This is a genomic window from Nitrosomonas sp. GH22 (genome assembly GCF_009833115.1).
Taxonomy (GTDB): Bacteria; Pseudomonadota; Gammaproteobacteria; order Burkholderiales; family Nitrosomonadaceae; genus Nitrosomonas; species Nitrosomonas eutropha.
Genome location: NZ_QRCA01000009.1, coordinates 230,687 through 287,810 on the forward strand (window position 1 = coordinate 230,687; position 57,124 = coordinate 287,810).

Below are 57,124 nucleotides of genomic sequence, written 5' to 3' on the forward strand. Positions count from 1 at the left end.
ATTTATCCGGATATTGCCCGGGTACGCGATATTTCACAGGGCATTGCCATCAAAGTTTGTCAGGTGGCTTGGCAGGATGGCCTGGCGGGTGGGAATCTACCCGAGGATCTGGAAGCAAATGTGCAAGCTTTGATCTATGAACCCGGCTATTAAAACAGGAGTGGTGTCCCCTGCCTTACGGCATAAAGCAGGGGATTGATTTACTCAAACAGGTTGAGGATACCGTCGAGACCGACGTGATTAAGAGAAAAGGTTGCTTTTTCCTTTAATACAGGTTTTGCATGAAAGGCAATGCCAACTCCTGATTCTTCCAGCATTTTCAGATCATTGGCGCCATCGCCGACAGCAATGACCTGATCTTTCCTGAGGCCGAGCTCATCCCGTATCCGTTTCAAGATTTCTCCCTTGCCGGATGAACCGATAATGTTGCCCAACACTCGTCCGGTCAGTTTCCCATCCTGTACTTCAAAAGTATTGGCGAATGCATAATCCAGCCCGAGCCGATCTTTGACCCGATCGGTGAAGAAAGTGTAGCCGCCCGAGATTACCATGGTCTTAATACCAGCGGATTGCATGCGTTGCAGCATTTTTTCAGCCCCCAGGCTCAATCGCACGCGCTCATCGTAAACCTTCTGTAGTGCTTCCTGTGGCAGCCCTTCAAGCAGGGCGGTGCGGCGGATAAGGCTTTCGGCAAAACTGATTTCTCCGCGCATAGTGCTCTGAGTAATGGCGGAAACCTGCGGTTTGACATTGTGCATGTCGGCAATTTCATCAATGGATTCGATGGCGAGCAGGGTTGAATCCATATCCATAGAGATTAAACCAAAATCGCTTAATTTTTTGCCTGCCGGAACAAAAGCATGATCCAGGTTGGTCTCTTCACAATAGTCAGGAATATCCGGATGCAGTTGAGCATTTATCATCCGGAAAGCTTCCCCGGTGATGCGATCAATCTGACTGGCTTGTGCGAGTTTGGCAATTGCCCGTAAATCATTGTTCTGTATATCTGTACCTTGAATAATAAGATTCATGAGAATTATTTTAATTTGATTAAGTGACGAATGCAGGCACTATACATGGAATGTCGTACTATATGAATATCGGCCGGGTAGGTGCGATCAGGTTTTTAAGGGTGAAGTCAGCGCCGGATTCCATTCAACAATCCGGTTACGACCTGCATACTTGGCGGCATACAGTGCTCTATCGGCTGCTTCCAGCATTTCACTCTGGAGATCAAAAGACTTTTCCTTATCCATATTGATAGCCAGGCCAATTGAAGCCGTGATGCGGATAGTACTGGCTTCATTCGGTTTATAGGCAATTGTAGCGATACTTTCCATGACCCTTGCCAGGATGTGACGTGCAGCCGAAAGAGTCGTGCCCGGGAGTATCAGAGCAAATTCGTCACCACCATACCGGCAGAAAATATCGGTTTGACGAATCTGATCAGTAATGGCTTTGGCTACAGTTACCAGCACACCGTCTCCTGCAATATGCCCATAGGTATCGTTAAAAGTTTTGTAGTTGTCAATATCAATCATTGCCAGAGCAAGAGACGTTCCCTGCTGAATTGAAAGCTGAAATTCACTCCGGAATGCCCCATCGAAGTAGGCGCGGTTGTGCGCGCCGGTCAGGCCGTCATGCTGAATTTTGTCTTCAAGCTCGCGCACTTTGATCATAGCTCGCACTGTCAGTAACTCTCGGGCCTCAGTGATGATATTGTCAAGGTGGGCAGGGTTCAGGATAGTGATTTCAAATAGCTCTTCCACATGGTGCAGATCATTCTGCATGGCTTCCAGAACTTCTATCAATGCATGTCCGTCGAGCCCCAAATAGGCCTCCGCTATGCGGGTTGTTTCATCAATTTTTTCTTTTTTGTCAGGCGACAGGAAATAATCCGTAATGTAGCCAGATACTGCAACACATTCGTTGATGCCAGCATTAGGGATATCTGGTGCAGTATGGCTGCTCCGGCAGGCGGCAGGTGCGTAGCTGGGAAATTTCCAGTATTCAAGTAATGCTGCGCCCAGTTCGTCATGTCCTATATCGAATGTTTGGCGTTCAGCTTCCAGAAGGGCATTGTGGTCCTCAGTAAGCGAAAATACCGGTGGGTAATCCTCAGGCATGAGAGCGTGAAAGGCGAGAATGCCGATGTCCTGCAGCAGCCCGGCCAGGAACAGATCATCCAGTATTTTGTCCATTCCTAGACGTTTGCCCAAAGTGCGACTGGCCAGCGCAGAAGTGATCGAGCGGCGCCAGAAGCTATTGTTGCCAGTCATGCCCAGCTTCTCTCTGGATTGTTTTATCAGAGAATCTGCCAGCAAGAAGGATAATGCTATTGTAATAACACCGTAAGTTCCGAGAATATTGGTAGCCTGGCTGATGTTATTGATCGGATATCTGGATTTATACAGAGGGGAATTGGCTGTCTTGATAATTTTGGCGGCAAGCGCAGGATCATGCGAGATATAATGATTGATCTGCGTAAGGCTGGTATCTGCTTTACCGGCAAGATCAATAATCTTGAGCGCAACAGAAGGCAGGCTAGGCAAATTGGTACAGAACCGCAATTGCTTGAGCAGATTTTCTTTCATGTTTCCATTACCAAGGACGTGAATAGAGCGTTTGCTTACTCATTCCGGATTTACAGGGAAAAATAATTTTACCCGATATAATTCCATGGAAATACTGGAAAAGAGCCGCTAAGTAAACCTATTTGTGCTGAATGTCAAAAGCATAATTCCGAATATTATGGCAGGGAATTCGGTTTTTTGATTTTAAATCAGAGACATGACCATAGTCCGGTTCATATTTATTGTCAAAAATAAACAAATAAAACAGGAGTAAAGCATGGACTTCGCAATCCAAGCGGGCGATCTGGGGAAATATTATGGTGACTGTATCGTGGCGGGTGTGTTCGAGTCCCGTAAGTTGACTGAGGCGGCCAAAGCTTTGGACGAAATGTGCAGAGGTTATCTAACCAAGGTGCTTGACCAGGGAGACATGGACGGTAGAGCAAATACAACTTTACTGCTGCACAACGTCCCGGCTATTGGAAGCAAGCGGGTGTTGCTGGTTGGGCTGGGCAAGGAGGAAGAATACGTAGAAAAGGTATTCCTGGAGGCCATTCGTGCAGCTTTTAAAGCACTGCATCAGACAGGGGTCAAAGATGTCGGTTTGTGTGTGGCGGATTTGATTGTAAAAGGAAGAGATACTGCCTGGAGCGTACTGCAGTCAACCCTCCTGGTAGAAGAAAGTGTGTACCGCTTTGATCGGCTCAAAAGTAAACGTGAGGAACGTCAGCCATCCCTGCAGAAAATTATCTTTCTTATCGGGGATGAAGCTGCAAGGGCAGGCGCAGAACAAGCATTTAAGCAGGGAGCAGCTATTGCGTGTGGTATGAATGTAACGAAAGATTTGGGTAATCTTGCGCCCAATATCTGTACTCCGACCTATTTGGCCGAACAGGCTGGCGAAATGGCCAAAACATACAATCTCAAACTTTCCGTGCTGGAAGAAAAAGATATGGAAGCGCTCGGAATGGGTGCATTGCTGGCTGTGGCACGTGGCAGCCATCAGCCGGCCAAGCTGATCGTACTGGAGTATCATGGCCGGGAAGGCATCGAGAAACCAGTTGTACTGGTTGGGAAAGGTGTCACCTTTGATACCGGCGGTATTTCACTGAAACCGGCAGTTGATCTTGATGAAATGAAATACGATATGGGCGGCGCAGCAAGTGTTTTCGGTACGCTGACTGCTGTAGCGGAAATGAAGTTGCCTATCAATGTAACAGCCATCATTCCCACAACCGAAAATATGCCAGGTGGCAATGCAACCAAACCCGGGGATGTTGTTACCAGTTTGTCCGGGCAGACAATCGAGATATTGAATACCGACGCAGAGGGACGATTGATTCTGTGTGACGCGCTGACATACGCCGAACGTTACAATCCGGATGTGGTGATTGATATTGCCACGCTAACGGGGGCCTGTGTGGTCGCCCTGGGGCATGTGGTCAGTGGCCTGATGGGTACCGATGAGCCGCTTGTTCAGGAACTGCTTCAGGCTGGGGAAAAGGCATCTGATCGTGCCTGGCAGCTACCACTGGGAGAGGAATATCAGGAACTGCTCAAAAGTAATTTTGCCGATATGGCCAATATCGGCGGTCGCTGGGGAGGAGCGATTACCGCGGCCTGCTTTCTTTCACGTTTTACCAGGAAATACCGCTGGGCGCACCTTGATATTGCTGGAACAGCGTGGAAATCCGGCAAGGAGAAGGGTGCGACCGGACGTCCGGTTCCGCTACTAACACAATTTCTGATCGATCGTGCACAACAGCATTAATCAGCTGGTATTCTAATTTCTGCGGGCAGGTGTGACACAGATTGATTTTTACACGGGCGCAACCGACAGATTGCTGATCGCCTGTCGTTTGTGTTCGAAAGCAGTACAGCAGGGATTGAAAACAGTTGTTTATATTCCGGATGCAGAATTGGCAAACCGGTTTGATAAGTTGCTCTGGACGTTTTCTCCAACCAGTTTTGTCCCACACTGCCAGGCAGATGACAAACTGGCGGGGGTGACGCCAGTGATCCTGAATAATCAGCTAGAAATGCCGGAAGTGGCTTACTTCGATGTGTTGCTTAATCTGGATGCGGCAATTCCATCCGGATTTGAACATTTTAAGCGGGTCGTTGAAATTGTTGATGAAATAGAGGACAGCAAGCTGCATGCACGCAAACGGTACCGGCGCTACCAGGAGTTGGGACACGACATTCGCCATCATCGGCTTGAGGAAAATTAACTGATTCCGAGCTATGCAGAAGCTCTCTGTATTCTCGGACTTTGAGTTTACTATCTGATCAGGAGCAATCTGGTGGCGGATGATCAACCCGATATAACGCAGGAACCGGAAGATGAAATCCTGCTGAATAAAATAGATTCAATGTTGCGCAGACATCGACAGGAACAATCTTCTCTCATGCAGCCTGTAGAGCAGATTATTGTGAGCTCATTTGACTCCCTGGAACAGCTTCCTTCCGTATCCGGTGAATTGCCCGGGGATATTGCCGAGTCAGCACCCGATATTGACGGGATTCCTGTTTTGACTGATCAGGTGACACTGACGATAGATGAATGGCCATCCCCAACAGAAATTTCCGAGCTGTTGTATTTCGCTTTTGATGCAGCATTAAGGGAAGCATGTATCAGTCTGAATCCTGCTGAACGGTTGACCTTGATTCAAGCTCTGGGGAAACGGCTGCCCAAAAATATTTAATCTTGCCTTCGTTCGTTATAATGGCCGGTTTCATTCTACCGGTTTACTTTGTGTCTGATTGTCATGGAACTCGCAAAAAGCTTTGATCCAAAGGATATAGAAAATCACTGGTACTCGGTCTGGGAAACCGCTGGCTACTTTAGTCCAGCCAAACGGGAGGAGGTTAATGCCTATTGCATCATGCTGCCGCCCCCCAATGTTACCGGTACGCTTCACATGGGGCATGCTTTCCAGCATACCCTGATGGATGCACTGATCCGTTATCATCGTATGCTGGGTGACAACACATTGTGGCAACCGGGCACGGATCATGCCGGGATTGCCACGCAGATTGTGGTTGAACGCCAGCTGGATCAGGAAGGAAAGGATCGCCGCCAAATGGGTCGTGAAGCTTTTCTGGAGCGAGTTTGGCAATGGAAAGAAGAATCCGGCTCCACCATTACCCGGCAAATGCGCCGTATGGGAACTTCCTGTGACTGGTCGCGCGAACGCTTTACTATGGATGAAGTGCTTTCCCGTGCGGTAACTGAAGTATTCGTTCGTCTGTATCGGGAAGGGTTGATTTACCGTGGCAAACGCCTGGTTAACTGGGATCCGGTATTGCAAACAGCAGTCTCCGATCTGGAAGTGGTGTCAGTTGAGGAACAGGGATCGCTTTGGCACATTCTTTATCCTTTCGAACATCGGGCAGAAAATGGTGAGAAAGGTCTGATTGTTGCTACTACACGGCCTGAAACTATGCTGGGTGATGTGGCGGTGGCAGTACACCCGGAGGATGTACGCTACCGGCATCTGATCGGACATCATGTGCGCCTGCCGTTGTCCGAGCGCACAATTCCGATTATTGCAGATTCCTATGTTGATCCCGCTTTTGGTACAGGGTGCGTAAAAATCACCCCGGCACATGATTTCAACGACTATCAGGTAGGGTTGCGCCACAAACTGATACCACTTAGCATTTTTACGCTGGATGGCAAGATCAATGACAATGCCCCGGTTGAATTTCAGGGACTGGATCGTTTTGATGCCAGAAAGAAAGTTATTACCGATCTGCAGGCACAGGAATTACTGGTTGAAACTCGCCCGCATAAACTGATGATTCCGCGTGGGGATCGGACCAATACGGTGATTGAACCCATGCTGACCGATCAATGGTATCTAGCGATGGAAGGCCTGGCCAAACAGGGGCTGGCAGCGGTTGAAAGCGGCCAGGTCAGATTTGTGCCGGAGAACTGGGCGCATGTCTATAACCAGTGGCTGGAAAACATCCAGGACTGGTGTATTTCACGGCAATTATGGTGGGGACATCGTATCCCAGCCTGGTACGATGAAGATGGCAACGTAATTGTTGCATATGATTTGGAAGAAGCCAGAAAACTGTCTGGTAAGGAAAACCTGCATCAGGATGAAGATGTACTGGATACCTGGTTTTCTTCCGCGTTATGGCCTTTTTCGACACTGGGCTGGCCGGAACAGACGCCTGAGCTTAAAACCTTCTTGCCTGGATCCGTGCTGGTAACCGGATTTGACATTATTTTCTTCTGGGTGGCACGTATGGTGATGATGTCTCTGCATTTCACCGGCGAAGTACCCTTCCGGGAAGTGTATATCACCGGCCTGATTCGCGATGCGGAAGGCCAGAAGATGAGTAAATCCAAAGGTAACGTACTTGATCCGCTTGATCTGATTGATGGCGTTGCACTGACGGAGTTGATCAGAAAGCGTACGACCGGCCTGATGAATCCCAAGCAGGCGGAATCCATCGAGAAGGCCACACGCAAGCAGTTCCCGCAAGGAATTCCCGCATTCGGAGCCGATGCGTTGCGCTTTACCTTTGCCAGCCTGGCCTCGCATGGGCGCGATATCAAGTTTGATCTACAGCGCTGTGAAGGGTATCGCAATTTCTGCAACAAATTGTGGAATGCTACCCGTTTTGTGCTGATGAATTGTGAGGGTAAGGACACAGGATTGGATGAAGGGCTGCCACTGAATTTCTCACCAGCGGATAAATGGATTATTGGTCGTTTGCAGCAAGCTGAACAGAGCGTAATACAGGCTTTCAATGAGTACCGATTTGACCTTGCTGCACGTGAGATGTATGAATTTATCTGGGATGAATACTGCGACTGGTATGTAGAGCTGGCAAAAGTACAGTTGAACAGTGAAGATGAAGCACGGCAACGTGCCACTCGCCGTACATTGGTGCGGGTATTGGAAACGGTGTTAAGGCAAGCGCATCCGATCATCCCGTTCATTACAGAGGAACTCTGGCAGGCAGTTGCGCCGCTTGCAGGTAAAACGGGGGCCAGTATCATGTGTCAGCCTTATCCTCAACCTGATCAGTTACGTATTGACGAGCAAGCTGCTGCAGATATTCAACTACTCAAGGAAGTCGTGAATGCTTGTCGTACGTTGCGCGGAGAAATGAAACTGTCACCGGCAGACCGTATACCGTTATTGATAGAAGGTGATCGTGCCCGATTGATAAATTTCTTGCCCCACTTGCAGGCGTTGGCCAGATTATCCGAAGTGGATATCCTGCCAGGTGGGTTACCGGATACCGATGCACCAGTTGCTGTGGTGGGTGATTTCAGGTTGATGCTGAAAATAGAGATAGATGTTAAGGCAGAACGTGAACGCCTCAACAAGGAAATACTCCGGGTGGAAGCTGAAATCAGCAAAGCCAGAGTGAAACTGGACAATCCTGATTTTATCCAACGTGCGCCAGAAAAAGTGGTTCAGCAGGAAAAAGGGCGCTTGGTCACGTTCAGCACAACCTTGAAAAAACTTGATGAACAGTTGCGAAAACTGGATTGACCACTAGTCGCTGAACGATGATAGAAGTACAGTTATGTACGATTCTTTTCTTACGTTAATTTATAAACCTTTTTGAGATTTAATCTATATAGACAATGACCAGACTGGAAAATGATACTTTTATTCGCGCACTGCTGCGGCAGCCTGTGGACTATACCCCTGTCTGGATGATGCGCCAGGCTGGCCGCTATCTGCCAGAGTACAACCAGACGCGGGCGCGTGCGGGTGATTTCCTTGCCCTATGCAAAAATCCCGCACTTGCAACAGAAGTGACTTTGCAGCCATTGGACAGATTTCCGCTGGATGCAGCCATTTTATTTTCCGATATTCTGACTATCCCGGATGCAATGGGGTTGGGATTATATTTTTCGACAGGAGAGGGGCCACGCTTCGAGCGCCCGTTACGTGAAGAACGAGAAATTCGCTCATTGATCGTGCCGGACCCGGGTACACATTTGCGCTATGTCATGGATGCCGTTACAGAAATTCGCAAGGCGCTGAACAATCGAGTGCCATTAATCGGATTCTCAGGCAGCCCGTTCACGCTGGCATGTTATATGGTGGAGGGTGCAAGCAGTAATGATTATCGTCAGATCAAAACCATGTTGTATACACGCCCGGATCTGCTGCACCATATTCTGGAGGTAACAGCGCAAGCGGTGATCGTCTATCTGAACGCCCAGATTGAAGCAGGTGCGCAGGCAGTGATGATTTTCGACAGCTGGGGTGGTGCGCTATCCCATGCCGCCTATCAGGAGTTTTCCCTGCGTTACATGACCCAGATCATGGAAGGATTAAAACGTGAACATGACAGCGAACGTATCCCGAATATCCTGTTTACCAAGGGAGGTGGGCTGTGGCTGGAATCCATCATGGCCAGTGGTTGTGATGCCATCGGATTGGATTGGACGATTGACATTGGCGAAGCGCGTCGGCGTACGCAAGACAAAGTAGCTTTGCAGGGCAACCTGGATCCAGCTGTATTGTTTTCCTCACCGGAAGCAATTGCTGCTGAAGTTGGAAAAATACTGGCAAGTTATGGTCATGGGCATGGCCATGTATTTAACCTCGGGCATGGCATTTCCCAGTTCACTCCGCCAGAAAATGCAAAAACACTGGTTGAAACAGTGCATATGCAAAGCGTTCACTATCATCAAGTCAGCTAATTTTTAGTATGAGCAGCGGGTTATCAGAAATTGATAACCCATTTTTGTTGTAATCGTCAATATTCTGCTGGGTTTATAGCCGGAAAGTTTTCAGATTATTTCACTGTAGGGTTGTGACCAGATATCTATAGAACCTGAGAATTGGTGGATTCTTTTATTTTGCACGAAGATATAAAATCTTTTGGGTTGCTCCGGGCGCTTGTCTTTCTTCTGTCACGAAAAGATCTATCCTTGCTTTGACAAGATCCGAGAGCTTTTTATAACCGTAAAGTCTGGAGTCAAAATCGGGTTGCAATTTTGTGAGATAGCTCCCAAAGGTTCCGATTTGCGCCCATCCGGTATCATCACTTGATTGTTCGAGTGCAGCGAGCACAAATTTCTTTGGGAATACCTGTTTTGGTTTTGCTTGATTGTTGGCTGACTGAACAGTGGCATTCTTTGAGTCATCACTTGCTTTGTGCGTGGTTATATCAGATTCTGTATCGCCGCCTGGACGTAAAATTTCTGTAAATATAAATTTGTGACAGGCGTTGCGGAATGCTTCAGGTGTTTTTTTCTCACCAAAGCCAAAAACAGTGAGCCCCTCTTCACGCAACCGCATTGCAAGACCTGTGAAATCGCTATCACTTGTAATCAGACAGAATCCATCAAATTTGCGTGTGTAGAGTAAATCCATTGCATCAATGATAAGGGTACTGTCCGTTGCATTCTTACCGGTAGTATAGGCAAATTGTTGAACGGGCTTGATTGCATGTCGTTGTAATACTTTTTTCCAGGAAGCGCTGGCAGGAGCAGTGAAATCACCGTATATACGCTTTACAGTGGCTTCACCGAACCGTGCAATTTCTGCCAGCAGCCCCTCGATGACAGCAGCCTGTGCATTATCAGCATCAATGAGGACAGCCAGACGAAGAGAAAGCTCTTCAGATTCAGTTTTTGTGACCACGCGTGGGGATGCCAAGATATCTCCTGTCTCCTGATGTATAAGTAAATCAGCCCCGAAATGACTTAATCATCCATTTTAGTGCGAATAATGCTCTTCCGGCATTTTAATAACAAGATCATTATTGATGATTTTCTTTACTCGGGACAGGAGAATCCAAAGCTGAATCAGAGGCCAGCCAGCACTTTTGCGACCGTTTCCCCCATCATGGACGGGGTCGGGCAGATAGTAACACCCAGTTCTTGCAGTTGTTCCACTTTTTCTGCTGCACTTTCGCCGGTTGATGAGATGATTGCTCCGGCATGCCCCATTCTTCTTCCGGAAGGAGCAGTTAATCCGGCAATATAGGCAACCAGAGGTTTGCGCATGTTTTCTTTGGCGAATAGTCCGGCTTCCACTTCCATCGGGCCGCCGATTTCACCAATCATCAATGCAATTTTGGTTTCCGGATCTTCTTCCAGTTTTTCCAGAATATCCCGGTGTGAGCTACCGATGATCGGATCTCCACCAATGCCAACCGAGGTGGAAATCCCGATATTCAGTCGCCGCATCTGGTCGGCGGCCTCATAGCCGAGTGTGCCGGAACGGCCTACCACGCCGACTATCCCCTGGCTGTAAATATGCCCTGGCATAATACCGAGCATGGAACGCCCTGGACTGATGGTGCCGGAACAGTTGGGCCCGGTCAGTACCATCCGATCCTGTTTTGGAAAAAGACGCAGGAAATTTTTGACTGTCATCATGTCCTGGGTCGGGATACCATCCGTGATGGAGACACAATATTTGATTCCTGCATCAGCTGCTTCCATGATGGAATCTGCAGCAAAGGCAGGCGGGACAAATACGATACTGGCTTCCGCACCAGCCTGTTCAACCGCTTCCCTGACGGTATTGAATACTGGCAGTCCCAGGTGTTTCTGTCCCCCTTTACCGGGCGTTACGCCTCCTACCACATTGGATCCATAATCGATCATTTCCTGAGCGTGGAAGGTGCCAATCCGGCCGGTAAAACCTTGTACGATGATCCGCGTCCGCTCATTAATGAGAATTGCCACTTTTTGTTCCCCTTTCTGGTTTCGGTTATTCAGGCTACGACCTGGTTGCGTGCGTGTACTGCTTTCTCGGCTGCTTCGGCCAGAGTTTCTGCGGTGATAATGGGCAGACCGCTATCGGCGATAATGCGGCGGCCTTCTTCCACATTGGTGCCGGACAAACGTACAACCAGAGGAACAGTTGTTCCGATATTCCGCACCGCCTGGACTACGCCCTCGGCAATCCAGTCACAGCGGTTAATACCAGCGAAGATGTTGACCAGCATGGCCTTTACATTGCTGTCTGCCAGCACCAGCCGGAATGCTTTTTCAGTCCGCTCGGCGGAGGCGCCACCACCCACATCCAGGAAATTGGCAGGCTCGCCACCGGCCAGTTTGATCATGTCCATGGTGGCCATGGCAAGTCCGGCACCATTGATCATGCAGCCAATATCTCCATCCAGTCCAACATAACTGAGGCCGGCCTCTGCTGCTGCAACTTCGCGCGGATCAATCTGTGTGTTATCGCGCAACTCAGAAACCCGGTGACGCCGGAACAGTGCGTTTTCATCGAAACTCATTTTTGCATCCAGTGCGATCAGCTCATTATTCCGTGTGACAACCAGCGGATTGATTTCGAGAATATTGGCGTCCAGATCACGCAAGGCACGATAGCAACCCCTGATGGTTTTGATGGCGTGATTGAGTAGCTCGCCATCCAATCCCAGGGAAAAAGCCATGGTTCTTGCCTGAAAATCCTGCAAACCGACAGCCGGTTCAATATGAATTTTCTTGATAGCACCTGGATTTGTGGCAGCCAGCGTTTCAATGTCCATTCCTCCCTGAGCGGAGCCAACCATGACGATACGTTCATGGCTGCGATCAATCATGAGCGCGAGATACACTTCCCGGGCAATGTCTGTGCCCGCTTCAATATATAACTTCGAGCAGAGCTTGCCTGTCGGACCGGTTTGATGCGTAACCAGTTTCTTGCCCAGCAGGGATTCAGCTGCTGTTTCGATTTCCTGGTGTGATCTGCATATCTTGATAGCACCTGCCTTGCCACGTGCCCCGGAATGAATTTGTGCTTTGACTACCCAGACGTTACTACCAATTTCCCGGCTGCGTTGCACAGCCTCTTCCACCGAATACGCCAATCCGCCTTCAGCCAGTTTGATACCGTATTCAGCCAGAATTTCCTTGGCCTGATATTCATGAATATCCAATATAGCTTCTCCCTTGAATTTTATGAAATGGTTGGGTTTAAGGGAAACTCTGAAAAAGAGTGCGAGTGATAGCCAGATAAAGCGAAATCAGCTAAAAAGCACAATTTACACAGGTAACTGAGCATTCTTAGTCTGATTTCAGTGCAGTTATTTTTCAGAGGTTCCTTGAATACTTATTTGCTTTTGGCAGCAATCGCTTCTGCCATTTTGACGATGTTGTTTGCCATTCTTTCCGAGGCAGCATCGATCAGCTTGCCATCCAGTGCTGCTGCACCTTTTCCTTGAGCAGCAGCTTCTTTCATTGCCGCCAGTATCCGCTTGGCCTTGTCAATCTCAGCTGCTGGCGGGGTAAAGACCTCATTAGCCAGCACAACCTGGGAAGGATGAATAGCCCATTTTCCTTCACAACCCAATGCAGCGGCTCGCCTGGCGGCCAGCTTGAACCCTTCCGGATCCTGAATGTCTCCAAAGGGGCCATCGATCGGCCGCAGACCAAATGCGCGGCAGGCAACGGTCATTCTGCTGATGGCAGCATGCCATTGATCACCTGGGTAGTCCGGGTTGAGTCCACCGATATTGGTGGTGCGGGCACGATTGCTGGCGGCGTAATCAGCTACGCCAAAATGCAGTGCTTCCAGACGTCCCGCAGTTCCCTTGCGAGCGATATCTTCAACATTGGCCATTCCCAGCGCGGTTTCAATCAGTGCTTCCACCCCAATCCGGTTTTTCAACCCCTGCTGCATTTCGAGCTGATTGAGCATGGCTTCCACCATGTAGACATCTTCATAAACTCCGACTTTGGGGATCAGCAGCGTATCAATCTTGTGCCCGGCCTGCTCAACCAGATCAACCACATCGCGCACCATATACTGAGTATCCAACCCATTGATGCGTACAGAAAGAGTGACACCATGGCTTTTCCAATCCAGATCATTGATGGCCTGGATGATATTTTTTCTTGCCTGGAGCTTGTCATCCGGTGCAACTGCATCTTCCAGATCCAGAAATATGAAATCCGCTCCGCTTTTCAGTGCTTTTTCAAACATTTCAGGGCGGGAACCGGGGACGGCCAGCTCGCAGCGTTGTACACGCGGTGTTTTGCTTTCATACAAGGTATGACTCATTCTTCCTCCAACAGATTAAATACGATGTTATGTGTGAATATCGAAATGCATGGTGCGCTGTGCGCAAACGTCACAGCTGTCCATAAAGGATTGCCAGGTGTATGGGATCCAAGCCGGAAATAAACTGCTCCCCCGGGGGATAAAATCAGATGCACAGAAGTGATGTTCTTGAGTAATTTGACAGCGTTGTTCGCCAGATCAGCGAAATTATAGCATTGACGTCGATCCGATTTCAGTCAATCCTGATCTTTCACGCAGTGCTGGCGGGCCTGTTCTTCTGCATGAGCAGCGAATAAATGGATTGATATGCCGAAGCAGATGCCTGCCAGCTAAAATCCTTTTGCATGCCGTTACGCTGCAGGTTTTTCCAGAGCCTGGTGTTGTGATAAGCATTAATGGCTCGTTTGATTCCTTCCATGAATGAATCAGCAGTCATCTCGTGAAAGTGAAAGCCGCTTGCACTTTTATCCGCCAGCGTTTCAGGAGTCAGATCCACTACAGTATCCATCAGTCCACCAGTGGCATGTACAACGGGAGGGGTGCCGTAGTGCTGGCTGTACATCTGATTCAAGCCACACGGCTCAAAACGAGAAGGCATCAGAAAGCAATCCGTGCCGGCATTGATTAGGTGTGACAAGGCTTCGTCATAACCAATACGGACTGCTATTTTTGTAGGGAAAGCTTGTGCCAGGGCAGCCAGTTGTTGTTCCAACAGTGCATCTCCACTTCCCAGCAGTGCTAACTGGGCAGGTAGATCAGCCAGCATGGGCGCTACCTGCAGCATGATATCGCTGCCTTTCTGGTGTGTGAGACGACTAACGGTTCCAAATAATGGAATCGCCTGGTTATTTTCCAGCCCCATTGTCTGCTGCAAGGCAAGTTTATTGGCGGCTTTTGCCGACAGATTCCTGCTGGTATATTTTTTCACAAGATATGGATCGGTTGCCGGGTTCCAGATGGCGGTATCGATTCCATTGACTATCCCGGTAATATCGTCGCTGCGCTTAGCCAACAGCCCCTGCAAACCGAATCCCAGTGGTTCCTGCTGGATTTCCCGGGCATAGCCAGGGCTAACTGTAGAAATATGGTCGGCGTAATAGATTCCTGCCTTGAGGAATGACAGGTTGCCATAAAATTCAGCGCCGTGCATGCTGAAACTTTCATCCGGTAGACCCAGTTTTGCTACCTCATCAGACGGAAAGTTACCCTGAAAAGCCAGGTTGTGCAGCGTTATCAGGCTGGCTGCTTTTTTTCCCGAATGGAAATGAAGATAGGCTGGCGTCAATCCGCTTTGCCAGTCGTTACAATGAACGATATCTGGTACCCAGGCAAGCGGACTGGCATCACTGGCGAGAAGCGCGCCAATTTTTGATAATAAGCCGAAGCGCTGTGCATTATCCGGCCAGTCCTGCCCGGTATCATCCAGATAAATTCCGCCTGTACGCTGATAAAGCGCTGGGCAATGGATAACGTATAAAGGCACACTGACAGATTCGTTAATCTGTAACCGGGAAGAAAGTAGTGTGGCGGGTGGGAAATGGGGTTGCAGATCAAATGTAGCCACTTTGCGTCTGGATTTCAGTCCGGCCAGTACCGCTGGATAACCGGGTAAGAGCAGGCGAGCATCCATTTTCAATGCACGCAATGCGACAGGCAATGCGGCACTGACATCACCCAACCCGCCAGTTTTGCATAATGGAAAAACTTCCGGGGTGACAAATAACACCCGTATATTTTTGCGAGGGGAAGAGGAAGGCATGGCTTGATATATGTTCTGATTTATTGTTGTGTTCTATAAAAATCGATCAGGTTGTTGGTTGATGCATCGTGCCCGGTTACCGGTTTATCTGCAGCCAATTCAGCCAGGATTTTTCCCGCCAGTTGCTTGCCGAGTTCTACTCCCCACTGATCGAATGGATTGATTTCCCAGATCACACTTTGCACGAATACTTTGTGCTCATAGAGTGCGATCAACATGCCAAGGGTTGCTGGATCGAGTTTTTTGAACAAAATCGAGGTGGTAGCTCGATTGCCTGGAAACACGCGATGAGGAAGCAAGCGTTCTATCGCTTCGACAGACAGATTTTGATTTATCAGTTCGGCTCTGACTTCCTGTTCATTTTTTCCGCGCATCAGTGCTTCGGTTTGAGCAAAGAAATTCGCCAGTAACATAGGGTGATGCTCGGGCAGCGAATGCTGGCATTGGCACGGTGCCAGAAAATCAGCTGTAAATTTCTGCGTGCCCTGATGCAGCAATTGATAAAAAGCATGCTGGCCGTTGGTACCGGGTTCGCCCCAGATCACCGCACCAGTGCTGTAGTCAACTGCTTCCCCGGTACGAGTGACACGTTTGCCACAGCTTTCCATTTCCAGTTGCTGTAAATAAGCTGGAAAACGGTGCATGGATTGATCGTAGGGCAGGATTGCCTGATTGGTTACATGAAAAAAATTGATTTGCCAGACTGCAATCAATCCCAGCATAACCGGCAAGTTTTTCTCAAAAGGCGTGGTCAGGAAGTGTTCATCCATTTTCTGCGCTCCGGCTAGCAGTAAACGGAAATTGTCCATTCCTACTGCCAATGCAATTGGCAGGCCGATGGCTGACCATAATGAATAACGCCCGCCGACCCAATCCCAGAATTCAAACATATTGTCCGGATCGATACCAAACTGGCTGACAGCTGCGCGGTTAGTGGAAACGGCGACGAAATGTGCTGCAATATCCTGTTCACTGCCTCCGCTGGCCAAAAACCATTCCCGCGCGGAATGGGCGTTGGTGAGTGTTTCCTGGGTGGTGAAGGTTTTGGAGGCGATGATGAACAGGGTTGTGGCAGGATTAAGGGGCTGCAATATGCTGGAAAGATGCGCGCCGTCAAGGTTGGAAACGCAATGAACCTGCAGTTGCGGCACATGATAAGGCTTAAGTGCTTCGGTTGCCATCACCGGACCGAGATCGGAGCCGCCGATACCGATATTGACCACATCGGTAATTGGCAGGCCGGAATAGCCCCGGTGCGTGCTGTTGTGAATTTTTCCGGTAAACCGTTCGATCTGCTGTAAAACGCGTTTAACCTCCTGTGTGACATCCACGCCATCTGTAAAAACAGGTGTATTGGCACGCAAGGCGATGTGCAATGCTGCCCGGTTTTCAGTAGAGTTGATCTTGTCGCCGTTGGCCATGCGAGCCATCCAGTCGGCCAGATTTTGCTGTCTGGCCAGTGCCAGCAATAAACGAATTGTCGTTTCATCAACCGGCTGTTTGCTGTAGTCAAGCAAAATATCCTTAAATTGCAGCGAGAATTTGTCGAACCGATGTGGGTCTTCGCTAAACAGGGTGCGTAGCGGGCGGTTTGCCATATCCGGCTGATGCGTGCTCAATGCTTGCCAAGCAGGGGATCGGGTCAGTGTGGACATATCTTTCTCCATAAGATAGGCAGCCGGATCAGTATTTTTCAAAAATTGCAGCGATTCCCTGTCCACCACCGATGCACAGGGTAACCAGTGCATGGCGGCCATTTATGCGCTGCAGCTCATAAATGGCTTTGATCGTCAGTATACAACCGGATGCACCAATCGGATGCCCCAGTGCCACGGCACCGCCGTTCGGGTTGGTTCTATCCGGATCGAAACCCAGTTCCCGGGCAACCGCACATGCCTGGACGGCAAAGGCTTCATTGGACTCGATTACATCTATATCAGTCAGCTTCAATCCGGCACGATTCAGCGCTTGCTTAACCGCTGGTACCGGGCCGATTCCCATATAACGTGGATCTACTCCGGCATGGCCGTAAGCAACCAGACGTGCCATCGGTTGATGATTGTTTTGTGTGGCTGCATGTTCTTCCATCAGCACCAGTGCGGCCGCACCATCATTGATGCCGGATGCATTACCGGCCGTGACTGTGCCGTTTTCCCGGAAAACCGGGTGCAGTTTTCCCAGTGTTTCCATACTGATGTTGTCGCGTGGATGCTGGTCTGTATCGAATATTACCGTACCTTTACGACTGGAAACCTCAACCGGCACGATCTGTTCCCGGAAATAGCCGCTATGAATAGCGTGAATAGTACGCTGATGGCTTTCCAGGGCAAACTGATCTTGCTGCTCGCGGGTAATACGCCATTTTTTAGCGATGTGTTCAGCGGTGATCCCCATGTGCACCTGATCAAACGGATCGGTCAGGGCGCCTACCATCATGTCGGTTGCGATACTGTCATGCATACGCTGTCCCCAGCGCAGTGCGGGCAACAGATACCCGCCACGGCTCATCGACTCAACGCCGGCAGCAATAGCCACATCGGTATCTCCCAACTGCACCGCCTGCGCAGCAGAGATAATCGCCTGCAATCCACTGCCGCAAACCCGGTTCAGAGTAAGTGCCGCTACATGCTGTGGCAGACCAGCTTCCAGCGCCGCCACGCGTGCCAGATACATATCCCGTGCTTCAGTGGGGATAACATGCCCGGCAAACAGGTGTCCGATGCTTGCGGGATCTATATCGGCACGGGCGATGGCCTCTTTAATCGTGATGGCGGCCAGCGTGGTGGGCGCCAGATCCTTCAGTGCGCTGCCGTAATCACCGATTGCGGTTCTTGTGCCACTCAGAATGACAACGTTGCGCATTGAAAATGGTTACAGTACGTAGCGAGCCAGATCTTCGCTCTGCGAGAGTTTGCCAAGACGTTCATCAACATACGCAGCATCAATGACATGTGTGCTTCCGCTGTAGCGAGTGGCATTGAATGAAATGTCTTCCAGCAATTTTTCCATCACGGTATGTAGCCTTCTGGCGCCAATGTTCTCGGTTATTTCATTGACCGAAAAGGCAATCTCGGCCAGTCGCTCGATGGCGTCTTCTGAAAAATTCAGTTCAATCCCCTCTGTTTTCAGTAGTGCCTGATACTGGCGAATCAGGCAGGCATCGGTGTTGGTGAGAATTTGCTTGAAATCATCCGCGCTGAGGCTGTCCAGTTCCACCCGAATGGGGAAACGTCCCTGGAGTTCGGGGATTAGGTCCGATGGTTTGGCCAGATGAAAAGCCCCGCTGGCGATAAACAGGATGTGGTCGGTACGGATCATGCCGTACTTTGTGGAAATGGTCGTGCCCTCTACCAGCGGCAGCAAATCGCGCTGAACGCCCTGGCGTGAAATATCGGAACTGGATACTTCTGAGCGGCTGGTAATCTTGTCAATTTCATCAAGAAACACGATGCCGTTTTGCTCGACATTCTGCACTGCATTCAGTTTCAATTCCTCATCATTGATCAGGCGGGCGGCTTCTTCTTCAGTCAGTAGTTTTCTGGCTTCACGGATACGCAACTTGCGTGACTTTTTCTTGCTGGCACCCATGTTCTGAAACATACCCTGAATCTGGGAAGTTAGTTCTTCCATGCCTGGCGGGGCAAAAATTTCCATGCTGGCTTGTGACATGGTAATTTCGATATCGATTTCCTTGTCGTCAAGCTCACCTTCGCGCAGTTTCTTGCGGAATTTCTGGCGGGTTGCGTTATTTTCTTCGCTAGGGTTGGCATCAAAGCCTGAATCACGTGCCGATGGTAGCAGGGCGTCAAGTATCCGTTCCTCCGCGCGATCTTCAGCCAGAGGCTTATTCTTCCTGATCTCGTGCTCGCGAGCCTGTTTGATGGCAGATTCCACCAGGTCGCGAATAATGGAATCGACATCCCGACCGACATAACCCACCTCGGTAAACTTGGTCGCCTCGATCTTGATGAAAGGCGCATCAGCCAGCCTGGCAAGTCGCCTGGCAATTTCAGTCTTGCCGACACCAGTCGGGCCGATCATGAGGATATTTTTAGGGGTGATTTCGTGGCGCAGTGGCTCACCCACTTGTTGCCTGCGCCAGCGATTTCTCAATGCAATGGCGACGGATCGTTTAGCGGCTTCCTGCCCGATGATATGTTTGTCCAGTTCGTGGACAATTTCCTGTGGCGTCATATGTGACATGATAGGTTTTCCTGGCTTGGATTAATTCCTGGTGTTAATCGAGCTGCTCAATGACATGCACCTGATTGGTATAGATGCAGATATCACCGGCGATGGTCAGCGCCTTGGCAACGGTCTCGGCAGGGCCCAGATTAGTATTTTCCAGCAGTGCACGTGCAGCCGCCTGCGCATAGGCGCCACCACTCCCGATAGCCGCTAGCCCTTGTTCCGGTTCAATGACGTCGCCTGCTCCTGTGATGATGAGAGTGGCTTCATGATCGGCCACTACCAGCATCGCTTCCAGGCGACGCAGGATACGGTCAGTACGCCAGTCCTTGGCAAGTTCGACTGCAGAGCGCAAGAGATGTCCCTGATGTTTTTCCAGTTTGGCTTCAAAGCGTTCAAATAGCGTGAATGCATCGGCCGTGCCGCCTGCAAATCCCGCAAGAACCTTGTCGTGATAAAGCCTGCGTACCTTGCGTGCACTGGCTTTAGCAACGACTGCGCCAAGCGTGACCTGGCCATCTCCACCCAATGCTACTTGCCGGCCGCGCCGGACTGATACTATCGTGGTCATATTTTTTGTATTTGGCTAAAAAAACGATTATAACGCCGTTTTATAACGAGATTCAGTTACGGGTGCAGATGTCGCCAGAAGAGGGGCTGTCTTCAAGCAGGGAATCAATCAGGTAGTACCGATTTTATTTGTATGTGGCGGGGAGCTGTGAGGCAGGTTACAGCAGTATCCGCTGGTGGATATCGTGCTGTCTGATTAACGTATTGTATTAAGTATGTCTTCGTTGTATTTTTTCTGTGCTAGCTCGCGCAAGGCAATAACGATCGGCTTGTCGCGTCCGGCATCAATCATTGGCGTGGAACCAACTGATATCTGCCTTGCCCGCACGGTCGCTGCCAGTGTCATATTAAAACGGTTCGGGATCACTTTCAGACAATCTTCTACGGTAATGCGTGCCATGATGGATAACTCCAGTAAAAATTTACAAAAATGTAAAAAACGTAAGGCTGATCAGGAAAATTCAGCAAGCAGAGCGCGCTGCCTGACAAGCTGACGGATTGTTTTCAGCCGTTCAGCCCGAATAATGCAGGAGATTTCCTGTGCTGCTGTCTCCAGTTCGTGATTAACAACGACATAGTCAAATCTATTGAGATGGCTGGTCTCGCTGCACGCGGCCGACAACCGCCGTTCAATGGTCTTGCTTTCATCCAGGCCGCGTTGCTCCAGACGGTTTTTTAATGTTTCCATGGATGGAGGCAGAATAAATATGGAAGCAGCCTGCGGGTAGAGTTCGCGCACCTGTTGCGCCCCCTGACAATCTATTTCCAGCAGGACATCCTGTTCCGCCACCATGGTTTCTTCTATCCACTTGCGTGAGGTGCCATAAAAATTGCCATATACCTCGGCGCTTTCCAGGAATTCACCATGTGCCTGCATTTCCCTGAAAGTTGCGTGATCAACAAAAAAGTAATCACGACCGTTCTCTTCATCCCGCCTGGGGGGGCGTGTGGTATAGGAAACTGAGAGGGTTACATTGATATCCGTTTGCAGCAAAGTACGGATTACACTGGTTTTACCGGCACCAGAGGGTGCGCTGATTACAAACAGACAACTCATAATATTTCGTTTTATTGAAATTCTGGCGTATTTTAACAGGTAAATACCCGGAAACTCCCGGGATTATTTATTGTTGATAATGGAAGTCGTCAATAAATTTGAAGCGGATCGTTGTTTCAGTTAGAATCTTTTTTCTTCAGGCGCGTAGCTCAGCTGGTTAGAGCACCACCTTGACATGGTGGGGGTCGTTGGTTCGAGTCCAATCGCGCCTACCAGAAGACAATCGGATTCTGGTATCTGTTATCGTCACGCGCTTCGGCCATATTCCATTTTTTCTATGTCTCGTCTTGCGTTCTATTGGCCGGGAATTTCTTTGATTTTCGTTCACTTGCCAGTATGCGGATCGCCTGCGCGTTACTGGGAGAAAAGACCTTGTCAGCCGCTTCTTGCCACGGCAGCCAGATATATCCCAAGTGCTCACGCGGAGAAATGACAACCGGTATCGTTTCCGGCAGCTCTAGTCCAAACATGTGCTCGGTATTGTGTGTTATTCCCGGCGGGTAGCGCCAACGCCATTCTTCAAAAAGTTTATAGTGATTTTGTATTTCCCAGTTGCGGAGGATGTAATTGGCAGTATTCAGGCCGGTTTCCTCTCTAACTTCACGCGCAGCAGTCTGCTGCAGTGTTTCTCCCGGATTCTGGCTGCCTGTAACAGACTGCCAGTAACCGGGGTGGTCAGCGCGTTCCAACAGCAACACCCGCAGATCGACCGTGTGGATAACGACCAGAACAGATATGGGTATTTTGTAGACTTGCAACAGACAAATCCAGCTAATCGGTTGTGATATCGGTCTTTCGCAGACGGATATGCAGCTCCCGCAATTGTTTCTCCTCGACGGTACTGGGTGCCTGCGTCAGCAGACATTGAGCGCGTTGTGTTTTGGGGAAAGCAATCACATCGCGGATAGAATCTGTACCGGTCATCATGGCAACGATACGATCAAGACCAAAGGCTATGCCGCCATGCGGTGGGGCGCCGTATTGCAGGGCATCCAGCAGAAAGCCGAATTTCAGTTTTGCTTCGTCATCCGCTATGTTCAATGCCTGGAATACCTTGCTTTGTACATCCTGCCGGTGAATACGGATTGACCCACCGCCAATTTCCATGCCGTTCAATACCATGTCATATGCCCTGGAAAGTGCCTTGCCCGGATCGGTTGCCAGGAAATCCTCATGCCCCTGGCTGGGAGCGGTGAAGGGGTGATGTAAGGCCTGCCAGCGTTTTTCTTCTTCGTCCCACTCGAACATTGGGAAATCCACGACCCACAAAGGTTGCCACAAATTTGTGGCCAGACCGCGTTCATGCCCGATTTTGACCCGTAATGCGCCCAAGGCATCGTTAACAGTTTTGACCTTGTCCGCACCAAAAAATACCAGATCACTATTCTGTGCCTGAGTGCGTTCGAGCATCGATTGCACGACAGGCTCGGGCAGGAATTTCAGGATAGGGGATTGCAATCCCTCCATACCTTTGGTCAGGTCATTAATCTTGATATAGGCCAGACCTTTTGCTCCGTAAATGCCGACAAACCGGGTGTACTCATCGATCTCCTTGCGGGACAGCTCCCCACCGCCAGGAACACGTAGTGCGGCGACTCGCCCACCCGGTTTTTGTGCAGCATCGCGGAATACCTGGAAAGGTACGTCCTGCATCAGATCAGTCAGCTCTGTCAGTTCCAGTGACACCCGCAGATCTGGCTTGTCTGATCCGTAGCGGAACATGGCGTCAGCATAACTGATCCGGGGGAAGGGGTCGGGCAAGCTGACATTGATCACATCAGCAAACAGGCGGCGGATCATGTCCTCCATCAGATCCATGATGTCATTTTCTTGCAGAAAAGAGGTTTCAATATCAATCTGGGTAAATTCTGGCTGGCGGTCTGCACGCAGATCTTCGTCCCGGAAGCAGCGGGTAATCTGATAGTAGCGATCGAACCCGGACACCATCAGTAGCTGCTTGAACAGTTGCGGAGATTGTGGCAGTGCAAAAAAACAACCAACGTTGACGCGCGAAGGTACCAGATAATCACGCGCGCCTTCCGGCGTGGATTTGGTCAGCATTGGCGTTTCCACGTCGATAAAGCCGTGCTGATCCAGGAATACGCGTGTCGCCATGGTGACCTTGTGCCGCAACCGGATGTTGTGTTGCATCGCCGGGCGGCGCAAATCCAGATAACGGTATTCCAATCGTATCGCTTCGCTCAGATTGTCATCATCCATCTGGAACGGGGGAGTGAGCGAAGGATTTAAAATTTCGATAGTGCTGACCAATACTTCGATTTCCCCGCTGGGAATCCCCCGGTTGACTGTCCCCTCGGGACGATGGCGTACCAGGCCGGTAATTTCCAGCACAAATTCATTACGGATTTTTTCTGCAATCGGGAAAGCTGCAACATTATCAGGATCACAAACAATCTGAACGATTCCCTCGCGGTCGCGCAGGTCAATAAAAATAACCCCACCATGATCACGCCGGCGATGTACCCAGCCGCATAAAGTAATTGTTCTACCCAGATGACGTGTGTTGATGGCGCCGCAATAGTCAGTACGCATAAGTGACGTTAATGTTGATTGAATGAAAAAACGGTTCAGATAACCTTGCTGTGTAAAAATCCTGCTAGTCTGTAGCAGGCGCAGACGGCACGGTGGTTGTGGTCGGTGTTGTCGCCGCGGTATTTGCAGCAGTCTTATCGGTGCTGGTAGTTTCCGTGCCGGATTCCTCTTTTGGTTTTGAATCCGGTCTGCCAGTATTCTTGTTTCTGAAATCTGTTACATACCATCCAGTTCCCTTCAGCTGGAAACCTGCAGCAGAAACTTTCTTGACATAATCAGTGCTGCCGCAGGAAGGGCACTTTGCGATCGGAGCATCACTCATTTTCTGTAGATACTCCTTTTCCAATCCACATGCATGGCAGGCATACTCATAGATCGGCATGCTTTTTCTCCTTTAAATAAAGTCTTTGAAAACGGCATTATACTTGACTGCCAGAGCAATTTCCCGGGTGGCTTTGTCTGATCGCGGGCTGTATCAGTCTGGCTCGAGCCTGTTAACTTTCCTTTCTGCCGTATTTATCCTCAAACCGGACGATATCATCTTCTCCCAGATAGGAACCGGACTGGACTTCAATCATTTCCAGCGGCACTCGTCCTGGGTTTTCCAGCCGGTGCGGTGTCCCCAGCGGAATAAAAGTGGATTCATTTTCACTGACCAGAAAGGTTTTGTCTGCCCGGGTAACCTGTGCGGTTCCACGCACCACAATCCAGTGTTCGGCGCGGTGATGGTGCATTTGTAATGATAATGCGGCGCCAGGGTTGACAACAATGCGCTTGACCTGGAAGCGTTCACCTGTATCGATCGAATCGTACCAGCCCCATGGGCGGTATATTTTGCGATGTGAGCGGGTTTCCGGCCGGTTTTTCTGCCGTAGGGTGTCAACGATATGTTTGACTTCCTGTGTTTTGTCCTGATGTGCAACCAGAATTGCGTCAGAAGTTTCCACAATGACTACGTTATTTACGCCGATACAAGCAACCAGTCGATGCTCGGAGAATGCAAGAGTGTCATGACACTCTTGCAATAACACATCGCCGCGTACGACGTTGCCTGATTCATCCTTTGGCAGGGTGTGCCACAACGCATCCCACGCGCCGATATCCGACCATCCGGCTGAAAGCGGAATGATTGCGCCTGGCGGCAAGGTATCCGGATGAGTGGAAAGTGATTCCATCACGGCATAATCAATTGAATCGCCGGGGCAGGCAGCAAAGGCAGTTTTATCAATCCGGTAAAAATCACCATCTACTGATTCCGGCTGCCATGCAGCGCGACAGGCATTCAGAATATTTTGACGGCAGGTATCAATGGCAGCAAGCCAGACAGATGTGCGCATCATGAACATGCCGCTGTTCCATAAATAGGAACCTTCTTGCAGATAATTCTGTGCCGTGACCAGATCTGGTTTTTCAACAAAGCGGGAGATCTGGAAAGTATCCGGCTCGTGTAGTGCAGTACCGTACTGAATATAGCCATAACCGGTTTCCGGCGTATCAGGCGTGATACCAAAAGTAACCAACATACCGCTTTCAGCAAGCAGCATACCCTTGTGAACAGCCGTCTGAAAGGCAGCTATATCTGTGATGACATGGTCAGATGGCATTACCAGCAAGATCGGATCATTCCCTTCCTGTATAGCAGCCAATGCCGCGATCGTCAGAGCAGGCGCGGTATTCCGCCCGAATGGTTCAAGAATGATCTTGCCAGTTTTGCCGATAAGCCGAAGCTGCTCTGCAATCACAAAACGGTACTCCTCGTTGCACACAATGATGGGCGGTTGAATAACGATATCATCCAGCCCATCCAGGCGGCGCACGGTTTCCTGCAGCAGGGAATGCTGATCAACCAGCGGCAGTAATTGCTTGGGATATTGCTGGCGCGAAAGTGGCCATAGCCGTGTGCCTGAGCCACCGGAAAGAATGACTGGGGTAAGGGAATGTTTCATGCTTGCATCAGATTGGTTATGAAGAATAGGGCAGATTTTTGCTGACCATTCGAAATTTTGAATTCAGGGGCGATCCAATTCTCTGGTCAGTATTTCCACGATACGCCGTGCAGCATTGCCATCCCATAAATTCGGCCGGCGTCCCTGCTTGCCGCGTCCTTGTAAAATGTTGTCCACCGCAGACTGTATTCGTACTGGATCGGTTCCTGCCAGTGTGTTGGTACCTTCATCCACCGTGACTGGCCGTTCGGTATTTTCCCGGATGGTGACACAGGGAATTCCCAGGGCGGTAGTTTCTTCCTGCAAACCGCCACTATCAGTCAGAACAACGGTGGCATCCTTCCAGAGATGAAGAAAGGGCATGTAAGCCTGTGGGCCGATCAGTGTAATGTTGGGTCCCAGATCGATATTAAATTTTTTCAGATTGTTTTGTGTGCGCGGATGGGCCGGAAAGATGAGCGGAAGCTGTTTGGCGATCTGTTGCAATGCCTGGCTGATACGTTGCAGCGTTTCAGGGTAGTCTACATTGCTTGGTCGGTGCATGGTGACAACGCCATACGGGCGATCTTTCAGTGACGTTTTAAGTGGATTGGTCTCAAATCCGGAAGTGTCTACTCGGACAAGCTGTTCGACTTGGTAGAACAGATTATCCACCATAACATGGCCGACATAATGAATGGCTGAGGCCGGTTTTCCTTCTCGTAACAAATGCTGTTGTCCACTCGGCTCGGTCACAAAAAACCAGTCGGTAATACTATCTGTCACCAAGCGATTAATTTCTTCCGGCATGCACATATCGCCGCTGCGCAACCCTGCCTCGACATGCGCAACCGGAATGTGCAGTTTCTTGGCGACGATCGAACAGGCCAGGGTTGAATTGACATCGCCGACAACCAGTACCGCATCTGGTTGCTCTGCCAAGCAATATTCCTCGAAGGCGATCATTATTTTTGCTGTTTGCTGTGAATGGCTGCCACCGCCGGCTGCCATAAAGATATCTGGTTGCGGGATGCCCAGCTCCTCGAAAAAAACATCGTTCATTGCCCGGTCGTAGTGCTGACCGGTGTGAACAATCTTGTAGGCCAATTTATCCTGCTGCTGCAAAGCGCGGACAATTGGCGCAATTTTCATAAAATTAGGGCGTGCACCAGCAATGAGATGAATTTTTTTCTGCATAATTTTTTCCGCGAGACAGAGACAATGAGCAGGATTGTAAACCTTGAAAACTTCCCGGGTTTCTTTATCTGCCAAAAGATAATTTTGATGCTACCAGTTTTCCTGGGAATCCTCTGAAAAACTGTCTACGTTGCCATCACTGCGTTAAAAACAGGCTCAAAATACTTATTTGTTGCTTGTAAACTGTATTTGCTCGGCGTAAGCGCCTCACCCTACGGGCCGGCCTCACGGCTGTTCGCTGCGCTTTGCTTGCATCACCTGTGGTTGCCTTGCTGACTGCCTCACTAATACTTTTAAAGGATACCTGATAGACAGCAAGTGGCCTTGACTGGATTGCTCCTGATTCAGAATCGTATCATGACAAGTCAGCAGGCAATACTTGAGAAATCTCTGAAAAACCACTGTATTTCGTCATGATTGATGCGTTGCAACAGTGTCACGGGCCAAGGAAAACCTTGATGAGGATTACTGATGGTCTGGCTTGCTGAGGTACTCAAATATAAGATACACTCAAAATCAATCTTATAAATACTCTGCTCAGGAGAAGTATTCATGCCTGATCCTACGTTGTGTACTGAGGAAGATATCACACGCCTGATCTACGCTTTTTATACCCGGGTACGGGATGATGAAGCACTTGGTCCCATTTTCGACGCACATATTGATGACTGGAGCCTCCATCTGACCAGAATGGTGGATTTTTGGTCATCTATTTTGCGCGGTACTGATCGTTTTAGTGGTACGCCAATGCCCAAACATATAGCCCTGCCTGATCTGAATGCAGAGCTGTTTCAGCGCTGGCTCAAGCTGTTCCATAAAACCGCTGCTGAACAATCGAATCAGGCCATGGCTGAACAGATTTGTATGATGGCTGATCGCATCGCCCGCAGTCTGTGGATGGGTTATCAGATCAGTCATCATCCTGAGGTGATGCCTGTGGGGTTGTCTCATGGTTGAGTCATCACAAATCAGGAAGCAGCTGCCAGCGCCGCAATGGGCTGCTTTCCTCAGCCTGGGCTTTCGGCCACTGTATATTGCAGGCTGTTTCTGGGCAGCTATTTCGGTAGCACTATGGATATATGCACCCCAATGGCTGACGGGTGTGTTAGCTGGTATGCTCTGGCACGCACATGAAATGCTGTGGGGGTTCGTCGCCACTATTGCAGTAGGATTCCTGCTGACCGCTAGTGCTAATTGGACTGGCATCAATCCGTTGCACGGTCGTGCGCTAGGCGGGTTGACACTGTTGTGGATTGTGGCGCGAGCTGGTTTTTTGATGCCGGGATCGATAGCATTTGGTATCGCAACACTTTGTGAGCTGCTGTTTTTCGGCATAGCGGCACTGGCGTTGGGCCGAGTTATTTATCAAAAACGCAGCCAGCGTAATTACGGTATACCACTGCTTGTGCTGGGGCTAGGTGTGGCTGATGGCCTGTTTCTGTGGTTTATACAGGCAGGGGATTATGCTTTGTTGATGGAGAGTTTTCATGCCGGCCTGCTGTGCATGGCAGTGATCGCACTGTTGATTGCACGCCGGGTGATTCCATTTTTCGCTATGCGGGCAGTGCAGGGTTTGACGATCCCGATGCTTACCGGCAGTGGTCAATGGCAACTTGCAGCGAGCATTTTCGCCATTGTGTTCTTGCTGTTAGGGTGGACCTCGGCAGCGGCAATCGCGCTGGCAGCCGCCGGGACTCTTGCTCTGTGGCAACTGCTTGCCTGGAAGCCGTGGGCCGTTCGACAGGTGCCATTATTGTGGATTCTTTATACTGGATACGCCGGGCTGGGTATTGGTTTGCTGGTTGCAGCCGCTTATTCTGCAGGCTGGATCTCCCGTGCTGCCTGGCCAGTGCATGTAATCGGCGTGGCAGGCTTTGCGATACTGATTATCGGCATGGTTACCCGTACTGCATTGGGTCACCTGGGGCGGCCATTACGTACTGATCGCAGCATGGTCATTTTGTATATGTTAATTATCACGGCTGCTGTACTGCGACTGGCGGCGCTGTTGCCAACTGCTTACGTGCCAGGCCTGTTGCATGGTTCGTCTGCGATCTGGATATCGGCCTTTGTACTTTACCTCTGGCGTTTTCTTCCAATGTTGATCCGGCCGCGTGCAGATCAATCGCCTCCGGTGATCAAGCCGGGAAATATTCCGGCACAGCCTCACTGATCGTTGAACGTATGAATATTCAACCAAGAGGATTCATGCAATGAGTTATGGCTTGTTGATAACGCTGCATTTGCTGGCTGCGATCGCTTTTGCGGGAACAGTATTTTTTGAAGTCGTCATGATCGAAGGTATACGCAAGCACCTGCCGCACGAAATCATGCGTGAGGTTGAACGCGCTATTGGTAACCGTGCTGTCAGGATCATGCCCTGGGTACTTCTGGTACTGTATTCCGCCGGAATAGGGATGGCCTGGCAACATCAGGCGACCCTGGCACAGCCTCTGGCCAGCAGTTTTGGACTGTTATTGAGTATCAAGATCATCTTGGCAATCAGCGTTTTCGGTCATTTCGTGACAGCCATGATATGGCGGAAGCGCGGTCTGCTGAACAGGCGGCGTTCACAGCGCTTACACCTGAGCATCTTCTGCCACGTACTGACAATTGTCATCCTGGCGAAAGCCATGTTTTATCTACACTGGTAACCAGGGCACTGCCTGCTTTATCAAGAGTTCCAGAGTGTTACTGAAGCTGGATGCAAGGCTTATAATATGGTATTCAGTTCTTCAATCCTTCAGTCTGACCAGGAGAAGTTATGCCTTCATTTGATATCGTTTCTGAAGTTGATAAACAAGAAATTCGTAACGCGGTTGATCAGCTTAACAAGGAAGTTTCTGCCCGTTTTGATTTCAAGGGCTCGGATGCACGTGCCGAGCAGACCGACTATGAGCTTTATCTTTTTGCGGATGATGAATTCAAACTCGGTCAAGTGATGGATATTCTGATAGCCAAATTTACCAAGCGAGAGATTGATGTGCGCTGTCTGGATAAGGGGCAGGTTGAGAAAATAAGCGGTAACAAGGTAAAGCAAAAAATTACGGTTAAAACCGGAGTGGAAAGCGATCTGGCCAGAAAAATTGTCAAGCTGATCAAGGATAGCAAACTTAAAGTCCAGGCGAGCATTCAAGGTGAGGTTGTACGGGTAACTGGTGCAAAACGTGATGTTTTACAGGAAGTAATTCAGCTAGTGAAAGGCGGTATTACAGAATTGCCATTACAATTCCGCAATTTTCGGGATTGAACGTTCGGTTCGGTGACAGGTATCAATTATTCCTTCTTAAGATTACTACAATAAACGGGGCAAGAGTGCATGTTGCTGCAACTCCCGCTTTGGCCATCTATTTAGAAATTAGAAATAGTTCCACTGTACCTGGAATCTCACGACATCAGACTTGAATTGCTTGTCATGTTTTAGATCAGTGCGGTTCATCATATGATAGACCGTTGTAAGTTCAACTGCCGGTGAAATCTGCCATTCTACCCCGAATTCCCAGTCTCTTACACGATCCTGAGGGGTATTATCCTGGAGTCTCAGTGCACCGTTATAGCGTTGCCATTTGACGAATGGAAGTAAGGTTCCCCAACGAAATCCATCGTATTTATACATTGCCTGAACATAGCCGCCGTTGAGGGAATGGTTGGCAATCGTTTTCTTATCGTCACTTAGGCTGGGACCATTTCCCCAGTTCCATTCAGCTTGTAAGCCAAAGGGCTGCGGATAAAGTATAGCGTGCACCCCGACACGTTCATCTCTGATACCTTTTTCAGGTACACCCGTAATCTTGGTTTTATCATATTTCGGAACATAGCGACCGTGGTAAGCGGATGCGCCTACTTCAATAAGTTGGCCGTTTCCAAACTGGAACGGATAGGTGAGACGGCCTACGATGTGCACTCCGTTATTCAGGTCAACATTGTTGGGCCCCTGGCCACCAAAAGTACCAAAGGAAAACATACCGTAGTCACCCGTGCCTTTCAGTTTCTTCGCTGCTTTGAACCGCTCTTGTACATGAGTGGGCGTCCACATAAAGAATGCACCGATGTCTCGCTCATTACAACAGTCCATTGCATCGGTGCGGTCAAGTGCGAGACGCTCTGAGCTGGATTGTAGGCTTTCGAAGCCGAGCGGAATTTTTGATTGTCCGACCCTAACCCGATATTCCTTGCCTTTATCGAAGAATAGGTCACCATAAGCATCCCTTAAGATGGCGCTACTGGCAAGATCTGCCTGTAAGTAAAAATAGAGATAATCGGTAATATCCCCGGAAAGAGCCAGGCGCGCTCTTTTGATCAAGAAGGATGATTTATCCGGTCCGGCAGATTTGTCCTGCCAGTAGGATGCGCCATCATTGTCTCCCCACAGACTTTTTCCGTAGCGGAATTGTGTATAACCCTTGATGCTGATTCTTTCGTACCATTTTTTTTCTTCCTTGGGTTTTTCTGCAGAGGGTACAGGGGTTCTCGATGCATGTTTAATTTGTTCGTTTGTTTGTTTAGACTGCGTTTCTACACGCTGTTCGCTATCTTGTGCGGATCTGGTTTCAGCATGTCTGGTGGGTGATTCATCCGGTCTGGACTTTTCTTCGGCTGGGGATTTGGATACTGTTTCTTCCACCTGCTGGAATACGCCCAGCTTGATCCTGTTTTCACCCGGCTCTGCATAAAGCTGTTTGGTGACGGTATCCATGTAGAGGATAAGTTTTTCTGCACAGACCGGAAGCGGAACAGACAAGGTGGGTAATACAAGAAATATGAGCAATGCAAATGACCTGATACTTGTAATTTTCGCCATCATTTGTTTGATTTTTATCCTCTTATTAAAGTATAGAAATATACGTCGATCACCATGACTGAGAATAGTAATTAAAATTATTCTTGTAGACTGTTTCAAGAATCGTGAGGATGTATTGATACAGTCGTCGGAATTATCCTGATAGCGAGTGACAGGCTAGTGACAGCCTGGTGACTATTTTGTTACAGAAATTACGGGAAAATATCTGAATCCGGACAGGATTCCTGCAGCCGGGCGGGAGATCGCCTGGTGCAGGAAGATTAATGCTGAAGGATGAGTGGTAGAGGGGATTGCAAATAAAGAGAATGGAATAGAGCTACGTTATAGCTTTTTCGTATCAGGTTGATGTGTGATTCGGAGTATGGATATTGATATGAACAGAGTTTTCTGGCTGCTGGTTTATTTTTCCCATTCCAACTCGAATATCCTGTGCAATAGTTTGGTAAAGTGGGTAGATAGCTGGACGTATGTTTTGAAGAGTTTTATCAATACTAAACATTGATGGGAAGCGCAAACCGTTGTGTTCGGTCGGCGCCCCAATAAATTGGATTTCAAAACCCAGTTTATTAAAATGATTGGCTAGACGTTCTTCTGTAAGAATGAAAAGTAACTTAACGCCGTATAAGCGTGCTAATTCAACTGCACCATAATAAAGCCCCAGTGGAATATAGGGAAAGCGTGACGTCTGATTAGAATCAAAATCGTTTTCAGTGAGGCAGACGGGATTGCTGGCTTCACCTTTTCTACGGCGAAATGAAGAAATAACTGCAAGGCGGGAAACTTCAGCAATTTGTTTTCTGGGCAATTTTACTGGATTAATAATGGAGCGATTCAGGGTATTTGCGCAGGCTTTCTCAAACGGTAAAAGCCAATCAGAGCTATCAGTTGGTGGAATAATGATACGGACACACCCGATAAATTTTTCCTGTCGAGTATTACGGATCAGTAAATGTAATGCATGAGTATCATATTCATCTGATTCCAGCTGATCTTGGCGTAATGCCTCATATTTCAGCTCTTCGCAATAAACTGAATGACGAATGTAATAAGCTTCGTGCTTTAATACCTCAGTGAAAGCGGGAACAATTTCAAAATATTGCTTGAAGGCGGTTCCCAAGTTGGTAGTTTTTTGGGTGAACATAATGTGCCTCTTGTATGTAATTGCTTGAAAAGTGCTGTACAAATAAATCCAGATCTAATTACTAAAATCCGGAATCATGGCAATTAACGGCTTTATTTTAGAAATATTGAATTTTCAGCACAATGAGCCTACAAGATCTCTTCTGAGCAGCGTACAAGTAGTGATTTAATGAATAAATATTGGATCAGTCCCGGGCTGAGGACTCACGTTTGGTAGCATTGCTGTATTGAAATATGGCTTGAGCGATTGCTGGCTGAGGATCAGCATCGATTAAAAAATGTGAAGATACTTCGTAAGGATTCGAGAGGTTAATGTAATGTTGGTGTGCATAAATCGTATTATAGAAATACTTGGATTTGTGCGTTTTTATTCGAGTGGATTTGGTGAGTGTGTCAACTGGGCGCAGCAACCAGATTCGTATCTGGATATATACACGTTTGAACGGGAGAGTATCAGCTTTTTTCAGTGTACACTGTTAGGTTGTGGATCAGGGTTGGCCTGTTTCCCAGCTTATCGAGAAGAAAATGGATCGTTCTTTAATCCGCTTAATTTAAAGAGAAATCTAATGTCATGTAGATCATTGCGATACCGTTTGGGCAGATTTTCTGAGAGTTTTCGGATTTTTTCCAAAGTTGTTTGTGGCAAAGTTTTGTCTTCAGTTTTTATGATCGTTAGAATGGGGATCAAAGCAGTAGAAAGAATTTGTACCTTTTTTTCAGGAAATATTTCTGCAGCAAGCTGTTTGAATTCCTCGGAAGAAAAAGCGGCACGCAGTGATCGTTCATAATCCAGTGTAAAAATAGCGGGTTGGTACTTTTTATTCAGATAAGCAAAATAAAGGACTGAATAGAGTGATTTGAGTCGTGATAAATCCATCAGGAATAAAGCTCCTTCTGTTCTCAATACCCGCCTGATTTGTCTAAAACAATTTTTTAGTAAACGTTCGCTGGGCAGGTGATGTAATGCCAGTGTGCTGATAACAGCATCGACCGAGTTGTCAGGAATTGTATTGAGTGTCGAAATATCATCTCTGACAAAAGAGATATTGTTCACTCCCAGCTGATCACAATAGGCCTTGGCATTTTTTAACATATTTTCTGACATATCTACGCCAATAAATTCAATCTGTGGATTAATTTGGGCAATTTGTGCCAGTTGTGTTGCGGGGCCACAGCCAAGATCGAGTACCTTATTACAGTCCTGTATAATTTGAGAAATACGGGTGGTATTGAACAGGTAAGTGGCAGACATAATACCGTCAATACGCCCGGCTTCTGCAAAAGCCGCTACCTGGTTTTTATCCTGCATGACCAAATCTGGTTCAGGCTCGCGATTAAATTCATGTTTTCCAAGTATTTCTCGCAGTAACGTTGGAATAACCGAAATTCTCATGTTTCTTGCTCCTGTATCAGATTTTGACTAGCAGTTTACTAGGATTGGAATACAGGTAAAAGACAAATACTGGGAGAAATATACGTTTTAGTAACACGTAGCTTGGGTTATATGATCCAGCAGAAAATTATATTAGGGAGAAAGGAGGTGTTGAATGTAAAACTAAAAAGCCCCGCACCGGCTAGCCGTATGTGGGGCTTTGTTAGTTGATTAGTAGACTAGTATTGATTAGGCTTTTTTACGAAGACGTGAAGTGCCAAAGCCGAGTAAGCCGATTCCAAGCAAAGCAAGCGTTGCCGGTTCTGGTACTACGCTCCCTTGAAAATCAAATGTACCTACACCACTTTTAACAGCCACGATACATTCACCTGTTAAGCAACCTGTTGCTGTGTCATAGTTAAAAGCTACTGCATCACCTGTATTGTTAAATGCATTGAACATCAAGTCATAAAAAGGATTGGGCTGAGAAAAAAAGGATTGCCCTGCGGGAGATGTCAAAAAATCAGTGTAGGAATTTAAAGCTACCCCTCCTTGAATAATAGCTGACTCGCCTGTTATTAGTGAACCTGTCGCAAGTATGAAATCATCAGCTATCGTACCACCAACAGATGCTGGGTTTGTTAAAGTTGCCTGTGTAAACGCAGTATCTAAATTTGGATCGGCGTACATGGTGAATGTAAGGGTATCTAAGGTATACGTACTTCCGGTAGTACCGAAACTACCGGAACTCAAACTGGTTGTTAAATCAAATGTAAGATAAATCCTGTAATCTACAGTGATACGGGAAATACCTGCTCCCACGGTAGAGCCTGCAAGTGCAAAATTCGAAAAATCAATATAGCCAGATTCAGCAGCAGTGTTAGTAGAAGCATTTAGAATAATTTGTCCTGATGCCGTTCCTGCAAGCGAGTCGGCCTGAAAATCATTATGTGCAGAATTTCCTGTAATATAGCTTGGGCTCACTGTAAATACTTGGTATGCCAATGCCTGGCTGGAAATTCCTAAAATACCTAAACCGCCAAGAATAGCCGGGATTAATTTTTTGTTCATAAGTCACCTTTAAGTTTTAATACATAGATCAAGAGGCAAATATCGCGCATTTTTGTTCAAACGCTTACTTTTATATAAGCATAAGATATGCCAATTTTTTGATTCATGCTTAACGATATGTTTATAAACATAAATTTTCTTAAAAATAAATAGAGATTTGGTTCTTTTTTGTTATTCAGAAAAAATGTAAAAAAAATCGACAAAGGCTAGCCAAAAGTAGTGGATATTGAGTCGAGGGGTGTTAGCTGTGTTCAACTAGTGACGTAATCTCTGGTCGGCTGGTAATTATTGGTAAATGACTGGCATTTCCCATTCTAAAGAGAATAACTGGTATGTTTTCAGGAAATATTGTTTTCCAGCCGGCCAAAAGTTTTTGTTGCAGGGTTGCTGGAATACCTTCGTTTATTGCTTGTGGCAGTGCATAGATTGCAGAAGCAGGCATGGGTTGCAGCACACGCCCTTGTTTGGTCAGGGTAAGCCACAGTCTTTGAAATGAGCGCCCGGCTTGTAGTATCGATTGAGTGTCGATTTTTTTTACACTTAATGCACCTAAATGGGGAGCAAGCCGACAGGGTAAATAGCTGGAGCGAAAACCCAATACGTGGTGCATTCCGAAAGAGTTGGCCAGTTGTGCGATTGGCCAATGGCGCAACAGGCTGAAGAAGCCTCGCGATAATGGTTCAATACCTAATGCACCGGGTGGTAACCCTTCGGTGCAGGTAGTGTGCCAGCCAATATCAAAGCGAATGGCGGAGAACAGCTCTTCATGCAAAAGCGGGTTGCGAAAACGTTCGGTTTCAGCAATGCGCATCAGGTAAGCAGTTTGTTTGCGTAGTGCAGGAGTATCCAGCCAGTGTAATTTGCAATCTGAATATTTTTGTATTGTCTGATGTAATACCTCTCGTTCGATATCAGTCATACCAGGGCCGAGAAAGTGTAATCTGCGGTTGGTGTGACGCAGGGGAATCATTTCTCGAAGGGAGTCTTCTTCAGTCTGATCTGCATGTAGGGTGATTTGCAGGATCAAGTGAGGGTTGCTTGGTTCGGGAAATGACATCGCTTCAGCATGGAAATTGAAATGACTGGCGGCGAGTACAATATTTTCTGTTATAGCTCCCAAAGATAATAATGCCAATACCCATTTATATCCTCCTTCGGACGGAAATTCAGTTCTGGTGTGATAAATATGGATACTGTTTCCGGTTATCTTGAAGCGAGCTTGGTGCTGGTTATCTGCTGAAGGCGCCAGAATGGCGCTTTGCAGGATGTAATCAAGTTGTTGTTGGGTTACTTTGTTTGTCTTGCTATGCATGTTTAAGTTTGCGATGAGCCAGGGAAATGGCTAATCGACTCAGTGGATTCCTATTTCCCCAGGGACGCCATGTGAATGCTAGTTTGTTTAGATAGGCATCAAAGTGATATCCCTTGGGTGCTACTCTGATTGGCCCGCGACCAAGCAGAATTTTTAGAGCCTCGGTTGCGGCTGCTCCTGCACAAAGCTGGCAGGCCATGATGGTGGACGGTCCTTTGCGGTTAACCAGATCGATTGTAGTCGGATCAACTAGATAGCTCATTTGCAGGCGTGCGGGTGCGAGCCCTATAAAAAAACGTAACCCCTTTTCTTCTTCTAAGCTATTTTTTAAGCCAAAATAATCCTCAAAGGTCATGCCTCTTGGCATGAAGTTGAGTACTGCTGTGCCCATGCCCAAAGGAGCAGCGGTTACTGCGGGGATATTTTTGGCGGCACAGGATGCAAATATATGTTGGCGAGCGTTGAAGGCAAAAAAATCCAGGCCATCAATGTAAATATCAACATCAGCCAGAAATGCCTCGGAATTGCCTTCATTTATACCATCGGGAAATCTGGAAATTTCCAGGTCGGGATTAATTTTAAGAGCTTCCCTGATCATGACATCAAGTTTGCTCAATCCTATGGTTTCAATGTTGGCACCAATTTGTCTGTTGAAGTTGGCCAGATCAAAAGTGTCAAATTCGGCCAAATGGAATTTACCTATTCCCAACCGACAGAGTGTCAATAGATGAAGTCCGCCAACCCCCCCCAGCCCGGCGATAGCGACTCTTTTTTGTTGTAATCGATTTTGTTCTTCTCTTGTCAGCCAACCGATGTTGCGGGAAAAGGCCTCGTTATAAATAAATGGCTGCTGCATATTGATAAGTTTAAATCTATTTACCTAAAGTCGAATGTTTCTGCATGATTTTAATTTGTTTTCTATGATTTAAATATTAGTCGTTATTTGATTTCTTGAAAAATCTAAAACATCTGGAAAAATGTTACTAATGTGAGATTAGCTGAAGGGGTTGAACTGTCTGTAGATTACTTGTTGATTTTTGATTTATCCAAGGAAAGGGGATGCAATGCGGGTACAAGGAACGACTGGTTGTATTTGTATCGCATGTTCCGGCCTGTGAATTGATCTGGTTTTTTATGAATTTGTGTTCTAAGTGCAACAGGACTGCGGGTGCGTTGACGCGCGGACAGATTTTTTCTTCTCCAATTAGTTGAAATCCAAACATGCGGCGCTGGGGGGTGGCATGGCGTGGATTAACTTCGCAAAAAAAGTCTGTTACCTGATAAAGATTGCGTGCATAAATATAAGCAAACTGGAAGAGCACGGCGATCATTTCCTTTGAACCATGCTGAGGATCCAGTACCAGCTTCGATAGCTCACAAACTCTCCTCCCTTTCTCTCGGAAGTAGTCTATTTCAGACTGGTAGAGTTCATCAGCAAGTAGACCTTCTTCTGAATCAATTTTTAGTGTAAGTGTTCCGGCTACAATATCGCCGATTGTTGCTAAAAATGTAAATTCATTGGGCTTGTGTGAAAAAACAGATGCACTTTCTGTATTGTAGCCGCGCAAGGCATACATCTGTTTGATCAGTGTAGTGGCTTTAATGCGTTGTTTGAGAGAGCTGACCAGGTGAATGCTGTAACCGTTGTGTTGCAGGAGGCAATCCGGTTCAGTGTGATCGGGGTAGTTACTCGGGCTGGCTGGTATTCGGTATTGTTGAGGGGGGAGGGGCTGTGTTCTGCTGTAGTTGAATGAAGGTGAGTCGGGGTGATGAATATTAAATGCGAGATTTGCTAGCTGGATATTCTTTGCCGTAACTGCCGGCGTGGATTGGTTCGCGATCTGCATAGAACATACTCCTCATAAGTCATTTCCTGAATTAAACAAATGTAATTCAAAGAATGGTTGTTTGATAAACTGGAGCAGATAAATCATTTACTACCTGCAATATGCTTTCAATAAAAGCATAATCCATGCCATTTGTAATAATGGTTGTTAATCAGATAGTTATAAATTTTTCTGTTTTTTGATGAAGAGAATTGTCGCTGTAATCTGTTATGAAGATTGTGAGCAGTCATAATCAATTGTTTTTATTGAATATTATTTGTCTCTTTAGAGAGACGGTTGGGCTGGGGTGATGGTTGTTGCAAGGCGGCTGCGCCAGAGTATTCGAAGCAGGAGCAACAAAACTCGTTCTCGTGAATGCTGTGGGCATGAAGCAATTCGGCAGTGGGGGTGCGAAGGCCTGGATTGCCGTGATCTCGTAGGCTATGCGAATTATGTGGAGCTTACCTTCCTTAATAAAAAGAACGGAAGGAGCAAGTTGCTGGTTCTGCTATATTTATTTTTCTTGAATTTGATTGTATATAGACATACATAGATGGAACAGTTTTGAGTTTGCATAAGGATAAATTTGGCTGAAATGATCAGAATTTTGTTGTTCCTCATTAGCTTGCAGGCAGTATCCGCTTTTGCGGTGGAGATTACGCCGCGTATTACTGATCGTGAAATCGTTGAATCATTGGCGGAGCTTAGGGCAGGGCAAAAAGCGCTGGAAGAAAAATAGATTTACGTTTTATAGCGATGCAGGAGAAAATGGATCAGCGTTTTGAAGCCATAGACCGGCGGCTGGATTTTATCCAGCAGCTGATGCTGGTGAGAATTGCCGACATATTTGGTCTGATTGGTTTCATTGTATGGGATCGCTATGCAACACTGCGTCCTATGGACACACGCCTTAAGCAGCTTGAACGGGAGCTGTAAAATGACCTTTGGCTGCAGTCTGACGCGCATGCTTCATACCTTGCGCGAACTGGCGAAGGAAGATAAAAAAATTGAGGCAATTTTGCGCAGTTTATCGCTGTTATAGGTGGTTCCTAGAATGCCTCAGTTGATGATTGGCCGCCTGATACCATGAACCCGGCGTATGCTTTTACGATCGTTCTTGTACCTTTGCATTGAGTATGAGGGTGATTAAAGAGTGTAAAAATTTTCGACACACTTGTTTGTCAGGTCAAGCCCCCGTTGCTTTTCCGCAAGAGGGTGAACATTGATAGAATGGCTAGAGTTGTCTTTGCCCCTCTCTCGGCGTATGACAAAGCATGGTTTCTGTTTTCAGTATTTGATTAGCTGAAAAAAACTTGTGCTATATTGGTTGCTTGCTTCTGTCCGCTGTACAACTTCTTTTTACCCGGATCCGGGTATTTCAAATTCTTGATTACAGTTTCTCAATTTATTTCGGATATCAGTAAAAGTGTTTTTTGAATGGGTAGTCGATCCTGCTGCGTGGGCAGGTTTGGCAACACTGATTTTTTTGGAAATTGTGCTGGGGATTGATAATCTCGTTTTCATTGCAATCCTGGCGGATAAACTGCCGCCGGATCAGCGTGAGAAGGCACGTATTGTTGGTTTATCTCTGGCGCTTGTCATGCGCCTCATCCTGCTTGCATCCATTTCCTGGGTCATTACGCTGACTACGCCGTTATTGACAGTTTTTGATATTGGGCTGTCCTGGCGAAATATCATCCTTCTGTTCGGTGGCATATTCCTGCTTTTCAAGGGGACGATGGAGTTGCATGAGCGGCTGGAAGGACATTCCGGGCAGAAAGAAGGCAAGATTGTGCACGCTGTATTCTGGCAGGTCATCGTTCAGATTATTGTGCTGGATGCGGTTTTTTCGCTGGACAGCATGATTACAGCGGTGGGGATGGTGGAGCATCTTGCGGTGATGATGATTGCCGTCATCATTGCGGTGGCTGTCATGATGGCATCTTCCGGACCGTTGATGGCATTCGTCTCGAAACATCCCACTGTTGTGATTTTATGCCTGGGTTTTTTGATGATGATCGGCTTTTCGCTTGTAATTGAAGGCTTTAATTACCATGTTCCCAAAGGGTATCTCTATGCGGCAATCAGTTTCTCGATTCTGATTGAGGTGTTTAACCAGATTGCCAAGCATAACAAGGAAAAGTTCGTCACTACTGGAGACTTGCGAGAGCGTACCGCAGCAGCCGTATTACGACTGCTTGGCGGGAGAGGTGGCGAAGTTGGGTTGGGTGAGACTGCAGAAGTGATCGCGCAGCAGGTTGCCAAAAATGATCTGTTCGCCCGGGAGGAAAAGGAGATGATTGAAGGCGTGTTGACGCTGGCTGAGCGCCCTGCCATGTCAATTATGACGCCACGCACTGATATTGATTGGCTGGATTTGGAAGATAGCACTGAAATGATCAGATTGAAAATCATCGACAGTGGCCATTCGCGTTTTCTATTGTCACGCAGTAGTGTGGATGAGTTTGTTGGCGCTGCATTCGCCAAGGATCTGCTGCGCGATATGCTGGAAGAAGGAAAGATCAACCTGGAAAAGTCGTTACGCCATCCGATTGTGGTGCATGAGCGTGTGCCCGTGATCAAACTGATGGAGCAGCTCCGCAATCAATCATTACAGCTAGCAGTGATTGTTGAAGAATATGGATCAGTCGAGGGAATTGTGACGCCGGCAGATATTCTGGAAGCAATCGCTGGTGAATTTCTGGACGCAGATGAAGAAAAAATGGTGGCGGAACAACAGGCGGATGGTTCGTGGCTGATGGATGGATGGATCAGTATCCGCAAGGTATCCAATTTATTGGAATACGATCTGGTTGATGAGGCTGAACGCTATTCCACGCTCGGGGGGTATCTGCTCTGGCAGTTAGGCTATATTCCAAGTGAGGGGGAGCAGATTACGGTTGATGGTCTGATTTTCGAAATTGTTTCAGTTAACCGACATAATATCGGTAAAGTGCGTGTGTGCCGCGTGCAGCCTGAAAGTGAGTAAGGGGATTCAATGAGGATATCTGGAGGATTGTTTTTGCCGCTGGCGAAGTGAAAGGAGTGGAGGCCAAAATTGATTTTTCCATTGAACACATACCTGTCGAAATTTTTTACACTGTCTGCAAGGCTGTTTTCCTGTCGCTATTTTGTCAGAAGATGACTTGAAAATTTTCATTTGCTGGCAAATGGTTATCCCCGGGTTCAGGATGTTCTCCATTTTTGGCATGATTGTTGCTTAATATTTAAGAATAAAACAAAACCTTAAGGAACTTCTGGACGAATCCGACATGGTCACGCACGTGGTTTTGTGGGATGGGTCGCAAGGCGCGCATAGATCATTCCCTTCGCAACGAGCGGAACAAGCAGGCTACCCGAAAAACCGTGTGCTCATCGCGTTGTGCACCTTGGCTTCGTAGAATGGGTTCGCGGTATACAGTATACACCTTGCGATCATCGCAGTTTTACCAGCAGCGCGGCTCATGGAGGATTCGTGCGGAGGCTCCTTAACTATCCAAGCAGAAGAGAAATATGCACATCTTCCAAAAATGGCGGTGGGTTGTGTTGAGTTTTTTAGCTCTGCATGCTGCTGTCACTTACAGCAGTGAACCTGTTCCCCGGGGAATACCCGGTAATGTTGCAAATAATGCCGAAATATTGGTGCTGCAGGCTCGTCAATACGAACATGGCGAGGGTGTGCCGCAAGATAGAAAAAAAGCGGTGGAATTGTACTGTCAGGCAGCCAGGCTGGGTTCGCCGGAGGGACAATATGCACTGGGATGGATGTATGCCAATGGACGGGGTGTTGAGCGTAATGACAATATTGCTGCGAGCCTGTTTGAAATGGCCGCCGCCCGGGGGCATGCCTATGCACAGAAAATGCTGCGGTTCATGCCTGTGCCAGCCAATCCAAAGGCACAGTTACCGGATTGCTTGAACAGAAATATTTATGCTCGCGCCAAGGCAACGCCAAACAAATATTACGTTAACCAGTCCGTGTCTGCACTTGTGGAGAAACTGGCACCACAATACGAGATAGATCCTGATCTTGTGCTGGTGGTTATTTCAGTTGAATCCGGTTTTAATGTGCAGGCAGTTTCAGCCAGGAATGCTCAGGGATTAATGCAACTGATCCCGGAAACAGCGGAGAGGTTTCAGGTCAAGGATGCTTTTGATGCAGAAGACAATATCAAGGGGGGCATGGCTTATCTGAGATGGCTGCTCGCTTTCTTCAAGGGAGATGTGGCGCTGGTTGCTGCGGCATACAATGCCGGGGAAGGGGCGGTCGAGAAATATCGCGGCATTCCGCCTTATTTAGAAACTGTAAAATATGTCAACAAAATCTTGTCGCGCTACAACAAAACTACCCATCCATTCCAGCCTGGTGTGGTCAGCAGAACTTCTTTCATCTTCACCTCGGTTGGAGCTGAGCAATGAGACGCCGGCTATCTCACAAAATAAGTTTCCATCACTTGTAAACATCTGTAAAAGCAATTGGCTTTGTGAACACCGCAGGCGTGAAGCAATCCAGCAAGTGCTGTCGAAAAATTTTACACTGTGCATGAGCCATAATCGCAGAGTGAGCTGGCGCGTTCTAGTTGGGTAGTGCGATTTATAAATCGGGTGAGGGTGTAGTTTCTTCCAGGTTCTTCTCTTTGAATTCGCATAAATCTACAATCAGGCATTGCTGACATAAGGGCTTCCTGGCTTTGCAGGTATAGCGTCCGTGCAAAATTAGCCAGTGGTGAGCATCTTGCCGAAATTCTTCCGGAATAACCTTGAGCAATTTTTGCTCAACTTCCAGCACATTTTTACCCGGAGCGATGCCGGTGCGGTTAGCCAGGCGGAAGATGTGGGTATCGACTGCGATGGTGGGTTCGCCAAAGGCGGTATTCAGAATCACATTGGCGGTTTTCCGGCCGACTCCCGGCAGTTTCTCCAGTTCTGTGCGGGTGTGCGGGACTTCGCTGCGATGTTGTTCGATCAGTAACTGGCAGGTGGCGAGGATATTTCTGGTTTTGGTACGGTATAGACCGATGCGCTGAATGAATGGACTGAGGCCGACTTCTCCCAGTCGCAGAATTTTCTCTGGTGTATCGGCCATCGGGAACAGTTTGCGTGTAGCCAGGTTGACGCTTTTATCAGTAGCCTGTGCCGAGAGGATGACGGCAACCAATAACTGAAACGGTGTGCTGTATTCGAGTTCCGTGGTTGGATGGGGGTTGGCCTGCCTGAATCGGGTGAATATCTCCCGGCGTTTGGTAGCGTTCATTCTTTAAACGGAATGTTGGAACGCGCAAGTGCTGCGCGTGCACGTTCCATCGCTGCCTGGATGGCTGCTTTTTTCATATCGGTTGCTGGTTGTGTAGCGGAGATAGTATTTGCTCTAAGTCTGTTCTGTTTTGGTTTCCGGGATTTTTGTCGGTTGCGTGCCAGCCTGAGTTGTCTGAGATGATACCGCTCACGCGCGCTGTCAGCTATTTGTTGCCGAATTTCAGGTGTGGCGGGCTCAGACATGGGCACCATGCTGATACAGTCCACCGGACAGGGTGCGATGCAACGTTCACAGCCAGTGCATAACTCGGTCAGAACGGTATGCATGCATTTGGCCGCGCCGATGATGGCGTCCACCGGACAAGCGCGCAGGCAGAAGGTGCAGCCGATGCACTGCGCTTCATCAATGATAGCGACTGCCAGTGGTTTGGGGTGGCCATAAGCCGTATTGAGTGGCTTGGGAGCAATGTTGAGGATGGCGGCAATGGCGGCAGCACCGGCATCGCCACCAGGCGGACATTGATCAATATCTGCGTGCCCCTCAGCAATCGCCACGGCATAAGGACGGCATCCATCAAATTTGCACTGGCCGCATTGGGTTTGTGGCAACACGGCATCAATCCGTTCAATCAATTTACTTTTATCCGGCATGGGGTGGACGAGAGCAAAGTAGTGAGGTGATTTCCGAAACCAGATTCGGGCCACGGTAAATCAATCCGGAGTAAACCTGTACCAGGCTGGCACCGGCTTCTATTTTGGCTTGTGCATCCAGGGGCGACATGATGCCACCCGCCCCGATGATGGGAATGGCTTGCTGAAGATGCGTGGCAAGCTGGCGGATGACGGCGGTGCTGCGTTCCGTTAATGGTGCGCCGCTCAATCCGCCTTGTTCATCACCATGCGGCAGGTGTTCAAGGCCATCACGTGCGGTGGTGGTATTGGTTGCAATCACGGCATCCATACGGTGTTTCAGTAGTAGCGAGGCGATTACTTCAATTTGAGCAGATTCCAGATCGGGTGCGATTTTGACGGCCAGCGGGGTGTAGCGGCCATGCTGATCGCTGAGTCGGGTTTGTTCCGTCTTGAGTGTGCCCAGCAGTTGCTCCAGTTCGGTTTCATTTTGCAGCTGCCTGAGTTGTTTTGTATTAGGTGATGAAATATTGACGGTGACATAACTGGCATATGGGTACGCCTTGCGTAAACAGATCAGGTAGTCATCTACCGCGTTTTGCAGGGGCGTATCAGCATTTTTACCGATGTTGATGCCTAATATGCCTTGATAATCCGCCTGTCGGACATTTTCTATCAGTTTATCTATACCAACGTTGTTAAATCCCATCCGGTTGATGATTGCTTCAGCCTGCGGGACGCGAAACAGCCGTGGGCGGGGATTGCCGGGTTGCGGGCGCGGGGTAACAGTTCCCACTTCAATAAAGCCAGATCCCAGCCGGGCCAGTGCGCTGATGTACGCGCCGTTTTTGTCGAGACCGGCAGCCAGCCCGACCGGGTTAGGAAAATCTAGCCCCATAGCGCGAACCGGTGTGCAGTAGATAGTGCGATTAGGTAACAGCCCGGTTTTCTGCAGTAATCCGAGCGTATCCAGGGTAAGGGTGTGGGCAGTTTCGGCATCAAGCAGAAACAGCAGCGGACGTAGTAGAGTGTATGTCATTCAGATGGTTGTGCAGGTTTCCTGACATTGCCATTGGTTGTCAATTAACAGTTGTAGTGGTTGGAAATTGGCTTTATAGCGCATTTTTCGGTTATTTTCGATCCAGTAACCCAGATAAAGGTAAGGTAGCTGGCCATGATGGCATTGTGCGATTTGCCACAGGATATTAAAGGTGCCATAGCTCGTTCCGGTGACATCCGGATCAAAAAAGGTATACACCGAAGAAAGCCCGTCCGGTAGCTGGTCAATGATGCTAACCATGCGCAGTTGTTGATTCTCGTGGAATGTTACCAGAAAGGAGTCGACCATACTTTGCAGGAGAAAATTGCAATACTGTTCATGCCCATTTTGATTATCAAGATCCATGCCTCCGCCGGGGTGACGTAATTTCTGGTAGCGCTGGTAGAGATCAAAGTGTGCAGGATCAAAATGAAGGGGATGCCGGGTGGCTTGTAAATGCTGATGTCGTTTCCATATTCTGCGCTGGATACGGTTAGGGTGGAACAGTTCTGCCGGGATACGCGCCGGGATGCAAGCATGACATAGCTCGTAATCCGGGCGATAGATGAAATTGCCGCTGCGACGATATCCCTGTCGGATCAGTTGTGTGTAGGTATCAGCATCCGATGCATTGCCGGTCAATACGACCCGGGAGCGTGCGAGCCGCCCTGGTAAGTAACTGCACGGATAGTTTTTGGTGAGCTGGAAATCCATGATTGCTATTTCGGTTGTTGCGGACTATTGCGGATAGGTGAAATTAAAATGCCATTTTCTATTTTGTTCAGGCTGGTCGGTCAGCTTACCCAGTAATTTAGAGAATTGGAGTCTTGGAATCTCTCGCGCACCCATTGACATCAAGTGAGCTGTTTTCATCTGGCAGTCGATCAGGCCATAGCCCTGACGCTCCAGTTGCCTGACCAGATAAACCAGTGCAATTTTGGAGGCATCGGGTACCCGGGAAAACATTGATTCGCCAAAGAATGCTTTGCCAATGGCTACACCGTATAGCCCGCCGACCAATTCTCCATCCACCCAGGTTTCGACCGAATGCGCTATCCCGCGCTGATGGAGTGCAGTATAGGCTGCAATCATTTCGGGATGTATCCAGGTGCCGGTTTGTTTTTCGCGCGGTGCTGCACAGGCTTGCATGACTTGCGTGAAGGCGCTGTCTGTCCGGATCTGATAATGATTTTTCTTCAACGTCTTGTGCAGTGAACGAGAAATTTTCAATTCTTGCGGAAACAGTACCATTCTTGGGTTCGGACTCCACCAGAGTATGACTTCCTCCTGATTGAACCAGGGGAAAATCCCTTGCTGATAGGCAGAAATCAGGCGTTCTGGCGACAGATCTCCGCCAGCGGCCAGTAAACCATTAGGTTCGATCAGTGCCTGTTCCAGTGGTGGAAAGGGGGTATCGGAAAAGAGTGTGCGAATCATGGCTGAAACAATGTCTTCAGGTAAACAATGGCAAATGGCGTTTTCTTGATGCAGATCAAGAGCATCCTGTCTGCAATTATCTAATATCTACTATTAATTAGGGAACTTCGCACGCATCCTCCATGAGCCACATTGCCGCAACCCGCATGGGTACTGGTTTTATGGGTAGTCTCTGCTGTGTTACGCCCGTTGCGAAGGGAATGACCATTGGGCTGGTGTGAATTATTTGTCCGGATGGTTTTTTATTCAATAACAATAATCGGAAGAACCGTGTTTTCAGCTCAATCTGGGCACAAATAGCAGAAAACAGCGCTGCCTTGATATAGATCAAAGTATTTCTCCCGATAGTTATTTAGCATTTGTCGTGCAACATTTGCATATACATAAAACAAGAAAGGAGAACAGGGTGAGTCATAATCCATTCGGAAAGCGTGCCGTATTAAATACCGTGATCGGAATATTCGGCGCTTCAATGCTGCTGGGTGCGCCACAGACATTTGCCGAAGGTGCATCAACACAGGTTTTGGAAGAGCAGATCAGGTTGCTTGAACAGCAATTGCAATCTATCCGGGGCGAGCTGGATAAGGTTAAGTCCGATACCGTGATGCATGAGCAAAAAGTTGATCAAAAATTGCGGATAGTCTCTAAAGCGGAAGCAACCGAGCATGAAGCCCATAAACACATGCTGTTTTTCCGGGGTGGCTTTGCGCATAGTGACCATCTTCGCAATGGTGTTTCCATCCAGAGTGCTGTAGCTCCTATTGGGGTGCAGGATCAGGCAGGCAAAAGTGCCTGGTATGTGGGGGCTGGGTTTGATTTCAGCCTAACCAATGATGTTTGGGGCCTCGCGCCGGGAACCAGTGTATTTGCCGAGTTGATGTTTGAATATAAGCAGTTTAGTAACAAAGTAAAAGGAAATCCGCTTGCCAATGACCCAACACAGTTAGCAGGGCCTGTATTGGGTATCAGTATTCCAAATAATCCGCGTGATGTAACTGTCAGTCAATTTACGTTGACGGCAGCACCGAAAATCAAGTTTATGGAAGGCAGCAAATTCAGGCCCTGGATAATTCCAGCTGGCTTAGCGCTTCACGTTGTCAGTCCACCTTCTGAATCTATTACAGTGTTAGCACCGGGTGTGATGTTTGGCGTAGGCGCTGATTACAACATCTGGAAATCAATGTATATCGGTGCGGATGCCAGATACCATCTGGCTGGCAAGATTGATGGGGTGGATGTCAGTGGATTTACCGTTGGTGGTTATCTCGGAATTGGGTTTTAAAGCAGTGTAAGCGTTCTTTGATATAGAAAATTAGTTAGAAACTGTTTCAATCGTAGTTTGTTTTCTCAGTAGTGACGAGTATTTCTCTCTTCTCGCTTCGAGCAAAATCGGAGCCCAAGCAACAGATTTTGTGACGAAGCCTTTATACCCCGCCTAAGTTTTGGCGGGGTTTTTTTATGAGTGTCAGGAGGACAGGTTAATTTGGTTGCGCAAGGCATCAAGCAGTTTATCGTACAGGCCATTAAAGCTGCCGTTACTCATGATCAAGATATGATCGCCCGGTTGTGCCGCAGTAGTGATGGCGCTGATCATGGCAGACAGATCATGGTGAATGTCAGCTTTATTGCCGAGGGCAGTGAGGGCTGAAGCTACGTCCCAGCCCATCTGATGGGCATAGCAGAATACCTGATCGGCCTGATTCAGGCTGGCAGCGAGGCTGTCCTGCCAGACACCAAGTTTCATGGTATTGGAACGTGGCTCCAGCACAGCGAGGATGCGTGCAGAACCAATCTTGTCGCGCAGCCCTGCCAGAGTCATTTGAATAGCAGTGGGGTGATGTGCAAAATCATCATAGATGTGAATATCGTGAATAATCCCGCGCAGCTCCATGCGGCGTTTCACATTTTTAAAGTGGGATAAGGCTTCAATGCCAAGTGGTGCCGGTACGCCGGCGTGACGCGCTGCAGCCAACGCTGCCAGTGCATTCATGCGGTTATGTTCTCCCAGTAACTCCCAGTGCAATATTCCCTGCGGTTTACCCTGGAAACGGATTGACTGGTTTTGATCGTGCTCCGTGGTGATTTGCCAGCCTTCATCCACCCCGAATTTTTCTACAGGCGTCCAGCATCCTTGATGCAACACGCGCTGCAGGGTTTCATCACAGCCGTTGACAATAATCAATCCATTGCGCGGAACGATGCGGACAAGGTGATGGAACTGACGCTCGATCGCGGCCAGATCCGGGAAAATATCCGCGTGATCAAATTCAAGGTTATTGAGTACCGCAGTTTGGGGTTGGTAATGCACAAATTTGGAGCGCTTGTCGAAGAAGGCGGTGTCGTATTCATCCGCTTCGATGACAAAGAAAGGAGAGAGCGTTTGTTCTTCGTCGATATGCCCCAGACGGGCAGACAGGCCAAAATTCTCCGGGACGCCGCCGATCAGGAAACCAGGAGCAAGCCCGGCATATTCCAGAATCCAGGCAAGCATTGAACTGGTGGTGGTTTTGCCATGCGTGCCGGCAACGGCAAGCACCCAACGATTATGCAGCAGATGCTGTGCCAGCCATTGCGGGCCGGATGTGTAGGGTAGATGTGCATCGAGAATGGCCTCCATTAACGGGTTGCCGCGTGTGACGACGTTGCCAACTACGAATAAATCAGGCGCCAGCTTAATCTGATCGGTGCTGTAGCCTTCGATCAATTCGATATTTTGATTGCATAACTGTGTGCTCATTGGCGGGTAGACGTTGGCATCGCAGCCGGTGACGGTATGACCAGCAGCGCGTGCCAGTACCGCCAGTCCGCCCATGAAGGTACCGCAGATTCCAAGAATGTGAATATGCATAAATGTTCCGGCAGGGTAATTGTGAAGGAGGCAATCGGTTGAGCGGGTGATTATACGCGAGGCGTGACCGGGGGATGTATCCGTGCTACGCTGGTTTCCGTTAAATTTGGGAAGGGAGGCATGAATGGCGCTTCTGCCATTATATATACCAAAAAACAGACGATTACAGGTTGTGATTGCGGGCGGGGGGTACGCAGGGATTGCTGCGATGACTACGTTACGGCGCTACAACCCTGACGCAGAAATCACGCTGATTGATCCTGGAATCAATCATCTCAAAATCACCCATTTGCATGAAACTTTCCGCTATCCATTATCTGATTTGCTGGTTCCGTATACGGCTTTGGAGCAGCGCTTTGGTTGTCGCCATATTCGCAGTACATTGTCGCTGGATGAATCGATGTTGTGTCAGTGGCAGCAAGATCATTACTTGCAGGCAGGTGATATCCAGGTTCCATTTGATTATCTACTGGTAGCATCGGGTGCAAGGATGGCATGCCGGAGTGATATGGATAGTCACACTACAAGAAATGTATTTGGCCTGGAGGATTTTTTTACTGTTTCCGGCGCTGATCTGCTGAACAGCTTTCTGGAAACGAAAAATAGTGAAAGATCGTATATATCCGTAATTGGCGGGGGAGCAACCGGCATCCAATTTCTGTTTGAGCTGGCCGATTATCTGTATCGCCACCGGATTAATCACGGTCTACGGCTGGTGGATGACAAGGAGCGAGTATTACAACAGTTTCCAAAAGGATTTTCCTGGTATGTGGAAAAACGCATGCTGGAGCTGGATATCGAGTTTTATCCAGCGGCCCACTTTCTGGAGCAGCGTACGGATAAACTTCTGCTGGAAGATAAAACCAGCGGGCGACATTTTGTATTGCCTTCCATTCTTTCGCTGGCATTCACCGGCAACAGACCGGGTAATCTGATCAAAACCAACTTGTTCGGCCAGGTGATGGCAGCTGGCAAGCCACTGGAACATATATTTGCAGCGGGCGATTGTTCGGTTTATCAATCAGTGGGATCGAATACGATGACTGCTCAGTCAGCAGTGCGTAAAGGGAAACTGGCTGCCCGTAATATGTTGCGCCACTCCGGTATGCTCAAGGTGCTTGAGCCGTATCTGCATCGTGATCTCGGTTACGTGGTCAGCCTGGGGCCGAATGATGCAGTAGGTTGGCTGGCGGTCGAAAACAATGTAGTGACAGGTATTCCTGCACAGGTTATCAAGGAAATTGTCGAAGTTCAGTACGATTTGCTGTTGAGCGGGGTGGATACTTATCTGGTGTAGTTTGTTAACACCGACAGAAGAAATCAGATACCGCGCATCATGGCAATGCCGTGCGCGCCATGTTCCTGGGCAATTGCCAGATCGGTCGGCTGTAATCCTCCTAACGCATAAACCGGCAGCGGGTAATCCCGGAGGAGGACAGAAAACTTATCCCATCCCAGTGAGGGAGCTCCCGGATGGCTGAGCGTGGGGTATACGGGACTCAGCGTGACAAAATCAACGCCCAGCTGCTCAGCGCGCTTGAGTTCTTCTGCGTTGTGGCAGGAAGCACCGCACCAGTTAACAGTTGGCCGGGCAGTCAGTGATAGCAATTGAGTTGAAGTCAGATGAATGCCATCAGCCTGCACTGTTTGCGCCAGTGCGATATTCCCGTTGAGCAGTACTGTCACCTGATGATTATTCCGGGCAAGTTGCAATACAGTCTGAACATAGCATTCCAGTTGATCGGGCGGCATAGCTTTTTCACGGATTTGCAGAAGTTTTATGCCACTCTGAAAAGCTTGTCGGATGGATAACAATGATGCTTCCACACCCGTTTCAGCTGCACAGGTAATGGCATAGATCGAGGGTAACATCAGGCTGCGCAGAATGGGGATATTGGCCGGAAGCAAAGGAGAAACAGTGACATTGTCGGCGGTTTGCCAGGCGAGCTGCTGCTGTTCACGAGGAGCGGGTTCACCCTGCCAACTGGTTACCCGATAAAATCTGAGTTGTACCGTGGCATGCGGGTAACTGAATAGCCGTGTCAGCCATGGCGTGGCTTGGTCGGGGGTAATACCCAGTTCTTCATTCAGTTCGCGTGCCAGTGCCTGAACAGGAGATTCTCCTGTTTCTATTTTCCCCCCGGGAAACTCCCAGTAGCCAGAATAAGGCTTGCCAGTTGGCCGGCAAGTGAGCAGGAAACTGCTATCTGGACGAATAAGAATGGCAACGACGACTTCAACCAACGGTAAGTCGGGCATATTATTTTTGCCCTATTCTGCCTTTGCCAATTTTTGCTGACCTGCCCAATCACGGGCGAATTGGCGAGCAACCCGTCCATTGCGAGAACCTCGTGCCAGCGCCCAGCGAAGCGCTTCCTGCCGGGCCGGGCCGGATAATCTGCTGATACCATGTTGTGAGAGCCAGTGCTGAACAATTTCCAGATATTGCTCCTGATCGAATGGATAAAAAGACAGCCACAGACCAAAGCGTTCTGATAGTGAAATCTTTTCCTCGGTGGCTTCTCCCGGATGGATTTCGCCCTCCACATGCCGGGTTGCCAAATTCTCATGCATGAATTCCGGTATCAAATGACGACGATTGGAGGTGGCGTAAACCAGTACGTTGTCGGATGTGGTGGAAATGGAACCATCAAGAACGACTTTCAGTGCTTTGTAACCCGGTTCATCCGCTTCGAATGACAAATCATCACAATACAGGATGAAGCGCTCCGGACGCTGATCGATGAATTCGACAATGTCGGGCAGATCGGTGAGCCCTTGTTTATCTACCTCGATTATACGTAAGCCTCGATCTGCATAGCGATTCAACAATGCTTTGATCAATGAGGATTTGCCGGTACCGCGCGCGCCAGTCAATAATACATTATTAGCCGGGAATCCGGAGACAAACTGCTGGGTATTGCGATCAAGTGCCTGCTTCTGCTCTTCGATATTCAGCAGTTCATTCAGCGTAATCGTATGCGGGTGGCTTATCGCCTGTAGAAAACCGGTGTTGTCGTGTTTACGCCAGCGAAAGGCAATGTGTGCGTCAAGATCAGCGTGCTGTATCCGGGTAGGGAGGATGTCCTCAATGCGCGTTAACAGTTGGTCTAAGCGTTGGAAAAACAGTTCGGAATCATTCATATCAGCTGCGGTAATCGGCATTGATTTTTACGTAATCATAGGAAAGATCGCAGGTCCATATTGTGGTGGCTGCATTTCCCCGATTGAGTTTTACCTGAATAGTAATTTCTGGTGCCTGCATGATACGTTGCCCTTCTTTTTCACGGTAGCTGGCAGCACGGCCACCGTGTTCGGCGACCAGGGTATTTTCCAGATAAAGCTGAACAAGATTGACATCCAGATCCTCAATGCCGGCATAACCGATGGCAGCCAGAATTCGTCCCAGATTGGGATCGGATGCGAAGCAGGCCGTTTTGATCAGCGGGGAATGTGCGATGGCATAGGCGACCTTGCTGCATTCTTCCGCTGTCCTGCCACCTTCTACTTGCACGGTGATGAATTTGGTTGCACCTTCGCCATCGCGCACAATCATCTGGGCAAGCAGAATGGCCACTTCGGTAATGGCCGCCTGCAGCGTGATAAATCCGGGGTCGGTTGATGTAGTGATCAGGTTGTGCTTCGCCTGTCCGGTGGCCATCAGGATCAATGCGTCGTTAGTGGAGGTGTCGCCATCTACGGTAATGCAGTTGAAGGATTGATTGGCCGTGTGGTGTACCAAATCGTTCAGCAAGGGTTGCGTAATAGCTGCATCCGTAGCGATATAACTAAGCATGGTGGCCATGTTCGGATGGATCATGCCCGAACCTTTGGTGATGCCGGTGATGGTGACGGTCGTTCCGCCCAATTGAATCTGGCGGGAAACGCCCTTGGGCACAATGTCGGTCGTCATGATTGCCTGAGCAGCAGCAAACCAGTTGTCCGGAACCAGGTTTGCCACTGCCTGGGGCAGGCAGGCAGTAATTTTTTCTACCGGCAGTGGCTCCATGATGACGCCGGTGGAAAATGGCAAGATCTGCTGTACCTGGCAGCCAATGAGCCCGGCCAGCGCGGCGCAGGTGGCGTATGCGTGATCAATACCGGATTGGCCGGTGCCGGCATTGGCATTGCCAGTATTGATCACCAGTGCGCGAGTCGGTAAAAGGGCTGCAAGATGTGATTTGGCTACCGTAACAGGTGCGGCACAGAACCGGTTTTTAGTGAAAACACCGGCAACTTGTGTGTTTTCGGCAAGCTTGATGACCAGCAGGTCTTTTCGGCCGGATCGCTTGATGCCTGCTTCTGCCGTCCCCAATGATATGCCCTGGATCGGCAGCAGCTGTTCAGGTAGTAGCGGTGGAATGTTGACTGGCATGAATGAGAGTCTGTAAGAAAAAACGTTATCGTAACCTATCCCGCAGGAAATCGCCGGGTTGCCTGGAATTATTCCATTATCTAAAACTATGAATGGAGTTTCGCGAGTACTTTGTTAAAATAACGATTTTTAGCGGGTTCGGATACATTCTGGATACATCTATGGAATCAACTTTTCTGGTAGACAATATGTTTTTTATCGTGGCGGCAATGCTGAGTGGTGGCATGCTGCTATGGCCGGTGGTTGCACGTAACTCCGTCCGTGATATTGGTACAAAGCAGGCGATCCGGTTGATTAATTATGAAGATGCTCTGGTGCTGGATGTCAGAGATGAAGGTGAGTATGCCGGTGGTCATCCGCCCAATGCTGCCCATATTCCGGTGGAGCAGATAGAAGAACGTTGGCAGGAGCTGGAAAGATTCAAGGATAAACCTGTTGTTATCATCTTTACGCCAGGGCTGCGACCGGGGCGAGCTGGTTCCGTTTTGCGCAAAAATGGTTTTAAACAGGTTTTTAATCTATCTGGTGGCATTGAAACCTGGCAGCGTGAGAATCTTCCATTGGTGAAAAAGTGATGGATGATAACGGCGCGGAAAGAGACAAAATGCCCAAGGTAGTGATGTATGTATCCGGATTTTGCCCCTATTGCACCATGGCAGAAAAATTGTTGCGTGCAAGAGGCGTGGAGGAGATTGAGAAGATCAGAGTGGATCTGCAACCAGGGCAACGAACCGAGATGATGCGGCGTTCCGGACGACGAACGGTTCCGCAGATCTATATTGGACAGACCCATGTTGGAGGGTATGACGATTTGTCAATGCTGGATCGACAGGGTGAGCTGGCCAGTCTGCTGGCTGGCTGAATGTCTGCCGGTATCTGATTGTTATTGGAAGCTGACTTATTTATTTTGATAAATGTATTTAACCGGAATCAACCATGACTGAACCACAGCAGCAGCCCGTTTTTGTTATTGAAAAAGTGTATGTCAAGGATTTATCACTGGAAATTCCCCATGCTCCTCAGGTTTTTCTGGAACGGGAATCTCCCGAGATCAATCTTCAGCTGGCTACCAGTGATAATGTCATAGAAGGGGAGATCCACGAGGTAATTGTGACGGCGACTGTCACGGCGCGCCTGAAGGAAAAGGATAAGGTTATGTTTCTGGTAGAGGCTCATCAGGCTGGTATTTTCCGGATACGTAATGTTCCCGGGAATGAGATTGAGCCAGTATTGGGTGTTCTGTGTCCAAATATTCTGTTTCCCTATCTGCGTGAAACGATCTCGGATACAGTAACGCGAGCTGGATTCCCGCCTGTGATTCTCAATCCGGTTAATTTCGAGGCAATTTATCAGCAGAAGCAGCAGGAAGCGGCTGTATCACAGCCTGATCAGCCTGTGGATAATACAACCAGGCACTGATTCATGAGATTACAGCTATTTCGGGCCGGATTTGTTACCGCTGGCTTGTTGTTTCCATTGTTGTTTTTTTCCTGTAAGGCCATTGCACAGGAAGGCAGTCAAAATGAGTTTCTGTCGATCGCGACGTCGGCAACTATTCTATACGATGCCCCTTCTCTCAATGCCGGAAAATTATATGTGGCGAGTGTAAATCTGCCTCTGGAAGTGGTGGTAAAGGTGGTGGGATGGGTAAAGGTACGGGATTATCATGGATACCTTGCCTGGGTAGAAGATAAAAATCTCAGCCCGAAACGGTTTGTGATCGTCAATGCTTCTGTTGGCAGTGTTTATCAATCTCCGGATCAGAATTCGTCGCTGGTGTTTCAAGCCCGGCAGGATGTGGTGCTGGAATGGCTGGGTGCTGCCGCAAATGGGTGGGTAAAAGTAAAACATCAGGATGGCCAGGTCGGCTATATCAGAACTGATCAAGTCTGGGGTGTATGAATATCACGGTGCTTGGCGCGGGAGCCTGGGGAACTGCGCTGGCAATTTATCTGTCGGCACGTCATCACGTAACGTTATGGACCCGTAATACAGGGCACTTGGCAGAATTGGCGGCGTTGCGCGTCAATCAGCGTTATCTGCCGGGGCAGCATTTGCCGGATTCCATCCATCTCGCTTCTGCGCTGAGTGATGCGTTGGAGCAGGCGGAGCTGGTTCTTGTGGTTGTGCCTGTTGCAGGGTTGCGCGTAACTTTGCAGCGGATAGCTGCTTTGAATCAGTCATTGCCGCTTGTTCTGGGATGCAAGGGATTTGAGGCAGGCACTGCAAAGCTTCCCTGCCAAGTGGTTGAGGATGTTTATTCGGCGGAGATCACTTGTGGCGTATTGTCTGGCCCAAGTTTTGCCCAAGAGGTGGCAATGGGGCTTCCTGCTGCACTGACGCTGGCTTCTGATGATGATGCTTTTGCTAGACGGATTGCCAGTGAGATTCATACTTCAATTTTACGTGTTTATTCCAGCAGTGATGTGGTTGGAGTTGAAGTTGGCGGGGCGCTCAAGAATGTAATTGCAATTGCTGCCGGGATTTCTGACGGACTTGCGTTTGGTAATAATGCAAGAGCAGCACTGATTACTCGCGGGCTGGCGGAAATTACCCGGCTGGGTGTGGCGCTGGGCGGGCATAGGAAAACCTTTACCGGTTTGAGTGGAATTGGAGATCTGATTTTGACTTGTACCGGTGATTTGTCAAGGAACCGTCAGGTTGGGATGATGCTTGCTGCCGGGTGTCAACTGCCAGAGATTTTACTTGAAATCGGACATGTTACTGAAGGTGTGTATACCGTTCGAGAGGCGCACGAAATGGGACGGCAGCTACAAATTGATATGCCCGTAACTCAAGCGGTTTACAGTATTTTGTACGAACAAATCCCGGTTGAGAGTGCAATCAGGAATATGCTTGATCGTGAACCTGGCGCAGAAACAGATTGAGAGCAGATTTTACTGATGTGATACTTTCTCGATTCGGGTGAAACGGGAATTTATCAAAAATGAAGCTGATTTCTGGTTAAACACTTGACCGCCGCAAAACGGCTTGATATAAGGGTTTATACAGAGTTGTCTGTGTAAAAAGAGGTGTTTTCCTGCAACCTAACGAAGCAAAACAAAGGGGAATTTATGAATAAATCTGAACTCATCGAAGCGATTGCTCGTCATGCCGATATTACAAAAGCAGAGGCGGGTAATGCACTGGATGGTGCGTTATCTGCCATTAAGGATGCGCTTA

The 57,124-nt window shown here is 48.5% G+C and carries 58 protein-coding genes and 1 tRNA gene (2 of these 59 cut by a window edge); 23 read left to right on the plus strand and 36 right to left on the minus strand.

Annotated features, from left to right (window positions below):
- Positions 1 to 153, plus strand: the 3' end of a protein-coding gene (locus ABF86_RS03045) for an NAD-dependent malic enzyme (protein ID WP_256201557.1). It extends 1,461 nt beyond the left edge of the window; only the last 153 of its 1,614 coding nucleotides appear in the window; its start codon lies beyond the left edge, outside the window; it ends in the stop codon at positions 151 to 153.
- A 47-nt stretch (positions 154 to 200) separates the two neighbouring features.
- Here the strand turns inward: ABF86_RS03045 and serB are convergent, their stop codons facing one another.
- Together serB and ABF86_RS03055 are read right to left on the minus strand one after the other, a co-directional pair.
- Positions 201 to 1,031: a phosphoserine phosphatase SerB gene (gene serB / locus ABF86_RS03050; RefSeq protein ID WP_011633710.1), complete on the minus strand. Its 831-nt coding sequence runs from the start codon at positions 1,029 to 1,031 to the stop codon at positions 201 to 203.
- Positions 1,032 to 1,118: 87 nt separating this feature from the next.
- A complete protein-coding gene (locus ABF86_RS03055; RefSeq protein ID WP_011633711.1) occupies positions 1,119 to 2,594 on the minus strand; it encodes a GGDEF domain-containing protein in 1,476 nt (491 codons plus the stop codon).
- Between the two features lie 256 nt (positions 2,595 to 2,850).
- On the opposite strand from ABF86_RS03055, the gene ABF86_RS03060 reads away from it, so the two are divergent.
- The 5 genes from ABF86_RS03060 to hemE all read left to right on the plus strand — a co-directional run bounded on the left by ABF86_RS03060 (position 2,851) and on the right by hemE (position 9,261).
- Positions 2,851 to 4,344, plus strand: a complete 1,494-nt coding sequence (locus ABF86_RS03060; RefSeq protein WP_011633712.1) for a leucyl aminopeptidase — start codon at positions 2,851 to 2,853, stop codon at positions 4,342 to 4,344.
- Between the two features lie 31 nt (positions 4,345 to 4,375).
- Entirely contained in the window at positions 4,376 to 4,804 is a 429-nt protein-coding gene (locus ABF86_RS03065; RefSeq protein ID WP_011633713.1) for a DNA polymerase III subunit chi, read from the plus strand.
- Between the two features lie 72 nt (positions 4,805 to 4,876).
- Complete coding sequence (locus ABF86_RS03070) at positions 4,877 to 5,278, plus strand: hypothetical protein (RefSeq protein WP_011633714.1); 402 nt, start codon at positions 4,877 to 4,879, stop codon at positions 5,276 to 5,278.
- Positions 5,279 to 5,341: 63 nt separating this feature from the next.
- Complete coding sequence (locus tag ABF86_RS03075) at positions 5,342 to 8,095, plus strand: valine--tRNA ligase (RefSeq protein ID WP_074684876.1); 2,754 nt, start codon at positions 5,342 to 5,344, stop codon at positions 8,093 to 8,095.
- A gap of 95 nt (positions 8,096 to 8,190) precedes the next feature.
- On the plus strand, positions 8,191 to 9,261 hold the full coding sequence (gene hemE, locus ABF86_RS03080; protein WP_074684877.1) for a uroporphyrinogen decarboxylase: 1,071 nt from the start codon (positions 8,191 to 8,193) through the stop codon (positions 9,259 to 9,261).
- A gap of 154 nt (positions 9,262 to 9,415) precedes the next feature.
- Here the strand turns inward: hemE and ABF86_RS03085 are convergent, their stop codons facing one another.
- The 11 genes from ABF86_RS03085 to gmk form a co-directional block, all read right to left on the minus strand.
- Complete coding sequence (locus ABF86_RS03085; RefSeq protein WP_242500196.1) at positions 9,416 to 10,207, minus strand: NYN domain-containing protein; 792 nt, start codon at positions 10,205 to 10,207, stop codon at positions 9,416 to 9,418.
- A 164-nt stretch (positions 10,208 to 10,371) separates the two neighbouring features.
- On the minus strand, positions 10,372 to 11,259 hold the full coding sequence (gene sucD / locus ABF86_RS03090; RefSeq protein WP_074684878.1) for a succinate--CoA ligase subunit alpha: 888 nt from the start codon (positions 11,257 to 11,259) through the stop codon (positions 10,372 to 10,374).
- Between the two features lie 29 nt (positions 11,260 to 11,288).
- Positions 11,289 to 12,461 (minus strand): malate--CoA ligase subunit beta, encoded by a 1,173-nt coding sequence (locus tag ABF86_RS03095; RefSeq protein ID WP_074684879.1) that lies wholly within the window; start codon positions 12,459 to 12,461, stop codon positions 11,289 to 11,291.
- A gap of 173 nt (positions 12,462 to 12,634) precedes the next feature.
- Complete coding sequence (locus tag ABF86_RS03100; RefSeq protein ID WP_011633720.1) at positions 12,635 to 13,585, minus strand: CoA ester lyase; 951 nt, start codon at positions 13,583 to 13,585, stop codon at positions 12,635 to 12,637.
- Between the two features lie 250 nt (positions 13,586 to 13,835).
- A complete protein-coding gene (glgA, locus tag ABF86_RS03105) occupies positions 13,836 to 15,344 on the minus strand; it encodes a glycogen synthase GlgA (protein WP_074455464.1) in 1,509 nt (502 codons plus the stop codon).
- A gap of 20 nt (positions 15,345 to 15,364) precedes the next feature.
- Positions 15,365 to 16,999, minus strand: coding sequence for a glucose-6-phosphate isomerase (gene pgi / locus ABF86_RS03110; protein WP_011633722.1), 1,635 nt, complete (start codon positions 16,997 to 16,999; stop codon positions 15,365 to 15,367).
- 28 nt (positions 17,000 to 17,027) lie between these two features.
- Complete coding sequence (locus tag ABF86_RS03115) at positions 17,028 to 18,206, minus strand: acetyl-CoA C-acyltransferase family protein (RefSeq protein ID WP_011633723.1); 1,179 nt, start codon at positions 18,204 to 18,206, stop codon at positions 17,028 to 17,030.
- 9 nt (positions 18,207 to 18,215) lie between these two features.
- Positions 18,216 to 19,547: an ATP-dependent protease ATPase subunit HslU gene (hslU, locus tag ABF86_RS03120; RefSeq protein WP_011633724.1), complete on the minus strand. Its 1,332-nt coding sequence runs from the start codon at positions 19,545 to 19,547 to the stop codon at positions 18,216 to 18,218.
- Between the two features lie 34 nt (positions 19,548 to 19,581).
- Positions 19,582 to 20,103, minus strand: coding sequence for an ATP-dependent protease subunit HslV (gene hslV / locus ABF86_RS03125; protein WP_011633725.1), 522 nt, complete (start codon positions 20,101 to 20,103; stop codon positions 19,582 to 19,584).
- Positions 20,104 to 20,298: 195 nt separating this feature from the next.
- A complete protein-coding gene (gene rpoZ / locus ABF86_RS03130) occupies positions 20,299 to 20,502 on the minus strand; it encodes a DNA-directed RNA polymerase subunit omega (RefSeq protein WP_074455467.1) in 204 nt (67 codons plus the stop codon).
- 51 nt (positions 20,503 to 20,553) lie between these two features.
- A complete protein-coding gene (gmk, locus tag ABF86_RS03135; protein ID WP_011633727.1) occupies positions 20,554 to 21,159 on the minus strand; it encodes a guanylate kinase in 606 nt (201 codons plus the stop codon).
- A 138-nt stretch (positions 21,160 to 21,297) separates the two neighbouring features.
- On the opposite strand from gmk, the gene ABF86_RS03140 reads away from it, so the two are divergent.
- Positions 21,298 to 21,374, plus strand: a tRNA-Val gene (locus tag ABF86_RS03140).
- 60 nt (positions 21,375 to 21,434) lie between these two features.
- Here the strand turns inward: ABF86_RS03140 and nudB are convergent.
- From nudB to ABF86_RS03170, 6 genes are all read right to left on the minus strand, one after another.
- Positions 21,435 to 21,917 carry a dihydroneopterin triphosphate diphosphatase gene (nudB, locus tag ABF86_RS03145; protein ID WP_074684880.1) on the minus strand — a complete coding sequence of 161 codons (483 nt, stop codon included), beginning with the start codon at positions 21,915 to 21,917 and terminating at the stop codon, positions 21,435 to 21,437.
- 13 nt (positions 21,918 to 21,930) lie between these two features.
- Positions 21,931 to 23,712: an aspartate--tRNA ligase gene (aspS, locus tag ABF86_RS03150; RefSeq protein WP_074684881.1), complete on the minus strand. Its 1,782-nt coding sequence runs from the start codon at positions 23,710 to 23,712 to the stop codon at positions 21,931 to 21,933.
- 64 nt (positions 23,713 to 23,776) lie between these two features.
- Positions 23,777 to 24,094, minus strand: coding sequence for a zinc ribbon domain-containing protein (locus tag ABF86_RS03155; RefSeq protein WP_011633730.1), 318 nt, complete (start codon positions 24,092 to 24,094; stop codon positions 23,777 to 23,779).
- Between the two features lie 112 nt (positions 24,095 to 24,206).
- Positions 24,207 to 25,658, minus strand: coding sequence for a mannose-1-phosphate guanylyltransferase/mannose-6-phosphate isomerase (locus ABF86_RS03160; RefSeq protein ID WP_074455469.1), 1,452 nt, complete (start codon positions 25,656 to 25,658; stop codon positions 24,207 to 24,209).
- Between the two features lie 63 nt (positions 25,659 to 25,721).
- Complete coding sequence (wecB, locus tag ABF86_RS03165) at positions 25,722 to 26,834, minus strand: UDP-N-acetylglucosamine 2-epimerase (non-hydrolyzing) (protein WP_011633732.1); 1,113 nt, start codon at positions 26,832 to 26,834, stop codon at positions 25,722 to 25,724.
- A gap of 365 nt (positions 26,835 to 27,199) precedes the next feature.
- A complete protein-coding gene (locus tag ABF86_RS03170) occupies positions 27,200 to 27,388 on the minus strand; it encodes a hypothetical protein (RefSeq protein WP_074455470.1) in 189 nt (62 codons plus the stop codon).
- On the opposite strand from ABF86_RS03170, the gene ABF86_RS03175 reads away from it, so the two are divergent.
- The 4 genes from ABF86_RS03175 (at position 27,387) to ABF86_RS03190 (ending at position 30,084) form a co-directional block, all read left to right on the plus strand.
- Positions 27,387 to 27,791, plus strand: coding sequence for a group III truncated hemoglobin (locus tag ABF86_RS03175; protein WP_074684882.1), 405 nt, complete (start codon positions 27,387 to 27,389; stop codon positions 27,789 to 27,791). The genes ABF86_RS03170 and ABF86_RS03175 overlap by 2 nt on opposite strands.
- Complete coding sequence (locus ABF86_RS03180) at positions 27,784 to 29,007, plus strand: NnrS family protein (protein WP_011633734.1); 1,224 nt, start codon at positions 27,784 to 27,786, stop codon at positions 29,005 to 29,007. Before ABF86_RS03175 ends, ABF86_RS03180 begins: the two co-directional genes overlap by 8 nt.
- A gap of 40 nt (positions 29,008 to 29,047) precedes the next feature.
- Positions 29,048 to 29,488, plus strand: a complete 441-nt coding sequence (locus ABF86_RS03185) for a hypothetical protein (RefSeq protein WP_074455472.1) — start codon at positions 29,048 to 29,050, stop codon at positions 29,486 to 29,488.
- A 110-nt stretch (positions 29,489 to 29,598) separates the two neighbouring features.
- Positions 29,599 to 30,084, plus strand: coding sequence for a YajQ family cyclic di-GMP-binding protein (locus ABF86_RS03190; RefSeq protein ID WP_011633736.1), 486 nt, complete (start codon positions 29,599 to 29,601; stop codon positions 30,082 to 30,084).
- A 108-nt stretch (positions 30,085 to 30,192) separates the two neighbouring features.
- Here ABF86_RS03190 and ABF86_RS03195 read toward each other — a convergent pair whose 3' ends face one another.
- The 7 genes from ABF86_RS03195 to ABF86_RS03225 all read right to left on the minus strand — a co-directional run bounded on the left by ABF86_RS03195 (position 30,193) and on the right by ABF86_RS03225 (position 38,377).
- Entirely contained in the window at positions 30,193 to 31,575 is a 1,383-nt protein-coding gene (locus tag ABF86_RS03195; protein WP_240142195.1) for a porin, read from the minus strand.
- Between the two features lie 397 nt (positions 31,576 to 31,972).
- Positions 31,973 to 32,776, minus strand: coding sequence for a PEP-CTERM/exosortase system-associated acyltransferase (locus ABF86_RS03200; protein ID WP_074455474.1), 804 nt, complete (start codon positions 32,774 to 32,776; stop codon positions 31,973 to 31,975).
- 510 nt (positions 32,777 to 33,286) lie between these two features.
- Positions 33,287 to 34,168: a class I SAM-dependent methyltransferase gene (locus tag ABF86_RS03205; protein ID WP_074684883.1), complete on the minus strand. Its 882-nt coding sequence runs from the start codon at positions 34,166 to 34,168 to the stop codon at positions 33,287 to 33,289.
- Positions 34,169 to 34,396: 228 nt separating this feature from the next.
- Complete coding sequence (gene pepA, locus ABF86_RS03210; protein WP_074684884.1) at positions 34,397 to 35,218, minus strand: flocculation-associated PEP-CTERM protein PepA; 822 nt, start codon at positions 35,216 to 35,218, stop codon at positions 34,397 to 34,399.
- 241 nt (positions 35,219 to 35,459) lie between these two features.
- Complete coding sequence (locus ABF86_RS03215) at positions 35,460 to 36,530, minus strand: hypothetical protein (protein WP_074455477.1); 1,071 nt, start codon at positions 36,528 to 36,530, stop codon at positions 35,460 to 35,462.
- On the minus strand, positions 36,523 to 37,386 hold the full coding sequence (locus tag ABF86_RS03220; protein ID WP_074455478.1) for a ThiF family adenylyltransferase: 864 nt from the start codon (positions 37,384 to 37,386) through the stop codon (positions 36,523 to 36,525). The genes ABF86_RS03215 and ABF86_RS03220 overlap by 8 nt, the downstream gene beginning before the upstream one ends.
- 127 nt (positions 37,387 to 37,513) lie before the next feature.
- A complete protein-coding gene (locus tag ABF86_RS03225) occupies positions 37,514 to 38,377 on the minus strand; it encodes a long-chain N-acyl amino acid synthase (RefSeq protein ID WP_074455479.1) in 864 nt (287 codons plus the stop codon).
- Between the two features lie 574 nt (positions 38,378 to 38,951).
- On the opposite strand from ABF86_RS03225, the gene ABF86_RS03230 reads away from it, so the two are divergent.
- The 4 genes from ABF86_RS03230 to ABF86_RS03245 all read left to right on the plus strand — a co-directional run bounded on the left by ABF86_RS03230 (position 38,952) and on the right by ABF86_RS03245 (position 42,775).
- Complete coding sequence (locus ABF86_RS03230; RefSeq protein ID WP_011633752.1) at positions 38,952 to 39,095, plus strand: hypothetical protein; 144 nt, start codon at positions 38,952 to 38,954, stop codon at positions 39,093 to 39,095.
- A gap of 29 nt (positions 39,096 to 39,124) precedes the next feature.
- On the plus strand, positions 39,125 to 39,292 hold the full coding sequence (locus tag ABF86_RS03235) for a hypothetical protein (protein ID WP_160803456.1): 168 nt from the start codon (positions 39,125 to 39,127) through the stop codon (positions 39,290 to 39,292).
- A 490-nt stretch (positions 39,293 to 39,782) separates the two neighbouring features.
- Entirely contained in the window at positions 39,783 to 41,345 is a 1,563-nt protein-coding gene (locus ABF86_RS03240; protein WP_011633755.1) for a TerC family protein, read from the plus strand.
- Between the two features lie 524 nt (positions 41,346 to 41,869).
- Positions 41,870 to 42,775: a transglycosylase SLT domain-containing protein gene (locus ABF86_RS03245; protein ID WP_074684886.1), complete on the plus strand. Its 906-nt coding sequence runs from the start codon at positions 41,870 to 41,872 to the stop codon at positions 42,773 to 42,775.
- Between the two features lie 175 nt (positions 42,776 to 42,950).
- On the opposite strand, the gene nth is transcribed toward ABF86_RS03245, so the two are convergent.
- The 6 genes from nth to ABF86_RS03275 form a co-directional block, all read right to left on the minus strand.
- The gene (nth, locus tag ABF86_RS03250; RefSeq protein WP_074684887.1) at positions 42,951 to 43,610 is read right to left on the minus strand and encodes an endonuclease III; all 660 of its coding nucleotides are present in this window, start codon (positions 43,608 to 43,610) and stop codon (positions 42,951 to 42,953) included.
- Positions 43,607 to 44,263 (minus strand): RnfABCDGE type electron transport complex subunit B, encoded by a 657-nt coding sequence (locus ABF86_RS03255; protein WP_074684888.1) that lies wholly within the window; start codon positions 44,261 to 44,263, stop codon positions 43,607 to 43,609. Before ABF86_RS03255 ends, nth begins: the two co-directional genes overlap by 4 nt.
- Positions 44,253 to 45,281, minus strand: a complete 1,029-nt coding sequence (locus ABF86_RS03260) for a quinone-dependent dihydroorotate dehydrogenase (protein ID WP_074684889.1) — start codon at positions 45,279 to 45,281, stop codon at positions 44,253 to 44,255. Before ABF86_RS03260 ends, ABF86_RS03255 begins: the two co-directional genes overlap by 11 nt.
- The gene (locus ABF86_RS03265; protein ID WP_074684890.1) at positions 45,282 to 45,995 is read right to left on the minus strand and encodes an arginyltransferase; all 714 of its coding nucleotides are present in this window, start codon (positions 45,993 to 45,995) and stop codon (positions 45,282 to 45,284) included.
- 24 nt (positions 45,996 to 46,019) lie between these two features.
- Entirely contained in the window at positions 46,020 to 46,718 is a 699-nt protein-coding gene (gene aat / locus ABF86_RS03270) for a leucyl/phenylalanyl-tRNA--protein transferase (RefSeq protein WP_074684891.1), read from the minus strand.
- A gap of 97 nt (positions 46,719 to 46,815) precedes the next feature.
- Positions 46,816 to 47,049: a hypothetical protein gene (locus ABF86_RS03275; RefSeq protein ID WP_074684892.1), complete on the minus strand. Its 234-nt coding sequence runs from the start codon at positions 47,047 to 47,049 to the stop codon at positions 46,816 to 46,818.
- Positions 47,050 to 47,124: 75 nt separating this feature from the next.
- On the opposite strand from ABF86_RS03275, the gene ABF86_RS03280 reads away from it, so the two are divergent.
- Positions 47,125 to 48,000, plus strand: coding sequence for a hypothetical protein (locus ABF86_RS03280; protein ID WP_074684893.1), 876 nt, complete (start codon positions 47,125 to 47,127; stop codon positions 47,998 to 48,000).
- Between the two features lie 183 nt (positions 48,001 to 48,183).
- On the opposite strand, the gene mpl is transcribed toward ABF86_RS03280, so the two are convergent.
- Positions 48,184 to 49,566 (minus strand): UDP-N-acetylmuramate:L-alanyl-gamma-D-glutamyl-meso-diaminopimelate ligase, encoded by a 1,383-nt coding sequence (gene mpl, locus ABF86_RS03285; RefSeq protein WP_074684894.1) that lies wholly within the window; start codon positions 49,564 to 49,566, stop codon positions 48,184 to 48,186.
- A gap of 124 nt (positions 49,567 to 49,690) precedes the next feature.
- On the opposite strand from mpl, the gene ABF86_RS03290 reads away from it, so the two are divergent.
- Complete coding sequence (locus tag ABF86_RS03290) at positions 49,691 to 50,863, plus strand: FAD-dependent oxidoreductase (RefSeq protein ID WP_160803457.1); 1,173 nt, start codon at positions 49,691 to 49,693, stop codon at positions 50,861 to 50,863.
- A gap of 23 nt (positions 50,864 to 50,886) precedes the next feature.
- Here ABF86_RS03290 and ABF86_RS03295 read toward each other — a convergent pair whose 3' ends face one another.
- The 3 genes from ABF86_RS03295 to argJ are packed head-to-tail and all read right to left on the minus strand — an operon-like array spanning position 50,887 to position 53,941.
- The gene (locus ABF86_RS03295) at positions 50,887 to 51,825 is read right to left on the minus strand and encodes a Nudix family hydrolase (protein WP_011633766.1); all 939 of its coding nucleotides are present in this window, start codon (positions 51,823 to 51,825) and stop codon (positions 50,887 to 50,889) included.
- A gap of 12 nt (positions 51,826 to 51,837) precedes the next feature.
- Positions 51,838 to 52,710 (minus strand): ATP-binding protein, encoded by an 873-nt coding sequence (locus ABF86_RS03300; RefSeq protein ID WP_041353427.1) that lies wholly within the window; start codon positions 52,708 to 52,710, stop codon positions 51,838 to 51,840.
- 1 nt (position 52,711) lies between these two features.
- On the minus strand, positions 52,712 to 53,941 hold the full coding sequence (argJ, locus tag ABF86_RS03305) for a bifunctional glutamate N-acetyltransferase/amino-acid acetyltransferase ArgJ (protein ID WP_074684898.1): 1,230 nt from the start codon (positions 53,939 to 53,941) through the stop codon (positions 52,712 to 52,714).
- 161 nt (positions 53,942 to 54,102) lie between these two features.
- Here argJ and ABF86_RS03310 point away from each other — a divergent pair, with 161 nt between their 5' ends.
- From ABF86_RS03310 to ABF86_RS03335, 6 genes are all read left to right on the plus strand, one after another.
- A complete protein-coding gene (locus tag ABF86_RS03310; protein ID WP_041353687.1) occupies positions 54,103 to 54,516 on the plus strand; it encodes a rhodanese-like domain-containing protein in 414 nt (137 codons plus the stop codon).
- 29 nt (positions 54,517 to 54,545) lie between these two features.
- Complete coding sequence (grxC, locus tag ABF86_RS03315) at positions 54,546 to 54,803, plus strand: glutaredoxin 3 (RefSeq protein ID WP_041353688.1); 258 nt, start codon at positions 54,546 to 54,548, stop codon at positions 54,801 to 54,803.
- Positions 54,804 to 54,877: 74 nt separating this feature from the next.
- Positions 54,878 to 55,360 carry a protein-export chaperone SecB gene (secB, locus tag ABF86_RS03320; protein ID WP_011633771.1) on the plus strand — a complete coding sequence of 161 codons (483 nt, stop codon included), beginning with the start codon at positions 54,878 to 54,880 and terminating at the stop codon, positions 55,358 to 55,360.
- 3 nt (positions 55,361 to 55,363) lie between these two features.
- The gene (locus ABF86_RS03325) at positions 55,364 to 55,843 is read left to right on the plus strand and encodes an SH3 domain-containing protein (RefSeq protein WP_011633772.1); all 480 of its coding nucleotides are present in this window, start codon (positions 55,364 to 55,366) and stop codon (positions 55,841 to 55,843) included.
- A complete protein-coding gene (locus ABF86_RS03330) occupies positions 55,840 to 56,829 on the plus strand; it encodes an NAD(P)H-dependent glycerol-3-phosphate dehydrogenase (protein WP_011633773.1) in 990 nt (329 codons plus the stop codon). Before ABF86_RS03325 ends, ABF86_RS03330 begins: the two co-directional genes overlap by 4 nt.
- 186 nt (positions 56,830 to 57,015) lie before the next feature.
- Positions 57,016 to 57,124, plus strand: partial view of an HU family DNA-binding protein gene (locus tag ABF86_RS03335; protein WP_011633774.1) — the 5' end (the start) only. Its footprint extends 164 nt past the window's final position; the window shows 109 of its 273 coding nt (coding positions 1-109); it begins with the start codon at positions 57,016 to 57,018; the stop codon falls past the right edge of the window.

What these genes read in the sequence shown, in the direction of transcription:
- serB (WP_011633710.1), bottom strand. Translation starts at nt 1,031, where the DNA reads ATGAATCTTATTATTCAAGGTACAGATATACAGAACAATGATTTACGG.
- ABF86_RS03055 (WP_011633711.1), bottom strand. Translation starts at nt 2,594, where the DNA reads ATGAAAGAAAATCTGCTCAAGCAATTGCGGTTCTGTACCAATTTGCCT.
- ABF86_RS03060 (WP_011633712.1), top strand. Translation starts at nt 2,851, where the DNA reads ATGGACTTCGCAATCCAAGCGGGCGATCTGGGGAAATATTATGGTGAC.
- ABF86_RS03075 (WP_074684876.1), top strand. Translation starts at nt 5,342, where the DNA reads ATGGAACTCGCAAAAAGCTTTGATCCAAAGGATATAGAAAATCACTGG.
- hemE (WP_074684877.1), top strand. Translation starts at nt 8,191, where the DNA reads ATGACCAGACTGGAAAATGATACTTTTATTCGCGCACTGCTGCGGCAG.
- ABF86_RS03100 (WP_011633720.1), bottom strand. Translation starts at nt 13,585, where the DNA reads ATGAGTCATACCTTGTATGAAAGCAAAACACCGCGTGTACAACGCTGC.
- glgA (WP_074455464.1), bottom strand. Translation starts at nt 15,344, where the DNA reads ATGCCTTCCTCTTCCCCTCGCAAAAATATACGGGTGTTATTTGTCACC.
- pgi (WP_011633722.1), bottom strand. Translation starts at nt 16,999, where the DNA reads ATGTCCACACTGACCCGATCCCCTGCTTGGCAAGCATTGAGCACGCAT.
- ABF86_RS03115 (WP_011633723.1), bottom strand. Translation starts at nt 18,206, where the DNA reads ATGCGCAACGTTGTCATTCTGAGTGGCACAAGAACCGCAATCGGTGAT.
- hslU (WP_011633724.1), bottom strand. Translation starts at nt 19,547, where the DNA reads ATGTCACATATGACGCCACAGGAAATTGTCCACGAACTGGACAAACAT.
- hslV (WP_011633725.1), bottom strand. Translation starts at nt 20,103, where the DNA reads ATGACCACGATAGTATCAGTCCGGCGCGGCCGGCAAGTAGCATTGGGT.
- rpoZ (WP_074455467.1), bottom strand. Translation starts at nt 20,502, where the DNA reads ATGGCACGCATTACCGTAGAAGATTGTCTGAAAGTGATCCCGAACCGT.
- gmk (WP_011633727.1), bottom strand. Translation starts at nt 21,159, where the DNA reads ATGAGTTGTCTGTTTGTAATCAGCGCACCCTCTGGTGCCGGTAAAACC.
- aspS (WP_074684881.1), bottom strand. Translation starts at nt 23,712, where the DNA reads ATGCGTACTGACTATTGCGGCGCCATCAACACACGTCATCTGGGTAGA.
- ABF86_RS03155 (WP_011633730.1), bottom strand. Translation starts at nt 24,094, where the DNA reads ATGCCGATCTATGAGTATGCCTGCCATGCATGTGGATTGGAAAAGGAG.
- ABF86_RS03160 (WP_074455469.1), bottom strand. Translation starts at nt 25,658, where the DNA reads ATGAAACATTCCCTTACCCCAGTCATTCTTTCCGGTGGCTCAGGCACA.
- wecB (WP_011633732.1), bottom strand. Translation starts at nt 26,834, where the DNA reads ATGCAGAAAAAAATTCATCTCATTGCTGGTGCACGCCCTAATTTTATG.
- ABF86_RS03175 (WP_074684882.1), top strand. Translation starts at nt 27,387, where the DNA reads ATGCCTGATCCTACGTTGTGTACTGAGGAAGATATCACACGCCTGATC.
- ABF86_RS03170 (WP_074455470.1), bottom strand. Translation starts at nt 27,388, where the DNA reads ATGAATACTTCTCCTGAGCAGAGTATTTATAAGATTGATTTTGAGTGT.
- ABF86_RS03180 (WP_011633734.1), top strand. Translation starts at nt 27,784, where the DNA reads ATGGTTGAGTCATCACAAATCAGGAAGCAGCTGCCAGCGCCGCAATGG.
- ABF86_RS03185 (WP_074455472.1), top strand. Translation starts at nt 29,048, where the DNA reads ATGAGTTATGGCTTGTTGATAACGCTGCATTTGCTGGCTGCGATCGCT.
- ABF86_RS03190 (WP_011633736.1), top strand. Translation starts at nt 29,599, where the DNA reads ATGCCTTCATTTGATATCGTTTCTGAAGTTGATAAACAAGAAATTCGT.
- ABF86_RS03200 (WP_074455474.1), bottom strand. Translation starts at nt 32,776, where the DNA reads ATGTTCACCCAAAAAACTACCAACTTGGGAACCGCCTTCAAGCAATAT.
- ABF86_RS03205 (WP_074684883.1), bottom strand. Translation starts at nt 34,168, where the DNA reads ATGAGAATTTCGGTTATTCCAACGTTACTGCGAGAAATACTTGGAAAA.
- pepA (WP_074684884.1), bottom strand. Translation starts at nt 35,218, where the DNA reads ATGAACAAAAAATTAATCCCGGCTATTCTTGGCGGTTTAGGTATTTTA.
- ABF86_RS03215 (WP_074455477.1), bottom strand. Translation starts at nt 36,530, where the DNA reads ATGCATAGCAAGACAAACAAAGTAACCCAACAACAACTTGATTACATC.
- ABF86_RS03220 (WP_074455478.1), bottom strand. Translation starts at nt 37,386, where the DNA reads ATGCAGCAGCCATTTATTTATAACGAGGCCTTTTCCCGCAACATCGGT.
- ABF86_RS03225 (WP_074455479.1), bottom strand. Translation starts at nt 38,377, where the DNA reads ATGCAGATCGCGAACCAATCCACGCCGGCAGTTACGGCAAAGAATATC.
- ABF86_RS03230 (WP_011633752.1), top strand. Translation starts at nt 38,952, where the DNA reads ATGATCAGAATTTTGTTGTTCCTCATTAGCTTGCAGGCAGTATCCGCT.
- ABF86_RS03235 (WP_160803456.1), top strand. Translation starts at nt 39,125, where the DNA reads ATGGATCAGCGTTTTGAAGCCATAGACCGGCGGCTGGATTTTATCCAG.
- ABF86_RS03245 (WP_074684886.1), top strand. Translation starts at nt 41,870, where the DNA reads ATGCACATCTTCCAAAAATGGCGGTGGGTTGTGTTGAGTTTTTTAGCT.
- nth (WP_074684887.1), bottom strand. Translation starts at nt 43,610, where the DNA reads ATGAACGCTACCAAACGCCGGGAGATATTCACCCGATTCAGGCAGGCC.
- ABF86_RS03255 (WP_074684888.1), bottom strand. Translation starts at nt 44,263, where the DNA reads ATGCCGGATAAAAGTAAATTGATTGAACGGATTGATGCCGTGTTGCCA.
- ABF86_RS03260 (WP_074684889.1), bottom strand. Translation starts at nt 45,281, where the DNA reads ATGACATACACTCTACTACGTCCGCTGCTGTTTCTGCTTGATGCCGAA.
- ABF86_RS03265 (WP_074684890.1), bottom strand. Translation starts at nt 45,995, where the DNA reads ATGGATTTCCAGCTCACCAAAAACTATCCGTGCAGTTACTTACCAGGG.
- aat (WP_074684891.1), bottom strand. Translation starts at nt 46,718, where the DNA reads ATGATTCGCACACTCTTTTCCGATACCCCCTTTCCACCACTGGAACAG.
- mpl (WP_074684894.1), bottom strand. Translation starts at nt 49,566, where the DNA reads ATGCATATTCACATTCTTGGAATCTGCGGTACCTTCATGGGCGGACTG.
- ABF86_RS03290 (WP_160803457.1), top strand. Translation starts at nt 49,691, where the DNA reads ATGGCGCTTCTGCCATTATATATACCAAAAAACAGACGATTACAGGTT.
- ABF86_RS03295 (WP_011633766.1), bottom strand. Translation starts at nt 51,825, where the DNA reads ATGCCCGACTTACCGTTGGTTGAAGTCGTCGTTGCCATTCTTATTCGT.
- ABF86_RS03300 (WP_041353427.1), bottom strand. Translation starts at nt 52,710, where the DNA reads ATGAATGATTCCGAACTGTTTTTCCAACGCTTAGACCAACTGTTAACG.
- argJ (WP_074684898.1), bottom strand. Translation starts at nt 53,941, where the DNA reads ATGCCAGTCAACATTCCACCGCTACTACCTGAACAGCTGCTGCCGATC.
- ABF86_RS03310 (WP_041353687.1), top strand. Translation starts at nt 54,103, where the DNA reads ATGGAATCAACTTTTCTGGTAGACAATATGTTTTTTATCGTGGCGGCA.
- grxC (WP_041353688.1), top strand. Translation starts at nt 54,546, where the DNA reads ATGCCCAAGGTAGTGATGTATGTATCCGGATTTTGCCCCTATTGCACC.
- secB (WP_011633771.1), top strand. Translation starts at nt 54,878, where the DNA reads ATGACTGAACCACAGCAGCAGCCCGTTTTTGTTATTGAAAAAGTGTAT.
- ABF86_RS03325 (WP_011633772.1), top strand. Translation starts at nt 55,364, where the DNA reads ATGAGATTACAGCTATTTCGGGCCGGATTTGTTACCGCTGGCTTGTTG.
- ABF86_RS03330 (WP_011633773.1), top strand. Translation starts at nt 55,840, where the DNA reads ATGAATATCACGGTGCTTGGCGCGGGAGCCTGGGGAACTGCGCTGGCA.